General features: G+C 71.3%; 53 protein-coding genes and 1 riboswitch (1 of these 54 only partly in view). Of the genes, 30 read left to right on the top strand and 23 right to left on the bottom strand.

Annotated elements, in window-relative coordinates:
• Positions 1-303: the beginning of an FAD-linked oxidase C-terminal domain-containing protein gene (locus AB0J90_RS15900; protein ID WP_363596366.1), read on the bottom strand. Its footprint begins 1,098 nt before the window's first position; the window shows 303 of its 1,401 coding nt (coding positions 1-303); it begins with the start codon at positions 301-303; its stop codon lies beyond the left edge, outside the window.
• A 36-nt stretch (positions 304-339) separates the two neighbouring features.
• Here AB0J90_RS15900 and AB0J90_RS15895 point away from each other — a divergent pair, with 36 nt between their 5' ends.
• Entirely contained in the window at positions 340-609 is a 270-nt protein-coding gene (locus AB0J90_RS15895; RefSeq protein ID WP_363596364.1) for a DUF4031 domain-containing protein, read from the top strand.
• Between the two features lie 112 nt (positions 610-721).
• Here AB0J90_RS15895 and AB0J90_RS15890 read toward each other — a convergent pair whose 3' ends face one another.
• Positions 722-1,363 (bottom strand): metal-dependent phosphohydrolase, encoded by a 642-nt coding sequence (locus tag AB0J90_RS15890; protein ID WP_363596362.1) that lies wholly within the window; start codon positions 1,361-1,363, stop codon positions 722-724.
• 129 nt (positions 1,364-1,492) lie between these two features.
• Here AB0J90_RS15890 and AB0J90_RS15885 point away from each other — a divergent pair, with 129 nt between their 5' ends.
• Complete coding sequence (locus AB0J90_RS15885; protein WP_363596360.1) at positions 1,493-2,695, top strand: FUSC family protein; 1,203 nt, start codon at positions 1,493-1,495, stop codon at positions 2,693-2,695.
• Between the two features lie 246 nt (positions 2,696-2,941).
• Here AB0J90_RS15885 and AB0J90_RS15880 read toward each other — a convergent pair whose 3' ends face one another.
• Positions 2,942-4,252: an aminotransferase class V-fold PLP-dependent enzyme gene (locus tag AB0J90_RS15880; RefSeq protein ID WP_363596358.1), complete on the bottom strand. Its 1,311-nt coding sequence runs from the start codon at positions 4,250-4,252 to the stop codon at positions 2,942-2,944.
• Positions 4,253-4,296: 44 nt separating this feature from the next.
• Positions 4,297-4,419, bottom strand: a riboswitch (SAM riboswitch).
• Between the two features lie 127 nt (positions 4,420-4,546).
• Between AB0J90_RS15880 and AB0J90_RS15875 the strand changes: the two genes are divergently transcribed.
• Positions 4,547-6,094 (top strand): PrsW family intramembrane metalloprotease, encoded by a 1,548-nt coding sequence (locus tag AB0J90_RS15875; RefSeq protein ID WP_363596356.1) that lies wholly within the window; start codon positions 4,547-4,549, stop codon positions 6,092-6,094.
• Positions 6,095-6,228: 134 nt separating this feature from the next.
• Here AB0J90_RS15875 and AB0J90_RS15870 read toward each other — a convergent pair whose 3' ends face one another.
• Positions 6,229-6,567, bottom strand: a complete 339-nt coding sequence (locus tag AB0J90_RS15870) for a co-chaperone GroES (RefSeq protein WP_363596354.1) — start codon at positions 6,565-6,567, stop codon at positions 6,229-6,231.
• Positions 6,568-6,745: 178 nt separating this feature from the next.
• Here AB0J90_RS15870 and AB0J90_RS15865 point away from each other — a divergent pair, with 178 nt between their 5' ends.
• Positions 6,746-8,053 carry an AI-2E family transporter gene (locus AB0J90_RS15865; RefSeq protein ID WP_363596352.1) on the top strand — a complete coding sequence of 436 codons (1,308 nt, stop codon included), beginning with the start codon at positions 6,746-6,748 and terminating at the stop codon, positions 8,051-8,053.
• Between the two features lie 19 nt (positions 8,054-8,072).
• Here AB0J90_RS15865 and AB0J90_RS15860 read toward each other — a convergent pair whose 3' ends face one another.
• The gene (locus AB0J90_RS15860; RefSeq protein ID WP_363596350.1) at positions 8,073-10,247 is read right to left on the bottom strand and encodes an ATP-dependent DNA helicase; all 2,175 of its coding nucleotides are present in this window, start codon (positions 10,245-10,247) and stop codon (positions 8,073-8,075) included.
• A 101-nt stretch (positions 10,248-10,348) separates the two neighbouring features.
• On the opposite strand from AB0J90_RS15860, the gene AB0J90_RS15855 reads away from it, so the two are divergent.
• Positions 10,349-10,852: a DUF402 domain-containing protein gene (locus tag AB0J90_RS15855; RefSeq protein WP_363596348.1), complete on the top strand. Its 504-nt coding sequence runs from the start codon at positions 10,349-10,351 to the stop codon at positions 10,850-10,852.
• 37 nt (positions 10,853-10,889) lie between these two features.
• Here the strand turns inward: AB0J90_RS15855 and sigJ are convergent, their stop codons facing one another.
• On the bottom strand, positions 10,890-11,891 hold the full coding sequence (gene sigJ / locus AB0J90_RS15850; protein WP_363596346.1) for an RNA polymerase sigma factor SigJ: 1,002 nt from the start codon (positions 11,889-11,891) through the stop codon (positions 10,890-10,892).
• Positions 11,892-12,081: 190 nt separating this feature from the next.
• On the opposite strand from sigJ, the gene AB0J90_RS15845 reads away from it, so the two are divergent.
• The 3 genes from AB0J90_RS15845 to AB0J90_RS15835 all read left to right on the top strand — a co-directional run bounded on the left by AB0J90_RS15845 (position 12,082) and on the right by AB0J90_RS15835 (position 14,853).
• The gene (locus tag AB0J90_RS15845) at positions 12,082-12,984 is read left to right on the top strand and encodes a PPK2 family polyphosphate kinase (RefSeq protein ID WP_363596344.1); all 903 of its coding nucleotides are present in this window, start codon (positions 12,082-12,084) and stop codon (positions 12,982-12,984) included.
• A gap of 153 nt (positions 12,985-13,137) precedes the next feature.
• Complete coding sequence (locus tag AB0J90_RS15840) at positions 13,138-13,764, top strand: DUF47 family protein (RefSeq protein ID WP_326562319.1); 627 nt, start codon at positions 13,138-13,140, stop codon at positions 13,762-13,764.
• 75 nt (positions 13,765-13,839) lie between these two features.
• The gene (locus tag AB0J90_RS15835) at positions 13,840-14,853 is read left to right on the top strand and encodes an inorganic phosphate transporter (RefSeq protein WP_363596342.1); all 1,014 of its coding nucleotides are present in this window, start codon (positions 13,840-13,842) and stop codon (positions 14,851-14,853) included.
• A gap of 116 nt (positions 14,854-14,969) precedes the next feature.
• On the opposite strand, the gene AB0J90_RS15830 is transcribed toward AB0J90_RS15835, so the two are convergent.
• Entirely contained in the window at positions 14,970-15,965 is a 996-nt protein-coding gene (locus AB0J90_RS15830) for a Gfo/Idh/MocA family oxidoreductase (RefSeq protein ID WP_363596340.1), read from the bottom strand.
• Positions 15,966-16,364: 399 nt separating this feature from the next.
• The gene (locus tag AB0J90_RS15825; protein WP_363596338.1) at positions 16,365-16,874 is read right to left on the bottom strand and encodes a hypothetical protein; all 510 of its coding nucleotides are present in this window, start codon (positions 16,872-16,874) and stop codon (positions 16,365-16,367) included.
• A gap of 299 nt (positions 16,875-17,173) precedes the next feature.
• Here AB0J90_RS15825 and AB0J90_RS15820 point away from each other — a divergent pair, with 299 nt between their 5' ends.
• Positions 17,174-18,061 carry an NUDIX hydrolase gene (locus tag AB0J90_RS15820; protein ID WP_363596336.1) on the top strand — a complete coding sequence of 296 codons (888 nt, stop codon included), beginning with the start codon at positions 17,174-17,176 and terminating at the stop codon, positions 18,059-18,061.
• Positions 18,062-18,177: 116 nt separating this feature from the next.
• Here the strand turns inward: AB0J90_RS15820 and pstB are convergent, their stop codons facing one another.
• From pstB to AB0J90_RS15785, 7 genes are all read right to left on the bottom strand, one after another.
• Complete coding sequence (gene pstB, locus AB0J90_RS15815; protein ID WP_326562324.1) at positions 18,178-18,954, bottom strand: phosphate ABC transporter ATP-binding protein PstB; 777 nt, start codon at positions 18,952-18,954, stop codon at positions 18,178-18,180.
• Positions 18,955-18,974: 20 nt separating this feature from the next.
• Positions 18,975-20,057, bottom strand: coding sequence for a phosphate ABC transporter permease PstA (gene pstA, locus AB0J90_RS15810; RefSeq protein ID WP_363596334.1), 1,083 nt, complete (start codon positions 20,055-20,057; stop codon positions 18,975-18,977).
• Entirely contained in the window at positions 20,054-21,151 is a 1,098-nt protein-coding gene (gene pstC, locus AB0J90_RS15805) for a phosphate ABC transporter permease subunit PstC (RefSeq protein WP_363596332.1), read from the bottom strand. Before pstC ends, pstA begins: the two co-directional genes overlap by 4 nt.
• A gap of 44 nt (positions 21,152-21,195) precedes the next feature.
• Positions 21,196-22,299 (bottom strand): phosphate ABC transporter substrate-binding protein PstS, encoded by a 1,104-nt coding sequence (gene pstS, locus AB0J90_RS15800; protein ID WP_363596330.1) that lies wholly within the window; start codon positions 22,297-22,299, stop codon positions 21,196-21,198.
• Positions 22,300-22,511: 212 nt separating this feature from the next.
• Positions 22,512-23,453 carry a mycothiol synthase gene (gene mshD, locus AB0J90_RS15795; protein WP_363596819.1) on the bottom strand — a complete coding sequence of 314 codons (942 nt, stop codon included), beginning with the start codon at positions 23,451-23,453 and terminating at the stop codon, positions 22,512-22,514.
• Positions 23,454-23,521: 68 nt separating this feature from the next.
• A complete protein-coding gene (locus AB0J90_RS15790) occupies positions 23,522-24,592 on the bottom strand; it encodes a polysaccharide deacetylase family protein (protein ID WP_363596328.1) in 1,071 nt (356 codons plus the stop codon).
• Positions 24,593-24,760: 168 nt separating this feature from the next.
• A complete protein-coding gene (locus tag AB0J90_RS15785) occupies positions 24,761-25,489 on the bottom strand; it encodes a response regulator transcription factor (protein ID WP_326562328.1) in 729 nt (242 codons plus the stop codon).
• A gap of 261 nt (positions 25,490-25,750) precedes the next feature.
• On the opposite strand from AB0J90_RS15785, the gene AB0J90_RS15780 reads away from it, so the two are divergent.
• From AB0J90_RS15780 to AB0J90_RS15760, 5 genes are all read left to right on the top strand, one after another.
• Entirely contained in the window at positions 25,751-26,857 is a 1,107-nt protein-coding gene (locus AB0J90_RS15780; RefSeq protein WP_363596326.1) for a hypothetical protein, read from the top strand.
• A 244-nt stretch (positions 26,858-27,101) separates the two neighbouring features.
• Positions 27,102-27,815, top strand: a complete 714-nt coding sequence (locus AB0J90_RS15775; RefSeq protein WP_363596817.1) for a DUF2993 domain-containing protein — start codon at positions 27,102-27,104, stop codon at positions 27,813-27,815.
• Positions 27,816-27,896: 81 nt separating this feature from the next.
• Positions 27,897-27,974, top strand: a complete 78-nt coding sequence (locus AB0J90_RS15770; protein ID WP_311202345.1) for an Ms5788A family Cys-rich leader peptide — start codon at positions 27,897-27,899, stop codon at positions 27,972-27,974.
• Between the two features lie 163 nt (positions 27,975-28,137).
• Entirely contained in the window at positions 28,138-28,986 is an 849-nt protein-coding gene (locus AB0J90_RS15765) for a sulfurtransferase (RefSeq protein WP_363596324.1), read from the top strand.
• A 3-nt stretch (positions 28,987-28,989) separates the two neighbouring features.
• Positions 28,990-29,310 carry a DUF1416 domain-containing protein gene (locus tag AB0J90_RS15760; protein WP_326562332.1) on the top strand — a complete coding sequence of 107 codons (321 nt, stop codon included), beginning with the start codon at positions 28,990-28,992 and terminating at the stop codon, positions 29,308-29,310.
• A gap of 159 nt (positions 29,311-29,469) precedes the next feature.
• On the opposite strand, the gene AB0J90_RS15755 is transcribed toward AB0J90_RS15760, so the two are convergent.
• The gene (locus AB0J90_RS15755) at positions 29,470-33,861 is read right to left on the bottom strand and encodes a S8 family serine peptidase (protein ID WP_363596322.1); all 4,392 of its coding nucleotides are present in this window, start codon (positions 33,859-33,861) and stop codon (positions 29,470-29,472) included.
• Positions 33,862-34,167: 306 nt separating this feature from the next.
• Here AB0J90_RS15755 and AB0J90_RS15750 point away from each other — a divergent pair, with 306 nt between their 5' ends.
• Entirely contained in the window at positions 34,168-34,647 is a 480-nt protein-coding gene (locus AB0J90_RS15750; RefSeq protein WP_363596320.1) for a winged helix-turn-helix domain-containing protein, read from the top strand.
• Positions 34,648-34,726: 79 nt separating this feature from the next.
• Here the strand turns inward: AB0J90_RS15750 and AB0J90_RS15745 are convergent, their stop codons facing one another.
• Complete coding sequence (locus AB0J90_RS15745; RefSeq protein WP_363596318.1) at positions 34,727-38,842, bottom strand: S8 family serine peptidase; 4,116 nt, start codon at positions 38,840-38,842, stop codon at positions 34,727-34,729.
• Between the two features lie 325 nt (positions 38,843-39,167).
• On the opposite strand from AB0J90_RS15745, the gene AB0J90_RS15740 reads away from it, so the two are divergent.
• Complete coding sequence (locus tag AB0J90_RS15740; protein ID WP_363596316.1) at positions 39,168-39,653, top strand: winged helix-turn-helix domain-containing protein; 486 nt, start codon at positions 39,168-39,170, stop codon at positions 39,651-39,653.
• A gap of 50 nt (positions 39,654-39,703) precedes the next feature.
• The gene (locus tag AB0J90_RS15735) at positions 39,704-40,576 is read left to right on the top strand and encodes a hypothetical protein (RefSeq protein WP_363596314.1); all 873 of its coding nucleotides are present in this window, start codon (positions 39,704-39,706) and stop codon (positions 40,574-40,576) included.
• Positions 40,577-40,705: 129 nt separating this feature from the next.
• Here AB0J90_RS15735 and AB0J90_RS15730 read toward each other — a convergent pair whose 3' ends face one another.
• Positions 40,706-42,205, bottom strand: coding sequence for a glycerophosphodiester phosphodiesterase family protein (locus AB0J90_RS15730; protein WP_363596312.1), 1,500 nt, complete (start codon positions 42,203-42,205; stop codon positions 40,706-40,708).
• Positions 42,206-42,438: 233 nt separating this feature from the next.
• On the opposite strand from AB0J90_RS15730, the gene AB0J90_RS15725 reads away from it, so the two are divergent.
• Both AB0J90_RS15725 and AB0J90_RS15720 read left to right on the top strand, forming a co-directional pair.
• Positions 42,439-43,236 (top strand): inositol monophosphatase family protein, encoded by a 798-nt coding sequence (locus tag AB0J90_RS15725; RefSeq protein WP_363596310.1) that lies wholly within the window; start codon positions 42,439-42,441, stop codon positions 43,234-43,236.
• A gap of 26 nt (positions 43,237-43,262) precedes the next feature.
• On the top strand, positions 43,263-43,826 hold the full coding sequence (locus tag AB0J90_RS15720) for a GNAT family N-acetyltransferase (RefSeq protein ID WP_363596308.1): 564 nt from the start codon (positions 43,263-43,265) through the stop codon (positions 43,824-43,826).
• Here the strand turns inward: AB0J90_RS15720 and AB0J90_RS15715 are convergent.
• Positions 43,820-44,194 (bottom strand): DsrE family protein, encoded by a 375-nt coding sequence (locus tag AB0J90_RS15715; RefSeq protein ID WP_363596306.1) that lies wholly within the window; start codon positions 44,192-44,194, stop codon positions 43,820-43,822. The two genes, AB0J90_RS15720 and AB0J90_RS15715, sit on opposite strands and share 7 nt — an antisense overlap.
• Positions 44,195-44,208: 14 nt before the next feature.
• On the opposite strand from AB0J90_RS15715, the gene mtfM reads away from it, so the two are divergent.
• Together mtfM and AB0J90_RS15705 are read left to right on the top strand one after the other, a co-directional pair.
• Entirely contained in the window at positions 44,209-44,313 is a 105-nt protein-coding gene (gene mtfM, locus AB0J90_RS15710; protein ID WP_308714086.1) for a small membrane protein MtfM, read from the top strand.
• Between the two features lie 29 nt (positions 44,314-44,342).
• A complete protein-coding gene (locus AB0J90_RS15705) occupies positions 44,343-44,918 on the top strand; it encodes an FABP family protein (RefSeq protein ID WP_363596815.1) in 576 nt (191 codons plus the stop codon).
• A gap of 121 nt (positions 44,919-45,039) precedes the next feature.
• Here the strand turns inward: AB0J90_RS15705 and AB0J90_RS15700 are convergent, their stop codons facing one another.
• A complete protein-coding gene (locus tag AB0J90_RS15700) occupies positions 45,040-45,897 on the bottom strand; it encodes an aminotransferase class IV (protein ID WP_363596304.1) in 858 nt (285 codons plus the stop codon).
• Positions 45,898-46,045: 148 nt separating this feature from the next.
• Between AB0J90_RS15700 and AB0J90_RS15695 the strand changes: the two genes are divergently transcribed.
• The 4 genes from AB0J90_RS15695 to AB0J90_RS15680 all read left to right on the top strand — a co-directional run bounded on the left by AB0J90_RS15695 (position 46,046) and on the right by AB0J90_RS15680 (position 49,526).
• Positions 46,046-46,471, top strand: coding sequence for a Fur family transcriptional regulator (locus AB0J90_RS15695; protein WP_363596302.1), 426 nt, complete (start codon positions 46,046-46,048; stop codon positions 46,469-46,471).
• A gap of 19 nt (positions 46,472-46,490) precedes the next feature.
• Positions 46,491-47,603, top strand: a complete 1,113-nt coding sequence (locus AB0J90_RS15690; protein WP_363596300.1) for a folate-binding protein — start codon at positions 46,491-46,493, stop codon at positions 47,601-47,603.
• Between the two features lie 75 nt (positions 47,604-47,678).
• The gene (locus tag AB0J90_RS15685) at positions 47,679-48,518 is read left to right on the top strand and encodes a 3-keto-5-aminohexanoate cleavage protein (RefSeq protein WP_363596298.1); all 840 of its coding nucleotides are present in this window, start codon (positions 47,679-47,681) and stop codon (positions 48,516-48,518) included.
• 45 nt (positions 48,519-48,563) lie between these two features.
• The gene (locus AB0J90_RS15680) at positions 48,564-49,526 is read left to right on the top strand and encodes an asparaginase (RefSeq protein ID WP_363596296.1); all 963 of its coding nucleotides are present in this window, start codon (positions 48,564-48,566) and stop codon (positions 49,524-49,526) included.
• A 58-nt stretch (positions 49,527-49,584) separates the two neighbouring features.
• Here the strand turns inward: AB0J90_RS15680 and AB0J90_RS15675 are convergent, their stop codons facing one another.
• A complete protein-coding gene (locus tag AB0J90_RS15675) occupies positions 49,585-50,382 on the bottom strand; it encodes an alpha/beta hydrolase (protein ID WP_363596294.1) in 798 nt (265 codons plus the stop codon).
• A gap of 170 nt (positions 50,383-50,552) precedes the next feature.
• Here AB0J90_RS15675 and AB0J90_RS15670 point away from each other — a divergent pair, with 170 nt between their 5' ends.
• The 4 genes from AB0J90_RS15670 to AB0J90_RS15655 all read left to right on the top strand — a co-directional run bounded on the left by AB0J90_RS15670 (position 50,553) and on the right by AB0J90_RS15655 (position 53,247).
• Positions 50,553-51,158, top strand: a complete 606-nt coding sequence (locus AB0J90_RS15670; RefSeq protein ID WP_363596292.1) for a helix-turn-helix transcriptional regulator — start codon at positions 50,553-50,555, stop codon at positions 51,156-51,158.
• A 2-nt stretch (positions 51,159-51,160) separates the two neighbouring features.
• Positions 51,161-51,973 (top strand): hypothetical protein, encoded by an 813-nt coding sequence (locus AB0J90_RS15665; protein ID WP_363596290.1) that lies wholly within the window; start codon positions 51,161-51,163, stop codon positions 51,971-51,973.
• A gap of 69 nt (positions 51,974-52,042) precedes the next feature.
• Positions 52,043-52,360 carry a DUF2516 family protein gene (locus tag AB0J90_RS15660; RefSeq protein WP_363596288.1) on the top strand — a complete coding sequence of 106 codons (318 nt, stop codon included), beginning with the start codon at positions 52,043-52,045 and terminating at the stop codon, positions 52,358-52,360.
• Complete coding sequence (locus tag AB0J90_RS15655) at positions 52,357-53,247, top strand: alpha/beta hydrolase (RefSeq protein WP_363596286.1); 891 nt, start codon at positions 52,357-52,359, stop codon at positions 53,245-53,247. Before AB0J90_RS15660 ends, AB0J90_RS15655 begins: the two co-directional genes overlap by 4 nt.
• 37 nt (positions 53,248-53,284) lie before the next feature.
• On the opposite strand, the gene AB0J90_RS15650 is transcribed toward AB0J90_RS15655, so the two are convergent.
• Positions 53,285-53,983: a nucleotidyltransferase domain-containing protein gene (locus tag AB0J90_RS15650; RefSeq protein WP_363596284.1), complete on the bottom strand. Its 699-nt coding sequence runs from the start codon at positions 53,981-53,983 to the stop codon at positions 53,285-53,287.
• A gap of 181 nt (positions 53,984-54,164) precedes the next feature.
• Here AB0J90_RS15650 and AB0J90_RS15645 point away from each other — a divergent pair, with 181 nt between their 5' ends.
• On the top strand, positions 54,165-55,088 hold the full coding sequence (locus AB0J90_RS15645; RefSeq protein ID WP_363596813.1) for an SDR family oxidoreductase: 924 nt from the start codon (positions 54,165-54,167) through the stop codon (positions 55,086-55,088).
• A 94-nt stretch (positions 55,089-55,182) separates the two neighbouring features.
• Here AB0J90_RS15645 and AB0J90_RS15640 read toward each other — a convergent pair whose 3' ends face one another.
• Positions 55,183-56,169 carry a YafY family protein gene (locus tag AB0J90_RS15640; RefSeq protein ID WP_363596282.1) on the bottom strand — a complete coding sequence of 329 codons (987 nt, stop codon included), beginning with the start codon at positions 56,167-56,169 and terminating at the stop codon, positions 55,183-55,185.
• Positions 56,170-56,229 lie beyond the last annotated feature (60 nt).

Here is a 56,229-nt window from a genome sequence, read left to right as displayed (position 1 = left end):
GATCTCCAGGATGCGGTCCATCGCGGTGGTGCTGAGCACCACCGCCCCGTCGATCGCGTTCGCCCCGCCGGCCAGCCCGGTCCGCGCTCCCTGCGGGATCACCGGTACGCCGTGCGCCGCCGCCACCCGTACCGCGGCGGCCACGTCGGCGGTGCCGGTCGGGCGTACCACCACCGCGGGCAGGCCCGACGCGCACAGGTCGGCCTCGTCGTGCCGGTAGCCGGCGAGCAGGTCCGGGTCGGTCAGTACGGCCGCCGTACCGAGGGCGGCACGGAGGTCGTCGAGCAGGGGGGATCCGGCCATGGGTGGCAGGCTAGCCGCCGGACTACCGTGACGGCCATGGTGTACGTCGACCCACCCGCCTGGCCCGCCCGCGGCCGACTCTGGTCACATCTGGTCAGTGACGTGTCCTACGACGAGCTGCACGTCTTCGCGGAGATGGTCGGCGCACCCCGCCGGGCGTTCGACCGGGACCACTACGACCTGCCGGACAACCGGTTCGCGATGGCGGTCTGGCTCGGTGCCCGGGTGGTCCCCGGCCGCGAGATCGCCCGCCTCCTACGCGCCGCCAACCTGCGCCGCCCCAAACACCTCTCCACCCCCCGCTGACCGCCACCCCCACCCCCCACCCCTCCAGCGGCCCTCTTGTAGAGAAAGAGGCGCTATCCGGGGCGAGATAGGCCCTCTTTCTCTACAAGAGGGCGCGTCTCGGGGGTGGGTGTTAGGGGGTGAGGTGGGTTAGTTCGCGGGTGAGGTTTTCTCGGGCGGGTTGTTCCCAGCGGGCGGCGAGGTGGGGCAGCCGGTAGCGGGTGGGCAGGTCGAGCAGGTCCCGCAGGACGGCGGCGCGGCCGGCACGGAAGTGGTCGTCCGGCACGTGGTGGTACTCCCGGCGGATCGCGGCGGCGTACTCGTCGTACGTCGCGGCGGGGGCGGCGAGGATGGCGAGGTCGGCGTCGCAGAGCAGCGCACCAGCCCGGTCGGTCGGCTCGACCCGGTGTCCGGCGGTGAGCAGCACCAGGCGTTCGACCTCGGTCACCGCCGCGGCCGGCAGGCCGAGCCCGGTCAGTAGTTCGGTGGCGAGGGCGGCACTGGCCCGCTCGTTGGTGTCGCCCGGTGACTGCGGGTCGTAGACGGCGTCGTGACACCACGCCGCGAGCCGTACCGGGTCGGTGTCGCCGGTCCACCCCGCCTCGGCGTCGACCACGTCCAGTACGGCTACCAGGTGCTCGACCGTGTGGTAGTGCCGGTGCGGCTCCCGCCACCGCCGGAGCAGGTCCTCCCCGGCCGCGCTCAGCTCAGGATCGGCGGCGGTGGCGCCCGCGCCCCGTACGGCGTCCCGCCACCGCTCGACCAGCCCGGTCACCGAACCGCCCCGATCGCCGAAATCGCCATGGTGACCGGGGAAGGGGTGCTCCACCCGGTCGCGACCGATGTTGACGCGAATGCGGTACGTGATGGGGATTGAGCGGGTTGATGTTGGGTAGTCCCGGCCATGGAGTCCGCCCGGAACAAGGTCCGCTCAGCCGCAGATCTTGACAGCGAGCGGGTCAACCACGTGGTGAGCGAGCTGGGCGAACGCTCCAAGACCACGGTGCAGGACCGGGTGCACGCCGTACGGGCCAACTTCGTACTCGCCCTCCAGGCGGGTGTGGCCGCCCTGCTGTCCTGGTACATCTCGCACGACGTCCTCGGCAACGTCGACCCGGTCTTCGCTCCCATCTCGGCGGTCGGCACGCTCGCCGCCTCGCTCGGCCAGCGGCTGCGCCGGACGGTCGAGCTGATCCTCGGGGTCGCGGTCGGCATCGGGATCGGCGACCTGCTGATCATCGTGGTCGGCAGCGGACCCTGGCAGCTCGGACTGATCGTCACCCTGTCCATCATCGTCACCATCTTCCTCGGCGGAAGTGTCGCCGTGGTGACGCAGGCGGCGGCCACCGCCGTACTGCTGGTGGCGCTGGCACCGAAGATGAGCAACGTCGAGTTCCCACGGGTCATCGACGCGCTGGTCGGGGGCGGGGTCGGGCTGTTCGTGGTGGCATTGCTGCTGCCACTCAACCCGCTGCGGATCGTGGACCGGGCGGCCAGACCGGCGCTGGAGACCCTGGCGGAGCAACTGACCGTGACCGCGCAGGCGCTGGCGGAACACGACCCTGCCCGGGCCTCGACCGCGCTGGACCGGCTCCGCCGGGTCGAGGAGTACATGGACGGCCTCCAGGAGGCGCTGGAGGGGGGCAGGGAGACTGCCACCCTGGCGCCCGCCCGGTGGAACCGCCGCCGGGCGTTGACCCGGTACGCGGAGAGCGCCGAGTACATCAACCACGCCGTACACAACAGCGGGGTGCTGGTCCGGCGGGCGGTGACCGCGCTGGAGGACGACGAGCCGATTCCGGCCGCGATGGCGTCCGCGGTACGGCAGTTGGCCGACGCCGTACGGCTGCTGCACCAGGAACTCGGCGCGGGGCTGGAGCCGGAGGCCGCCCGGGAGCGGGTGTTACGTTCGGTCACGGCGGCCGGTCGGGCGTACTCCGAGGGGGTCGGTTTCTCCGGCAGCGTGATCGTCGCCCAGATCCGGACCACCGCCAGCGATGTGCTCCGGGCGACCGGGATCGAGCGGACCGAGGCGAACCGGCTGGTCCGCCGGGCGGTGAGCACCCAGACCAGCCCGACCCGCTCCTCCCGCCCGTCGGCACACTGAGCCGACCATCCAACCCGCCGGGGCCCGTTCGTTGCCGCCGGGCATGGCGTTGCTCGTCGTTCGGCGGCGAGTTGATCGCATGGCGCCGGTCGGATGTCCGGCCTGGTTGCGCGGCCGTCGGCTTGATCGCGTGGCAGGTCGCAGTCCGGCCTGATCGCGTGGCTGGTCGGCAGTCCGGCCCGGTCGCGCAGCCGTCGGCCGCCGAGCTGACCGTGCGGCTTCGCGGTCAGCCCGGGGCGCGGCGGGTCAGCTCAGCTCGGCGAGGGCGTCGAGCAGCCGGTCGACGTGGGCGGCGGTGCTGCCCAGGCCGATGCTCGCCCGCAGCGCGGTCGGCGGCAGGTCGGCCCGGCCACTGCGCGCGGCGGCCTCGCCGAGCAGCCGGCGGGCCAGCGGGTGGGCGCAGAACAGGCCGTCGCGCAGGCCGATGCCGTGCCCGCGGGCCAGTTCGGCGGCGACCTCGGCGGAGTCCCGACCGGCGACCACGAAGGAGACGATGCCCACCCGTGGCGCGTCGGCGTCGAAGGTACGCAGCTCGACGATGCCCGGCAGGGCGTTCAGCCCGGACCGCAGCCGGGTCAGCAGCTCCTGCTCACGGGCGTGCAGTTCGGCCCGGTCCGCCTCGCCGAGGGCGGTACAGACCGCGGCAAGGGCAACCGCGCCGAGCAGGTTCGGGGTGCCGGCCTCGTGGCGTCCGGGCCCCTCCGCCCAGCGCACGTCGTGGGTGGCGGAGCCGACACCGAGAGTCGCACCGCCGCCGAACAGGTACGGCGGTGCCGCGTCCAGCCAGTCTGCCCGCCCGGCCAGCACCCCGGTGCCGAACGGTGCGTAGAGCTTGTGCCCGGAGATCGCCACGTAGTCGATCCCCGATCCGGCGATGTCAACCGGCGCGTGCGGTGCCAGTTGGGCGGCGTCGACCGCGATCCGGGCGCCGTACCGGTGGGCGACGGCGGCCAGTTCGGTCACCGGCCACCGTTCGCCGGTGACGTTGCTCGCGCCGGTGACGGTGACCAGGATCGGCTCGGCCGGGTCGGACTCGCGGCGCAGTTCGCGCAGTGCCTGGCTCAGCGCCGTCACGGCCGCGGCGGGCGAGGCGGGCACGGGCAGCCGTACCGTGTTCGGCCAGGGCAGCAGGTTGGCGTGGTGTTCGCCGCCGAAGGTGACGACCGTGGTGCCGGCCGGGAGCGCGCGGGCGAGCAGGTTGAGCGCGTCGGTGGTGTTCCGGGTGAAGATCACTTCGTCGTCGGCGCGGGTGCCGAGGAAGTCGCCGACCGTCTGCCGGGCCCGCTCGTAGGCGAGCGTGCTGCGCTGGGAGAGCGCCCCGGCGCCCCGGTGCACGCTGCCGTACCAGGGCAGCAGCTCGGCCACGGCGTCGGCCGCGGCGCGGGCGCAGGGTGCGGTGGCCGCGTAGTCGAGGTTGACCAGGTCGGGCACGCCGAGTACGTCGAGCGGTCCGGTGGGGGCGAGCGGCGCGACGCTGATTCCGGTCGGTGCCGTCGGGCGCGGCGCCGCGGTGCGCGGGCCGACCGGGGCGGAGACGGGTACGAGAGTGGAACGCATGGGTACGACCTCCGGCAATCCGGGACCCCGGTTGCTGAGGGTGGGATCCGCGCTTGCCCAGCACACGGATCGGGGCTGGGCCCGGTCATCACCCAGGGCACCCCACCGCGAACTCGACGAGGGTTGCCGGCCAGCAAGCTGGGGCTTCGCCCACCGTCCGGTCGAGCCCCCGGCGTCTCACCGGTGGTCGGTCGGGTCGGTGTGCGTTGGTCGCTGGCACTCGTGACCTGCCTGGCAGCATAACCGGACGGATTGCGGTCCGACCAGCGGGTCGAGGGTGACTACGCTGGCGGCATGGCCGACACCCCGCCCGGCGGCGACCCCTACGCCCCGCCGCCGACCCCGCCTGCCGCACCGCCCCCGGTGGTCGGCGCCATTCCACCGAGGGTGGCGAAGTTCTCCGGCCGGGGGCTGACCTGGCGGCGGGGTCTGGTGCTCGCCGGGGTGATCCTGTTGATCGCCGGCTGTGCGGTCTACATGGCGATAACCCTCGGCGACGACCTCGGCCTGCAGGCACTGACCATCGGGCTGGTGGCCGCGATCCTGCCGGTGCCGGTGCTGATCGCCTGCTTCCTCTGGCTCGACCGGTACGAGCCCGAGCCGATGGTCTACCTGATCTTCTGCTTCGCCTGGGGTGCCTTCGTCGCCACCGCCGCCTCGCTGAACGTGAACCGGGAGACCGCCGAGCTGTTCGCCGGCTGGGGACTGCCGGACTCGCTGGTGGCGGTGCTCGGTGCGCCGTTCATCGAGGAGTTGACCAAGGCGCTCGGTCCGCTCCTGCTGCTGTTGTTCCGCCGCCGGGAGTGGTCCGGCATCACCGACGGGATCGTCTACTGCGGACTTTCCGCGGTCGGCTTCGCCATGGTGGAGAACATCCTCTACCTCGGCGGGTACGGCTACGCCGCCGGAGCCGACCAGTACGGCCCGGCGACCGGGGTGCAGAACGTCTTCGCCATCTTCATCGTCCGGATCCTGCTCACCGGGTTCGCCCACCCGCTGTTCACCTCGATGACCGGGATCGGGCTCGGCATCGCGGCCCGCTCGGCGGACAAGCGGATCCGGATCTTCGCCCCACTGGCCGGGCTGCTGGCGGCGATGATGTTGCACGGCACCTGGAACCTGATGCCCTCGCTGGCGGCGGCGCTCGGGCAGAACCTGATCGTGCTCTACGGGTACATCGGCGTGATGGTGCCGATCTTCCTCGGCATGGTCGGGCTGGCCGTCTGGCTGCGCGGCTGGGAAGGTCGGCTCACCGAGCGGCGGCTGCCGGACTACGTACGCGCCGGCTGGCTCAGCCCGCCCGAGGTGGCCGCCCTGGGCAGCCTCGGCCGGCGGCACTCGGCCCGACGCTGGGCCCGGCGGGTCGCCGGGGAACCCGGCCTGCGGGCGATGCGCGGCTTCCAGTTCTCGGCCACCCGGCTGGCGCTGCTGCGCGACGGGATGCTGCGCGGGCTGGACACCAAACCGGCCGACCGGGCCCGCACCGCGTACGAGGAGCGGCAGTTACTCGACGCGATCACGGCGTACCGGTGGGCGTTCGTGGGGCGGGATCCGCAGGCGCCGGTCGGGGTCTGGGACGGGGCCCGTTACCACCTGAACTTCCCCGACGGGGTGTCGCGCACGGTGGAGGCGCCGGCCGAGCCGGTGGTGCCGATCCCGGTGGTGTTCACCCCACCGCCGGCCCCGAGCGCCCACGGCCAGTACGGCCCCCCGCCGCCCGGTTACGGCCAGCCTGGTTACGGACCGCCCCCTGGTTACGGACCGCCTCCTGGTTACGGACCGCCTCCCGGACACGGCCAGCAGGCCGAGGGCTACCGCCCACCGTCCGGCGGCTACCGGTAGGCCGCGGGCTACGGCTCAGCGTCCGGCGGCTATCGGTGGCAGCGGTCGGCGCAGGGGCGCCGTCCGGCGGCTAGCGGTGGCAGCGGTCGGCCCAGGGGCGACGACCGGCCCAAGAGCGGGGCGTGGCCGGGCGGTTACAGGTAGAGGCCGGTCGAGTCGGTGTTCACCCGCTCGGCGGCGACCGCGTGCACGTCACGCTCGCGGAGCAGGACGTACTCCCGGCCGTGCAGTTCCACCTCGGAGCGGTCGTCCGGGTCGAACAGGACCCGGTCGCCGGAGACGATCGAGCGGACGTTGGGGCCGACACCCACCGCGGTCGCCCAGGCGAGCCGGCGTCCGATCGAGGCGGTGGCCGGGATGACGATGCCGGCGGTCGAGCGCCGTTCACCCTCGCCGCCCTCCAGGCGTACCAGGACGCGGTCGTGCAGCAGGCGGATCGGTAGGCCGTTGTCGAGGTCTGGATCGGCGGTCACGACCGGAACGGTACCGCTGCGACCGTGGCGACGGCGGTGGAGGTCGAGGTCACGGCCGGCGGGTGGGTTGCGGAGCAGCCGGTAGGGGCAAACTGGGGGAGAAATCAGGGCTCGGTCGGGACGTTCCGTCGTGTTCCTGCCGGTTACCGTAGGTAAGCCGGTTCGCCAGCCAGGAGGTGTGCGCTTGAGCCGCTTCGAGCAACTGCGGGCAAGAGCCCGCCGCGCGTACGAGTCCGGCCGAGCCTCGGTCCGGGCCGCGGGTCCGGCCGCCGGTGAGCGGTCGACCGTGGCCGACGAACCGTTGGCGCCGGAGCCACACGTGCCGGCGGTGCCGCCGCCGCGGGCGCCGGTCGCCGGTGACGAGGTGGCGTCGGTGCACTCCTCCACCTCCAGCCGTGACGACGCGGACGTGCCGAGGGCGCTGCGGATCGCCGGCGCCTGGTCCTGGCGGCTGCTCGCGATCGGCCTGGTCACCTACGCACTGCTCAGGGTGATCGGCACGATCCGGATCGTCATCATCCCGCTGATCATCGCGCTGCTGCTCTCCGCCCTGCTCGCCCCGGCGGTGGGCTGGCTGCTGCGGGCCCGGTTCCCGCGGTCGCTGGCCACGGCACTGGTGCTGGTCGGTGGCCTGGCCGCGGTGGTGGGCACGCTCACCCGGGTGGTGACCGAGTTCATCGGCGGGGTGCCGGAGCTGAGCGAGAACGCGTCCGAGGGCATCCGGCAGATCCAGAACTGGCTCCGTACCGGGCCGCTGCACCTGTCGGACAACCAGCTCAACTCGTACATCGACGAGGCGCAGAAGTGGATTGACGAGAACACCCAGGCGCTGACCAGCGGTGCGCTCTCCACCGCCACCACCCTGTTCGAGCTGCTCACCGGTGCCCTGCTGGTGCTCTTCGCGACCTTCTTCTTCCTCCGCGACGGGGGCAGGATCTGGCGCTTCGTGGTCCGGCTGCTTCCGGTCAACGCCCGCTGGCGGATCGACGACGCCGGGCGGGCGTCGTGGGCCACCCTGGTCGCCTACGTACGCGCCACCGTGCTGGTCGCGTTCATCGACGCCGTCGGCATCGGCATCTTCCTGGTCATCTTCGACGTTCCGTTCGCGTTCCCGCTCGCCGCCCTGGTGTTCCTCGGCGCGTTCATCCCGATCGTCGGAGCGACCCTCTCCGGCGCGGTCGCGGTGCTGGTCGCGCTGGTCGACAGTGGTCCGGTCACCGCCGCGATCATCCTGGGTGTGGTGATCGGGGTGCAGCAGATCGAGGGCCACATCCTGCAACCGCTGATCATGGGGCGGGCGGTGGCGATCCACCCGCTCGCGGTGATCGTCGGGATCGCCGCCGGAGTGGTGCTCGCCGGGATCGTCGGCGCGCTGATCGCCGTACCGCTGATCGCCGTACTCAACACGGCCGTACGGCGGTTGGCCCATCGGCGCCCGCCCGAGGTGCCGCCGGACGCCGTCGTGGTCGCCTCGACCGCTCCCTGACCGGCAAAGGCAGCGTGGGTCACTCCTTGGCGAGGCGTTGCAGGGCGCCCCGGGCCACCTCGGGCCGGGTGGTGTACCAGAACGGTGGCAACGAGCGGCGCAGGAAGGCGCCGTAGCCGCGGGCGGTCTCCAACCGGGAGTCGAGCACCGCGACCACGCCCTTGTCGCCGGTCGACCGGATCAGTCGACCCACACCCTGGGCCAGCCGGACCGCGGCGATCGGCACGCTGACCGCCGCGAAGCCGGACCCGCCGGAGGCGTCGACCGCCGCCGCGCGGGCCGCCGCCAGCGGCTCGTCGGGCCGGGGGAACGGCAGCCGGTCGATCACCACGAGCTGGCAGGCATCGCCCGGCACGTCCACGCCCTGCCAGAGCGACATCACACCGAACAGGCAACTCGCCCGATCCTCCCGAAACCGGCGGACCAGCAGCGGCAGCGACTCCTCACCCTGGAGCAGCACCGGAAGGTCGGTCCGCGCCCGGAGCAGCTCCGCGGCCTGCTGCGCGGCCCGTCGGGAGGAGAACAGCCCGAGCGTACGGCCACCGAGCGCGGTCACCAGTTCGAGCAGTTCCGTACCGGCCGCGTCGGGCAGGCCGGAGGCGGCGGGGCGGGGCAGGTGCGCGGCGACGTACAGGATGCCCTGCCGGCCGTAGTCGAACGGTGAGCCGACGTCGAGCGACCGCCACCCCGAACCCGATTCGCTCTCGATCAGGGCGGCTTCGCCGGCAGCCTTCGGCGAAGGTCTGGCCTTCCGCGCCGGGGCGGTCGAGGCGGCGAGCGCCGCGGCGGCCGGCGACGGCGGGTCCACGGTCACCGGGCCGAGGCCCAGGGCGCGGGCCACGGTGTCGAACCGGCCGCCGAGGGCCAGCGTGGCGGAGGTCACCACGACGGTGCGCTCGTCGTACAGCTCGTTGGCGAGCATGCCGGCGACGGAGAGCGGCGCGACGACCAGGGCCCGGCGTCCCGCCCCCGGACCGTCCGACTTCTCCACCCAGGCCACGTCGTGGTCGCCCTCCTCCAGCAGCCGCTGCGAGGTCTTGGACAGGTCGTCGAGGACCGCCTTGGCCTGCTGCTTGCGTACCGGGTCGGGGTCGTCGGCCTTGATGTCGCCGACCTTGTCCAGGGCGGCGCGGGTGGCGGCGTCGAGCAGGGTGCACGCCTCCCGCAACGGACCCGGCAGCCCGGCGGTGATCCGGCCCGCCGGCACCTCGGCCAGCCCCACCGCGAGCGCGTCACCGGCGGCGATGAGCGATTCGGCGATCTCCGGGGTGAGCAGCGGCCGGGCCCGGCGGGCGGCCCGGTCGACCAGCTCCGGTACGAGTTCGGCCTGGGAGGCGGAGGAGACGCGGTCGGCCAGCTCGTGCGCCTCGTCGACCACCAGCAGTTTGTGCGGCGGCACGATGTGCCGGTCGGCGAGCAGGTCGACGGCGAGCAGGCTGTGGTTGGTCACCACGATGTCGGCCTCGCGGGCCCTGACCCGGGACGCCTCGGCGAAGCACTCCGGCCCGTACGGGCACCGCCCAGCACCGACGCACTCGCGGGCCGGCATCGACACCAGTCGCCACGCCTGGTCGTCGACGCCCGGATCGAGCTCGTCCCGGTCGCCGGTCTCGGTCTTGTCCGCCCAGGCGCGCAGCCGCTCGACCTGCTTGCCCAGCCGGCCCGCCTCACCGAGCCACTTCATGCCTCCGCCGCGCCCGGGCGTGTCGAAGAGGGTGTCCTCCGGCTCGTCCTCAGTGGAGTTGTCCAACCGGGCCAGACACAGGTAGTGGTGCCGGCCCTTCAGCACCGCGAACGTCGGCCGGCGGCCGAGCACCGGCTCGACCGCGTCGGCGAGCCGGGGCAGGTCGTGCTCGACGAGCTGGGACTGCAACGCCAGGGTGGCGGTGGAGACGACCACCGGCCCGTCGACGGTCAGTGCCGGCGCGAGGTAGGCCAGCGACTTGCCGGTGCCGGTGCCGGCCTGCACCAGCAGGTGCTCGCCGGTGGCGATGCTCTCCTCGATCGCCGAGGCCATGAGCTGCTGACCCGGCCGGGCCGAGCCGCCGGGCACCGCGCCGACCGCGGCGGCGAGCAGTTCGTCGGTGCTCGGCCGACCGGCACGCCGCCGCCGACGGGTGGCCGGTGCCGGGGCCTTCGCGGGATCGGCGCTCCCGGAGTCGGCGGTGTTGTTGGCGGTGGTCGGAGCGGTCACCGTAGGACCGTACCTGGCCGTCCCGACACCGACGGTGCAGCGCGGCTGGCGAAGGTTCTTCGCACGGGCGCGGAGTGGGCGGCATCGGTTAGGGTGCGGGCATGTCGAGCGATGTGGTCCGGGTCGTTTACACCAAGTACGACGGCACCGCGCACCGGGACTACCCTGCCCGCCGGCTGACCGAGGACGACCTGGGTGTCTGGCTCGGGGTGACCGCCGGCACCGAGTCGGTCTACCACGGTCGGCCGTCCGTGGAGCAGATCCCGTTCGTGCTGCTCGTGCCGCACTCGGCGTGGTGGACCGGCATGTTCAACCCGCCGCCGCGGACCAGCGAGGTCTACTGTGACATCGCCAGCCCGGCCCGCTGGGAGGGTGACACGGTCAACCTGATCGATCTCGATCTCGACGTGGTACGGCGCCGGGGGACCGGTGCGGTGGAGTTGCGCGACGAGGACGAGTTCGCCGACCACCGGGTCCGGTTCGGCTACCCGGAGGACGTGGTCGTCCAGGCCGAGGCGGCTGCCGAGTGGCTCTACGACGCGCTCGGCGACGGGACCGAGCCGTTCGCCACGGCGTACCGGAAGTGGCTCGCCCTGGTGCTCTGAGCGTCACCACCGGGCGGCCGTGCCGGAGCCGGCCGGGTCAGCGTTGCGCGGGCCACTGCGGCGCGTCCGGACCGAGCGCCGGCACCTGGCTCAGCTTCTCCGGGTTCAGCTGGTGGAAGATCCCGGTGATCTTCCCGTCGGCAACCGTGTACCAGGTCACCAGGCGCAGCCGTCCGTGGTTGCGGTATTCCCCCTCGACCTGTAGCCCGAGCGTGCCGTTGACCAGGACCGGCAGGGCTCGCGCGCCGGTGGTGTCGAGCACCGTACGGCGGACCAGGCCGAGCGCGAACCGGGCCACCCGCAGCACCCCGACGACCGGGTTACGAGCGCTCGGCGCGTGACCGCCGCCGTCGCCGACGAAGACCACGTCGGGGGCGAGTACCGCGACCAGCCGGTCGAGGTCGCCGGATTCGGTGGCGGCGAGGAAGGCGGCGACCACCCGCTGCTGCTCGGCCAGGTCGGCGGTGTGCCGGGGCCCGCCCTCGGCGACCGCCCGCCGGCCCCGCGAGGCGAGCTGCCGGGCGGCCGTCGGTGTGCTGTGCAGCACCTCGGCGATTTGGGTGAACGGCACCGCGAAGACGTCGTGCAGCACGAACGCGACCCGTTGTTCGGGGGTGAGTCGTTCCAGCACCACCAGCAGCGCGATGCCGACCTCCTCGGTCTGGGTGACCCGTTCGGCCGGATCGGGGGCGAAGCCGCCGGCGTCGGGGAGGTGCCCGGCGGCGCCGGGGGTGGCCAGGCCGGGCGTGTCGGGCAGCCGGCTGATCACGGGTTCGGGCAACCACTGACCGACGTACGCCTCGCGGCGCACCCGGGCCGAGCGGAGCAGGTCGAGACAGATGCGACCGGTGGTGGTGGTGAGCCAGCCACGCAGTTCGCGGATCTCGGCGCGGGCCGCCGGGTCGGCCAGTGCCCGCGCGTAGCGCAGCCAAGTTTCCTGGACCGCGTCCTCGGCGTCGGCGCGGCTGCCGAGCATGCGGTACGCCACCGCGGTCAGGTGGTCCCGCTCGGCCTCGAACTCGGTCGCCAGGTCGCGCACGGCCGCCCCCCTGCCTGGATCGTGCTCCCGGTCGATGCTCCGCCGCGAATTCTCCCCCCACGCCGATCGAACCGGCCAACGCGCTGGTCCGTCTGGCGCAGGCTGGCGGGTTGTGACTCGGGGCTCGCGTCGCGGCGGGGCCTCCGGTCGGCGATGATCGGGGTATGACCAGTTGTGGTGTGGTGCCGGCATGAGCGAGCCGAGGCGGTCCGTCCGCGACCTGCTGCGGGTGCCGGCCGGCGGGACCGGCTTCGACCTGGGTGCGATCCACCCGCGTACGACGCCGGGGTTGCCTCGGGCCGGGGTGGTCGGCACCGATCCGAAGGCCTGGGCGCGGGCCCGGGTGCAGGAGATCGGGGTGGAGCTGGGTCGGCAGCAGGAGATGCTGTTCGCCTCGGCGAAGGTCGACCCGGCGTCCGGGCGCCGGCTGCTGCTGGTGCTCCAGGCGATGGACGCGGGTGGCAAGGACGGGACCATCCGGCGGGTGGCGGGCACGATGAACCCGCTGGGCCTGCAGATCAGGTCGTTCGGGCGGCCGACCGAGAAGGAACTCAGCCACCACTTCCTCTGGCGGATCCGCCGCGCGCTGCCGACGCCGGGATACGTCGGGGTGTTCAATCGATCACACTACGAGGACGTCCTGGTGCCGCGGGTGGAGTCGTTGGTCCCCGAGCACACCTGGCGGGCCCGGTACGACGAGATCAACGAGTTCGAGCAGGAGTTGGCCGACGGCGGGGTGACCCTGCTGAAGGTCTTCCTGCACATCTCCTACGACGAACAGTTGGAGCGCCTGCGCAGCCGGCTCGACGACCCGGAGAAGCACTGGAAGTACGAGCCGGCGGACGTGGACACGCGCGCCCGCTGGGCCGACTACCAGGCCGCGTACGCGGAGGCGCTGGCGCGTTGCAGCACCTCCGGGTCGCCCTGGTTCGTGGTGCCGGCGAACCGGAAGTGGTACCGCGACTGGGCGGTGGCGAGCCTGCTTCGGGAGACCTTCGCGGGCATGCACCTGACCTATCCGGCGCCGAGGTTCGACGTCGATCGGGAGCGGCGGCGGCTGCTCGACATGCGCCCGGAGCCGGCTGAGGTCTAACCGCCGTTAGATGAACAGCAGGTAAACCGACGGTGAATCACACCTGGCCAGAGGTGGGCCGGTGGTTGCGCGATTTTGTCGTTTCCTAGCATTCCCCAAGGCAGGTCCGTTGACGCCCGCCACCCCCACCGCCGACGCGACGAGGTCCGTGCCGTGAAGTTTTCCTTCCGCCCCACCGAGGGCGCCTTCTACGAGCTCTTCACCAGGGCCGCGCAGAACCTGGTGCGGGGTACCGAGCTGCTGAACGAGCTGGCCCTGCCCGGTGTCGACGTGCAGTCGGTGAGCGAGCGGCTCACCGAGGTCGAGCACGACAGCGACCAGATCACCCACGACCTGTACAAGAAGATCAACTCGACCTTCATCACGCCCTTCGACCGGGAGGACATCTACCGGCTCGGGTCCCTGCTCGACGACGTGATGGACCACCTCGAGGCGGTCGGCAACCTGCTCTACCTCTACGGGCTGACCAAGCTGCCGTCGCTGCCCCGGGAGATGCACGAGCTGGTGAACGTCCTCGACCAGCAGGCGAAGCTCACCGCCGAGGCGATGCCCCGGCTGCGCTCGATGCGTGACCTCGAGGACTACTGGATCGAGTGCAACCGGCTCGAGAACGACGGCGACCAGGCGTACCGGATGCTGCTGGTCCGGCTCTTCTCCGGCGAGTACGACGCGTTGACCGTGCTGAAGATGAAGGAGGTCGCCGACGAGCTGGAAGCGGCCTGCGACGCCTTCGAGCACGTGGCCAACACCGTCGAGACCATCGCGGTCAAGGAGTCCTGATCCCGTGACCGAGCGAACCATCGCGCCGCCGCAGGCGCCCCCTCCGATGGTCCGTACGCCCGACGGAGCCAGCGCGTGAGCCCTGAACTGATCGCCGTACTCGCGGTGATCGCCGTTGCCATGCTCTTCGACTACACCAACGGCTTCCACGACGCCGCGAACGCGATCGCCACCAGCATCTCCACCCGGGCACTCACGCCCCGGGTCGCGCTGGCGATGGCGGCGCTCGGCAACTTCATCGGCGCCCACCTCGGCGGCAACGTCGCCAAGACCGTCGGTGACGGCCTGGTCGAGCTGCCCGCCGGGATGGCCAGCCTCGGCGTGGTCTTCGCCGGGGTACTGGGAGCCATCTGCTGGAACCTGCTCACCTGGTACTTCGGCATCCCCTCGTCGTCCTCGCACGCGCTCTTCGGCGGGTTGGTCGGTGCCACCCTCTGCTCCGGCATCTTCAACGTCGGTGGATCGGTGCTCTGGGACGGCATCCTGATCAAGGTGGTCCTCCCGATGGTGGCCTCGCCGCTGGTCGGGTTCGGGCTCGGCGCGCTGATGATGCTCGCGGTGATGTGGGTCTTCCGCAGGGGCAACCCGGCCAAGCTGAACCGGGGGTTCCGCTGGGCCCAGACCGTCTCGGCGATGGCGATGTCGATCGGCCACGGCATGCAGGACGCGGCCAAGACCATGGGCATCGTGGTGCTGGCCCTGTTCGCCGGTGGTTACCAGGACAGCAAGACGCACATCCCGGAGTGGGTGTTCTGGACCTCGGCGACCGTGCTCGCGCTCGGCACGTACGCGGGTGGCTGGCGGATCATCCGTACCCTCGGTCGGAAGATCATCGACCTCGGCCCGCCGGAGGGCTTCGCCGCCGAGACGGTGGCCAGCATCGTGCTCTTCACCACCTCCCGGCTCGGCCTGCCGATCTCCACCACGCACACCATCACCTCGGCGATCATGGGTGTCGGCGCGACCAAGAAGCTCTCCGCGGTCCGCTGGGGCGTGGCCGGCAACATCGTCACCGCCTGGATCCTCACCTTCCCCGCAGCCGCCGGCATCGCCGCCATCTGCTACTTCGCCGTCCGCCCTCTCTTCTGAGCGGACGCCCAAGCACGCACTTGTAGAGATTGAGGGGCTATCCGCACGCGGATGGCCCCTCAATCTCTGAATCTGTGCCCCCGAAGGGGTATCTGTGCCCTGAAGGGGCGGGCGGGTCAGGGGTAGGTGACGTTGATCTGGCTGCGGATGGTGTCGAGGAGGTCCATCACGTCGAGGGTGACGGCGTGGGGGACCAGGGGACTTTCGCGGAGGCCGGCGGTGAGGCAGCGCTGCACCTCGGCGGCCTCGTACTGGTAGCCGTTGCCGACCAGCTCGGCCGGCAGCAGCTCCGGCTCGGCGCCGGCTCGGTGCAGGGTCGCCCCGCTCGGGCGGAAGAACGGCTCGCCCAGCTCGATCCGGCCGGTGGTGCCGGTGATCGTCGCGGTCAGCGGGCTCGCGCCGACGATGCCGCAGCTCAGCGACGCGACCGCGCCGGAGTCGTACCCGAAGACGACGCCGGTGTTCTCGTCCACCCCCTCCGGGCCGAGCGCCGCCCAGGACCGGATGTGGTCCGGCCGCCCGAGCACCAGGTGGGCCAGGCTGATCGGGTAGACCCCCAGGTCCAGCAGGGCCCCGCCGCCCAGCGCCTTGGCCCGCATCCGGTGCTCCGGCGGGAACGGCCCGGCCACCCCGAACGACGCCTGCACGGCGGTCACCGAACCGATCGCGCCGTCCGCGATCAGGTCCAGCACCCGCAGTACGGTCGGATTGCACCGCATCCACATGGCTTCCATCAGGAAGACGTCCCGCTCACGGGCGGTCTCGATCAGAGTGGTGCTCGTCGGCAGGTCGAGGGTGAACGGCTTCTCGCAGAGCACCGCCCGGCCTGCCTCCAGCAGCGTCATGGTGGCGTCGTAGTGGGCAGCGTGCGGGGTGGCCACGTACACCACGTCCACCTCGTCGTCGGCGGCGAGTTCCGCCCAGGAGCCGTACGCCCGGGGGATGTCGTGGTGGTCGGCGAAGAGTCGGGCCGCGTCGAGCGATCGGGAGCCGACCGCCACCACCTCGGCGTCCGGTACGAGTCGCAGGTCCTCGACGAACGTGGCCGCGATGTGGCCGGTGGCCAGGATGCCCCAACGTGTAACGCGCTTGGGGTCAGCTTGCTGATCCATGTCACCCCTTCAACTACGGGCCGCCGGCTACCTCCGGCAAATGTCGCACCCGTGAGAACAGCCCGAAGCATCCCCCGTGACCCGGCACAACGCCAACCGCGCCCGCGCCGAGCAGATGGGCGCCGGCTTGGGCCGGGTCGTGGGAGGACATCGGCCGATTCGTCTCCTGCGGGGTGCGGTCGGGTACCTGGACCCGTGCGGCGCTGCGTGAACAAAGCCGACTTGGCGATCATGGCGCGCGAGTCGGCCGGGTTCAAGGCCGTGGCGTAGCTGGTCGAACATCCCTCGTAGCGCCGTACGTCGATCTCCGTCTCCAGTTACAGCGCTCCGGTCATGTTCTCGATGTAGACCCACTCGCGGTCGTGGACGTACGGGGCGTCCATCACGGCGAATGCGCCGTCATTCGGCCTCGAAGCCACCGCGTTCCCGGGCAACGGCGAGCCACTCCAGCCAACTGACCCACTTCAAATCGACTTGCAGGGAAGCGCGTTGTTCCGCCGGAACCTGCGCGTAAGCCGCCAATGCCTCGTCGATCTCGCGTGTGGTCACCAGCCAGCGATCGTTTGACTGGAGCTTGAAGGCGGGGATGCCAGTCATACCCGGGGCGGTCTGGGACCGCCAGCGAAGGTCTGCCGCGGCTCGGTCCTGTCGCGCCTGTTCGTCGCCGGGAATGTCGGCCTGGATCGTCTCGGTTATAGGCTTCGCCTCGTAGCCCATCCCAGTAAGCCGCATCTTCTCGTTGATGTCGTGAAACCGGCGGTACGGGAACTCCGAGGGCCCACGGCTGCGGAGACGGTGGAGGTTTTCCTCGCAGTCGGGGTCGTGAGCACAGGGTCGGCCCGAATCTTGGCAAGAGTCGAGCTGGTATCGAGCTGCCGCTACGTCGGCCAGTTCCAGATCGATGCCCACGCCCCGAGGGTCTTGCATCATCCGCTCAGGGGCAAATCGATTTCCGAGACGGCCGACAACCGGCTCCGGTAATGAACGAGTCAGCCGGCCGAGCGGCTAAGCGTGACGCGCCGCGCCCGACGGTGTTGCGTGGGAACGCCGTAGTGACTGGGCGGTGCCGCAGTCGGGCGGAATGCTGCGCCCGGCGCTAGGGCGGGCACGGGCGACGCCTGAGGGCGTGGTGCGAGCACCCTGGTCGGCCCCGACCCCTCCCCGACCGGCACGTCCACCAGTCAAGATCGCCGGTTAGGCTCGGCGGCATGACTATCGACAGCGGTGGGTCGCCGATTCGACCGGCGGTCACCCCGGCGACGTACGTCGCACCGGAGTCGCTGGTCGAGCACGCCCGCCGGTTCTACGCCGAGGGCGGGCCGCCGGCCACACCGAGGATGGCCGCGACCGTACTGCTGGTCCGCCCGGCCCCGGCCGCCGACGGCGAGGCCGGGGACGACTTCGAGGTGTACGTCATCCGCCGGCTCGCCGCGATGACGTTCGGCGGCATGTACGCCTTCCCCGGCGGCGGCGTCGACCCGTCCGACTCGCGGGCCGCGCTCGACTGGTCCGGTCCTCCGGCGGCGAGCTGGGGTGACCGGCTGGGGCTGGCTCCCGACGCAGCCCAGGCAGTGCTCTGTGCCGCCGCGCGGGAGGTCTTCGAGGAGGCCGGGGTGCTGCTCGCCGGACCCGGCGCGGGCACCATCGTCGGCGACGTGAGCGGTGCCGAGTGGGAGTCGGCCCGGCAGGCGCTGGTCGACCGGCGGGCGAGCTTCGCGGACCTGCTGAGCGAGCAGCGGCTGACCCTCCGGGCGGGCCTGCTGCTGCCCTGGTCGAGGTGGGTCACGCCCGAGTTCGAGCCGCGCCGCTTCGACACGTACTTTTTCGTGGCCCTGCTGCCGGCGGGACAGCGGACCCGCGACGTGTCCGGCGAGGCCGACCACACGATGTGGATCCGGCCGAGCGAGGCGCTGGCGCGGGCCGACGCGGGCGAGATCTCGATGCTCCCGCCGACCAGGGTGACGCTGGCCGAGATCGCCGCGAGCGGTGGGTTGGCCGGGCTGCCGGCCGCCTCGGCGGAGCGGGACGCCGCCACCCCGGTGCTGCCCCGGTTCGAGTTGGCCCCGGACGGCACCGGCCGGTTCCTGCTCGGCTGAGGCCCGGCCGGACGGCTCGCCTCCCGGTGGGGGGCTACGGCGGACCTGCGGATACGGAAACGGGCTCCCGATGACCCGAGCGGGTCACCGGAAGCCCGGTACGCGTGCGCTGCCGGTCAGCCGAAGCGGCCGGTGATGTAGTCCTCGGTCTTCTTCACGCTCGGGTTGCTGAAGATCTTCTGCGTGTAGTCGTACTCGATCAGGCGGCCGGGGTCGCCGGTGCGCTCGATCGAGAAGAACGCGGTACGGTCCGAGACCCGCGCCGCCTGCTGCATGTTGTGCGTCACGATGATGATCGTGTACTGGTCCTTCAGCTTGAACATGAGGTCCTCGATCGCCAGCGTGGAGATCGGGTCCAGCGCCGAGCAGGGCTCGTCCATCAGCACGACCTGCGGCTCGACCGCGATCGTGCGGGCGATGCAGAGCCGCTGCTGCTGGCCGCCGGACAGGCCCGCGCCCGGCTTGCCCAGCCGGTCCTTGACCTCGTCCCACAGGTTCGCCGAGCGGAGCGCCTTCTCGGCCGCGTCCTCCAGCACCGACTTGCGGCGTACGCCGTTGAGCTTCAGCCCGGCCACCACGTTGTCGAAGATCGACATGGTGGGGAACGGGTTGGGGCGCTGGAAGACCATGCCGATCAGCCGCCGTACAGCGGTCACGTCGACGTCGTTGTCGTAGATGTTCTGACCGTCGATGGTCAGCTTGCCGTCGACCCGGGCCCCCGGCAGCACCTCGTGCATACGGTTGATCGAGCGCAGGAAGGTCGACTTGCCGCAGCCGGACGGCCCGATCAGGGCGGTCACGGTCTTCGGCTCGACGGTCAGGTTGATGTTCTCGATCGCCTTGAACGACCCGTAGTACGCGGTGACGCTCTCCGCCTCGACACGCTTTGCCATGGTGATTGCCCCTCCGGGGTTCATCGGGAGATCTGGCTGCGGCGAGCGAGCAGCTTCGCCGCGATGGTGAGGACGAGTACGAGGGCCACCAGGGTCAGCGCGGCGGTCCAGGCCCGGTCGGGCGAGTACCGTCCCGCCTCGGTCGCCTGCCCGTAGACGAACAGGGACAGCGACGACTGGTTGTTCTCGAACGGGTTGAAGTTGATCGCCGCGGTGCCACCCGCGACCAGCAGCACCGGTGCGGTCTCACCGGCGGCACGGGCGACGGCGAGCATGATGCCGGTCACGATGCCCGGCAGCGCGGTCGGCAGCACGATCTTGAGGATCGTCTTCCACTTCGGGATACCGAGGGCGTACGAGCCCTCCCGCAGCGGTGCCGGCACGAGCCGGAGCATCTCCTCGGTCGACCGGACGATCGTCGGCAGCATCAGCACGCTCAGCGCCAGTGCGGCGGCGAAACCGGAGTAACCCGGCCGGCCGTCCGCGCTGAAGTGCGGGGAGACGATGAGCACCCAGAACGCGAGGATGAACAGACCGGCGACGATGGACGGGATACCGGTCATCACGTCCACGAAGAAGCGGATCGTGTTGGCGAACCGGCCCCGGCCGTACTCGACGATGTAGATCGCGCCGGCCACACCGAGTGGAACGGTGATCAGCGTGGCGATGCCGACCTGCTCCAGCGTGCCGATGATCGCGTGGTACGCGCCACCGTTCGCGTCCCGGGCGCCGATGTTGTTCATCGAGGTGCCGAAGAAGTCGCCGTCGAGCCGCGCGACTCCCTTGGAGACCAGCGTCCAGACCACCGAGCTGAGCGGGAGTACGGCGAGCACGAACGCGGAGTGGATCAGGGCACTCCAGGTCCGGTTGTTCGCCGCCCGCTGCCCCTCGACGTTGCGGGCCACCAGGTAGAGCGCGGCCAGGTAGAACACGGCGCCGAGGACGACCACCAGCACCCAGCCACCGATGCCGGTGCCGTAGACCACGACGGCCGCGAGGACCAGCGCGAGTACGGCGATGCCGAGCGGTGCCCACTTGGACAGCCGCCGGCCGCGCAGTTCAACCCCGGTCCCGCTGGGGCTGACCAGTGTCGAGGCGCTCATGCTGCCCCCTCGGTGAACTCGCGGCGGCGGTTGAGGATCACCCGGGCGGTCATGTTGACCACCAGCGTGATGGTGAACAGGACCAGGCCGGAGGCGATGAGCGCGCCCCGGCCGATGTCGTTGGACTCACTGAATCCGTTGGCGATGTTGGCCGCGATCGAGTTGCCGCCGGACTGGATGAGGTTGAACGAGATGGCGAAGGTGGCGCCGAGGGTCATCGCCAGGGCGATCGTCTCGCCGAGCGCGCGACCCAGCCCGAGCATGACCGCGGCGACCACACCCGGACGCCCGTACGGCAGCACCGAGGTGCGGATCATCTCCCACTTGGTGGCGCCCAGGGCGAGGGCGGCCTCCTCGTTGGCCGTGGGGGTCTGCATGAAGACCTCGCGGGAGAGCGAGGTGACGATCGGCAGCACCATGATCGCCAGGACCAGCGCGCCGAGCAGGATCGCCCGGCCGAACGGCCCTTCCCCGCCGAACAGCGGGATCCAGCTGAAGTATTTGTTGAGCCAGACCGAGAGGTCGGTGACCGGTCCGCTGAACACGTCGCGACCCCAGAGTCCGAACACGACACTGGGTACAGCAGCGAGCAGGTCGATGAGGAAGCCCAGCGTGTTGGCGATCCGCCGGTGGGCGTAGTGCGAGAGGTACAGCGCGATACCGAGGGCCACCGGCACCGCGAGCAGCAGCGCGATGACCGCGCTCAGCACGGTGCCGAAGGCCAGTGCGGCGATGCCGAACCGGGGCTCGCCCTCGTTCGGCGCCCAGTTCTTGAAGGTGAAGAAGTTCTCGTGGTTGGCCTGTAGTGCCGGTACGGCCTTGCTGACCAGGAAGATCGCGATCGCCACGATGATGACCAGCACCATCGTTCCCGCGGCCAGGGTCAGCACGCGGAATAGCTGCTCGGCGCCGAATGCGCGGCGCCGGGGCAGGGCACCGCCGCCGCCCAGTCCGCCCCCGTCGGGAGCACGGTGGGACGGTGTCGCTGAATACTCGGCCGATTGCGCCGAAGCACCGGCGGGTCGGTCGTGACTCGTCGTCACGCCCGATCCGCCGGTGCCGGCGTCGGCCGAGCGGGGAGGGGTTTCACCCATCTGCTCGCTCGCTCCGTGTGGTGTCCGGGGGCTGGGTTACCGGGTCAGGCGAGGGTCTTGACCGCGGCCTCGACCTTGGTGCGGACCGACTCCGGCAGCGGGGCGTAGCCGAGGTCGGCCAGATCGGCCTGACCCTCGCTGCTGGCCGCGTGCCCGAGGAAGCCCTTGACCAGCGCCAGCTTGTCGGCGGCGAGGCCCTTGTTGCAGACGATCTCGTAGGTCACCAGGACGATCGGGTACGCCCCGGCCTCCTTGGTGCTGTAGTCGATCGACAGCTTCAGGTCGTCGCCCTGGCCGGTGACCTCGGCGCTGGCGATGGTCTTGCCGGCCGACTCGGCGTTCAGCGCGACGAACTCGCCGGAACCGTTGGCGACCTTGGCGGTGCTGAGGGAGGAGTTCTCGGCGAACGAGAGCTCGACGTAGCCGATGGTGCCGGCGGTCTGCTTGACCAGCGCGGCCACGCCGTCGGAGCCCTTGGCGCCGGTGCCGCCCGGTGCCTTCCACGCCTTGGCCTTGCCGAAGGTCCAGTCGGTCTCGGCGGCCTTGCTCAGGAAGGCGGTGAAGTTGTCGGTCGTACCCGACTCGTCCGAGCGGTGCACGGCCTGGATGGCGGTCGACGGCAGGGTCGCGCTGGGGTTGTCGGCCTTGATCAGGGCGTCGTCCCACTTGGTGATCTTGCCGGCGAAGATCTTCGCCAGGGTGGCCGGCTTGAGCTGCAGGCCGTCCACGCCGGTCAGGTTGTAGGCGATCGCGACCGGACCGATGACCATCGGCAGGTGGATGGCCTTGCCGGACGGGCACTTGGCGTCGGCCTGCGGCTGCTCGGTGTCCTTGAGTGCCGAGTCCGAGCCGGCGAAGTCAGCGGTGCCGGCGATGAAGGACTGGATGCCCGCGCCGGAACCCGAGGGGTCGTAGTTAATGGTCACGCCGGTGCACTGCTGCTGGTAGGTCTTGACCCACTCGGCAACGGCGTTCTTCTGCGCGGAGGAACCCGCGGCGTTGATGGTGCCGGTGGCGCAGTCGGCTGCGGCGGCGGACCCGGAGGCCGAGGGCCCGGCGGGCTCGTTGTTGTCCGAGCCGCACGCACTGAGTGCAAGTGCCGCAGTCAGAGCGAGGCAGGCAAGAATGCCGTGCCGCTGGAGCTTCACCTGAGGGGTTTCCCTTCACATGGACGGAGCGCCGGGAACTGTGCCCCGGGAGCCGGCTATCCGCTGGCTACTACGCAAGTTAGAAGTGCCAGGTAGCCGGTTCGCCGGGCGCGAGTGAACGAGGGGTGAACAGGTGCGGCCGGCTAGATGGACCACAGCTGAGGGCGAGTTGTCCGTTCCGTGAACTGAGGGGCGGGAGTTCGCTACGTCCGTTATGCGGCGCGTTGGTACTGCACGTGCGTCGTCCAACGGGAAAAGCCGAGTCGCCGATAGAGCGCCACCGCTGCGGCGTTCGATTCGTCCACGTAGAGCATCACCCGGGTCAACCCACGGTCACCGAGATGACGCAGTCCGGCCGAGGTCAGCGCCTTGCCGAGGCCGAGACCGTGTGCGTCGGGTTCGACACCGACGACGTACACCTCGCCGACCGGTTCGCGCCGGACCCCGTCCGGTTCGACCGCATCCGGCTGGCCGTGCACCTTGGTCCAGTGGAAGCCGAGCAGGCGGCCGGTCGACTCCTGCACCGCGAGCAGGAAGCCGGCCGGGTCGAACCACGGCTCCGCCATCCGTACGGCAAGGTCGGCCGGCGTCCAGCGGCCCTGTTCGGGGTGGTCGGCGAAGGCCCGCCGATTCACGTCCAGCCACGCCTGGTCGTCCGTACCGGGGCGGAACGCCCGCAGGACGACACCGTCGGGCAGCGTGGGCTCGGCGATGTCCCGACCCAGCGGCCGGCGCATCTGCCACAGCTCGCGGGCGCGGGTGAACTCCAGGTCGAGGGCGAGCGCGGCCGCGGACGGGTGGTCGCCGTGCGCCCAGAGCCGCAGTTCGGTGCCGGCGCTCGCGGTGGTCAGCGCGGTGACCAGGGCGCGGCCCAGTCCGGACCGCCGGTGCTCCGGATGTACGACCAGTTCCGCCTCGGCCCCGGTCGGGTCACCGGTCCGGTCGAGTTGGGCGTAGCCGACCGCCGTGCCGGCCGGGTCGCGTACGAACAGGTGGTCGACCGGGGCGGGGTCGTCCGGCCGGAGCCGGAGCGTCACGTGTTCGGAGAGCGGGAGCGCGCCGTCCGCCCGGTCCGCCGCCCGCGCCAGGGCCAGGATGTCGCGGATCTCGGCAGGGCCGAGTCGATCGGTCCGGACTACCTCTGGCACGGCCATGGTCACTTGGCCACCGTAGCCCGCCGACGCCAGGCGTACCGGTCGGGATCACCGCAGCGAGGGTGATGTCACGGTGGTGGCAGGTGCGGCGCGCCAGTCGTGCCGGCGGCGGCCGAAGGGGTGGGCGTACCGCCGGCCGCCTCCGGCCCGGCCGCCCGCGTGTCCGCCCGGTCGGTGTCGGACGAGGTGTCCCGGGGCAGTCCGGTCGGCAGCGACTCCAACTCGAACCGGCGGAGCAGGTTGGGCAGGATGGTCTGGAGCGCGGTGATGGTCTGCTGCCGGTTGCCGCCCGCGTCGTGCATCAGCACGATGGCCCCGGCGCCGACCCCGCCCGTGACGGTCGAGGCGATGCTGCCGGCGCCGGGCCGGGTCCAGTCGCGCGGATCCACCGTCCAGTGCAGCGAGGTCATGCCGAGTTCCCAGGCGGATGCCACCACCGAATTGGTCCAGTTGCCGCCGGGCTGGCGGAAGTAGACGATCCGAGCACCCGGCACCGCCGCCCGGATGGCCGCGTTGGTACGGGTCAGATCCGTCCGGATCGCGGTCCGGGACCGCGCACCGAGCGCGATGTCGTGTGACCAGGAGTGGTTGCACAGGGTGTGGCCGGCGTCGGCGATCGCCCGTACCAGGTCGGGGTGCGCGGCGGCCTGCTGGCCGACCAGGCAGAAGGTGGCCTTGACCCGGTACTTCGCGAGCAGGCCCAGCACCTGCGGGGTGTAGCTCGGGTCCGGTCCGTCGTCGAAGGTGAGCGCTACCTCGCGTACGCCGGTGCTGATCCGGCTGCCGTACGGGCCGCCCTTTTCCAGGGCGAGCCGGGGGCGGTCGTCGGTCGGGATGGTCTCGCCGTCCGGGTTGGTGGGCGCGACCGAGGACGGGCTGGCCGACGGGGTCGCCGGTGCCGTCGTGCCGGTGGGCGAGGGCGAACCGGTGTCGACTCCGGACGGGCCCGGTGAGGCCACGACGCCGTTGCGGTCGGCCGCCGGGTCGGTGGTGCTGAGCGTACGGCCGAGCACGTACACGCTGCCGAGCACCGCGCCGCCGGCCAGGGTGAGCACCATGATCAGCCGCAGGCTGGCCGAGCCCGGTCGGCGGCGTCCGTACTGGTAGTAGGCCGACGTCCGGCCACGTATCGATGCCACTGCCGCCCCTCCTGACGCCGCACCTGAACACTTAGGGTACGTACGTTTTTGTCGGGTAAAGGGCGTTTCCAGGCATTAGACCGTTTTGTCGAGCCTGACACGCCGAACGCCACCCGGTTGTTTCACCGGATGGCGTTCGGGAGAGCTGCGGTACGGGGTGGCGCCGGATCAGACGGACATGGCCGCCGCGACGGCCGCCTCCGACTCCGACAGGGAGCGGGACGACGACGGCGGTACGACGAACTTGTAACCGACCTGGCGGACGGTGCCGATCATCGACTCGTACTCCGAGCCGAGCTTGGCGCGCAGCCGCCGGACGTGGACGTCGACGGTACGGGTGCCACCGAAGTAGTCGTAGCCCCAGACCTCGCGCAGCAGCTGGTCCCGGGTGAAGACCCGGCCCGGGTGCTGGGCGAGGAACTTGAGCAGCTCGAACTCCTTGTAGGTGAGGTCGAGCGGGCGACCCTTCAGCTTGGCCGCGTAGGTGTCCGGGTCGATCGAGAGCTCACCGGCCCGGATCTGCCCGCCGGCACCGGCGATGGCGTTGGTGAGCCGGCCCACGGCGAGCCGCAGCCGGGCCTCGACCTCGGCCGGCCCGGCGCTGGCCAGGATCACGTCGTCCACGCCCCAGTCGGCGTTCAGGGCGATCAGCCCGGCCTCGGTGACGACCGCGATCAGCGGTACGCCGAGCCCGGTGGCGTGCAGCATCCGGCAGGTGGCCCGAGCTTCGCTCAGCTCGGAGCGGGCGTCCACGAGTACGGCGTCCGGGCTGGGCCCGGCAACGAGGGTCCGGACGTCGCGGGGTGCGGTACGAATCGAGTGGGGGAGCAGGTCCAGAGCGGGCAGTACGGCCGACGGCTCGCCTGCACGCGCGGTGACCAGCAGCAGGATCTCCACACATCACCTCCGTCCCGGCGGCGCATCGCCGCGCGGTGGGCCAGTGTGTCTCCGGCTCATGGCCGGCTGGCGTCACTGGTCAATGGTGTCGGTCCCGGCGTCGCTGACGGGGCGGGGTAAGGCCCGAGCTTATCGGATCCGTTGCGGGTCGATCCCGGGTGATCGCCCCTTCAGCTGTGTTCTCTGCCTCAACGGGGGAGGTTTTTACCTCCCCGTAACCAGAATCCGTGCGTCTGCGGCCCGATCTGGCACGATCAGTGCGTGTTCCCCTCGACGTCACCCGAGACCGGTCGCGATTCCTGGGCCGACGGGCCCCGTACCGGGCCGGCCGGACCAGCGCCAGGTCCTGCCCCCCGCGGCGGTTACCCGCCCGCGCCGGGCCCGTCCGGCATGCCCTACGACGAGCCGCCGGTCGCGGTGGAGGAGGAGCCGGAACTCGAGACCGGCCGGCGGCGGCTGCGCGGCAAGCGCGGCTCCGACGACCCCGTACCCGGCAGTGGCCTCGACCCGGACACCGACGACGAGGACGAGGAGGAGATCGAGCCGGTCCCGATCCGCCGTCCGCTCGCGTTGGCGGTCGCCGGCTTCGCCGGCCTGCTCGGCCTCGGGCTGGTCTTCGGCGCGCAGACCTCCGGCCCCGGTGCCCGGGTCCCGTTCGCGCTGGTGGTGTTCGGGGTGCAGTTGCTCTACATCCTGGCCTGGACGATGGCGATGCGACCGCCCGCGCTGCCGCTGGTGGCCGGGGTTTCGGTGGCGGTCGCGGCCGGCGCGGACGTGGCGGCGATCGTGCCGGACGTGGCGGCCCTCGGGCCGGTCGGCTTCGTGGCGGTGGCCGGCTTCGTGGCCGGCGTACTCGGCCAGCTGGTCCGGCGGAGCGACCGGGCACGGGTCACCGAGTCGCTCGGTGCCACCCTGTTGATCGTGATCGGGGTGGTCGCGTTCGCGAGCCTGATCGTGCTCAGCCGGCTGCCGATCGGCACCCAGGCAATCTTCGTCTGCCTCGGCGGGAGCGGGGTGGCGCTGGTCGTGGCCCGGCTCACCGACGCGGTGCTGCCCTGGCCCCGGCTGGCGCCACAGGTGCCCCGAGGTGCGGCCGGGGTGGTGCTCGGTGCGATGCTCGGCACCCTGGCCAGCGGCCTGATCGGCGGCTACGTGGTCGGCTTCACGCCCACCAGTGGCGCGATCGTCGGCCTGGTCGCCGCGACCGCGGCGGTCCTCGCCGACCTCGGCGTCGGCTACTCCGAGGCGGGACGTCTGATGGCCGGCGAGCCGCCGACCATGTGGGTGGCGCGGCACATGCAGGGCCCGCTCGGCGGCTTCGCCCTGGCCGCCCCCGCGGCGTACGCGATGAGCGTCTTCTTCCTCTGACACACCGACATGGCAAGCACGGCCCGGCCATAGGGGATCATGGGCTTTCCCGGGTTGAGCCTGACGCGGGCCGGGTACATAAGCGGTTCCCGATCGGTTGCTCCGCCGATCCGGGCAGGCGGAGGCGGGTGGCGTGGCAGAGAGTTATCCAGCACAGGGTGAGAGTTATCCGCGGCGGTTGCCCCGGTCGCACCGGACCGAGGACCGCCCGCGTCGGCGGGGTCGCAAGGTGCTGATCGTCCTGATGATCCTGCTGCTGGTGCTCATCGCCGCGCTGGTGGTCGCCGACCGGTACGCGGTCGGCTTCGCCGAGCGCGAGATCGCCACCCGGATCAGCCAGGAGACCGCCCGGCAGGGCATCAAGACCGGCCCGCCGGACGTGACGGTGAACGGGACGCCGTTCCTCACCCAGGTGGTCGCCGGCAACTACCAGTCGATCGTGATCGTGCTGCGGGACGTGGAGGCACCGGTCCCCGACATGCAGGCCACGGTGGCCCTGCCCGAACTGCACGTCGACGCCCGGGACATCGCCGCGTCGATCAACACCCTGCGTACGGGCCAGGGGCAGGTGACCGCCGGGACCGTCAACGGCACCGCGACCATCTCGTACGACAGCGTGGTGAAGCTGATCGACCAGCCCGGCATCCGGTTGCGCGAGGAGGGCGGCAAGCTCCTGGTCGACGCCCCGCTCCAACTGCTGGGGCAGCAGTTCACCGTGCACGGCGCGGCCAACGTCAAGATCGAGGGCGCCGAGGTGGCGCTCAGCTTCAGCAACGTGACCGTGGACGGACTGCCGGAGATCCCGCTGGCCCGCCTGGCGGTCCAGGAGGCGGCCCGCCAGATCGGGTTCCGGGTGCCGCTGCCGGAACTGCCGTTCAACCTCCAGGTGCAGGAGGTCACTCCGCTGCCCGAGGGGCTGGCGGTACGGGCCACCGCGAAGGACGTACCGATCAGCTAGACGGAGTTCACCCGATCGTCGCTGTCCCGGATCGTGGTTGCCTGGTGACGCGAATATTTCCGGCTGGTAAGCTCCCTGCCCATGGGGACGCTCCTCACCAAACGGCGCGCGGTCGACCTGTGCCGCGTGGCCACCTGCCTGTGTCGCCCCGTCATCTGACGGCGGGGCTGCTCTCGCGTACCCTCTGATTTCCTCACGCCCGGCAGCGGCGCCGTCGCACGAACCCGTGATCCTCTCGCTATGGGTCCCGCGCGTGGTGCGACGAAAAACATCGATACCCGCGCTGGCTCACCAATCCGTCATCCTTATTAGGAGTGATCTGATGAGTCGCGACACCGCACTCGTCTCGGCCGACTGGGCCGAGAAGAACCTCGACACCCCGGGCGTGGTCTTCGTCGAAGTTGACGAGGACACCACGGCCTACGACGGCGGCCACCTCGCCGGCGCGATCAAGCTCGACTGGCGCAAGGACCTCCAGGACCCGGTACGCCGGGACGCGGTCAACAAGGAGCAGTTCGAGGCCCTGCTCTCCGAGCGCGGCATCGGCAACGACGACGTGGTGGTCCTCTACGGCGGCAACAACAACTGGTTCGCCGCGTACGCGTACTGGTACTTCAAGCTCTACGGCCACCGCGACGTGAAGCTGCTCGACGGCGGTCGCAAGAAGTGGGAGCTGGACGCCCGTCCGCTGGTCAAGGACCAGGTCTCCCGCCCGGCCACCCAGTACGTCGCACAGGAGCCGGACCTGAGCATCCGTGCCTTCCGCGACGAGGCCGTCGCCGCGATCGGGGTCAAGAACCTGGTCGACGTCCGGTCCCCCGACGAGTACGCCGGTCGCCTGCTCGCCCCCGCGCACCTGCCGCAGGAGCAGTCGCAGCGGGCCGGTCACATCCCGACCGCGGTCAACGTGCCGTGGTCGAAGGCGGCCAACGAGGACGGCACCTTCAAGTCCGACGACGACCTGCGCAAGATCTACGGTGAGGCCGGGCTGGACGACGGCCTCGACACCATCGCGTACTGCCGGATCGGCGAGCGCTCCTCGCACACCTGGTTCGTACTCAAGGAACTGCTCGGCCACCAGAACGTGAAGAACTACGACGGATCCTGGACCGAGTACGGCTCGCTCATCGGCGTGCCGATCGTGCTCGGTGACGAACCGGGGAGGGCCTGAGCCATGACAGCTCCCACCGCCGCCGGTTGCGCGGCTCCGGACCAGTCGGCTCCGCTGCCGGCCGGCCTGGACCTGAACCGGGAAACCGTCATCACCGGCGTGGTACGGGCCGACTCGGGCGACGCCGTTCCCGGCGCGTACGTCCGGCTGCTCGACTCCACCGGCGAGTTCACCGCCGAGGTCGTCACGTCGCCGGAGGGCCAGTTCCGGTTCTTCGCCGCACCCGGCACCTGGACCCTGCGGGCCCTGTCCCGCCACGGCAACGGTGACGTCCTGGTCACCGCCGGGCGGGGCATCAACGAGGTCGGCGTCACGGTCGTCTGACCGACTGACAAGCAGCAGCGGATCGCCGCCCGAGCCAACCGGCCCGGGCGGCGATCCGCTTTTTTGCGTACCCCGTGCTTCCCCTAACACGGCGGTGGCCGCCGGACTCCGGGGAGTCCGACGGCCACCGTGGATCAGCAGCGGGTCAATCGGTCGGGATCAGATCCCGCCCACCCGGGTGTCGCAGGGCGTCACCGGATCCAGGTTGAAGTTGATCGTCGAGACGAAGCCGGCCGAGATGGTGATGCGCTGCACCTCGGGAATCCAGCCGTCCTTGGCGACGATCAGGTCGTACTTCCCCTTCGGCAGCCAGAGGCCGTAGGCCCCGGCGGCGTCGGAGGAAAGGGTGTAGCCGGTGTCGGGGTTGCCGTTCAGGTTCGCCCGTACCGTCGCCTTGACCGGTACGTCCGCGCCGGAGCAGCTCTCGCCGAGCACCGTGCCCTGGACCTTGCCCCAGCCGTTCGGCGGAGACACGTTCATCTCCACCGGCACCGACGAGACCGGGTACGGGGTGTCCGAGCCGAAGCCCAACTCGGCGGTGTACGTACCCGGCTGCAGGACACCGGCCTCAGCGGTGGCGGTCAGCGTGACCGTCACCTGCTTCGAGGCGCCCGGAGCCAGGGTGAAGGTGGACGGTGCCGTGGACAGCCACGACACGTCGCCACCGGCCTCGTCGCAGAGCTCGAGACCACCGAGGTACTCGGTCTCCACCGAGCCGACGAACGAACTCGGCGAACCACCGATCTTGTACGCACCACACGCACCGGCACCCCGGTAGCGGGTGAACGCGGCGTTCGGCAGGTTCTGCCAGGCACCGGTCGCCGGGTCGTACGCCACCGTCCGGTTGGTGATGGTGGCGGAGTTCGCGGTGACCCCACCGGCGATGACCAGCAGGCCACCGGCGGCGGCGTACTGCGAGCCCCACAGGTCGATCGGCAGGTCCGGCAGAGCAGACCAGGCGTTGGCGGCCGGGTCGTACTCGAACGCGTCGGTGGTGGTCGCCGTACCGGCCGTGCCACCGCCGCAGTAGACCTTGCCGCCGATGCCGCCGCAGGACATCCAGCCGATGACGAACGGGTAGTCGGCACCGGCGCTGAAGGTGCTGCTGGCCGGGTCGAAGATCACCGTGTTCTTCGTGCTGGTGCAGCTACCGTCGGCACAGCCACCGACCAGGTAGATCTTGCCGTCGAGCACCGCCGTACCGGCGGCCGAACGCGCCGCCGGGTTGGTGACGCCGGCCAGGGTGCTCCAGGAGCCCGCGGCCGGGTCGAACACGTCGACCGAGGTCACCGGGGCGCCGCTGGCGCTCCAGCCACCGAGCACGTAGAGCTTGCCACCGACGGCCGCCGCGGACGCCTTGGAGCGGGCGGTCGGCATGTCGGCGAGCGTGCTCCACGCGTTGGTCTCCGGGTCCAACACCCAGGTCTTGCGCTCGTTGCCGCTGCCGGTACCGCCACCGACGGAGTAGATCTTCCCGTCGATCACGGCTGCGGCGTTGTCGAAGACCGCGGCCGGGGTGTTGGCAACCCGGGTCCAGGCGGGGTCGATCGCGGGAGCGGCCGCCGAGTTACCGGCCGGGCCGTACGCGACGCCGTTCTGGGCCGGGCTGAGCCCCTTGACGCTGTACTCGTTGAGGGCCGCACCCGGACGGGACAGCAGTTCGAACGTCCCGTCCCGTTCCAGCACCTCCACCTCGGCCGGCGCGTTGCCGGTGTTGGTGACGGTCACCTTGGCGGTGCGGGTGCTGCCGTACGGCTGGTGCGACTCGATCTGCGGCGGGCTGACCGAGAGCCGACCGGCCTTGAGGGCGAAGTCGGTCCGCTTGACGTTGTCCGCCACCACGGCGACGTTCTTGGTCAGCGGCCGGTACGGCGACTTGCTCGCGGTGAACGGGTGGGTCCCGGTCACGCTGGAGAAGAACGAGTAGAAGCCGTCACCGATGTTCGGGTCGTCCGCCGTTGCCGCCGAGACACCCTTGTCCGCCGGCACGTCGTCGCTGGTCACGGTGACGCCGTTGAGCGCGGCACCGGTGTTCTGGTCGGTGGTGAAGCCGGCCACCAGGCCACCGGGCAGCGGGGTGCAGACCCGGTTGACGATGGAGACGTTGTCGACCTCCCACCACCAGGCGAAGGTGCCGTTGAAGCGGAACCGCACCTGGGCGGTGGCCGCCCCGGCGAGCCCGGTCAGCGGGACCTCCTCGACGCGCGGGCCGCGCCGGCTGGCCGTCTGGTGCCAGATGTTGGTCCAGGTCGTGCCGTTGGTGGAGACGTCGATGTCGGCCGTGTCGGAGATACCGACCGCCCGCCAGTCGCTGTTGAACTTCAGCACCGGCGCCGCCGCCCCGGACAGGTCCAGCGTCGGGGTGACCAGGTCGGCGTCCTGGGTGTTGCCCGTACCCAGGATGTCGCTGTCGATGATGGCGAAGTTGCCCGAGCCGCCGGTCAGGTTGCCCCGGTTACCCGGGTCGTCGAACTCCCAGCCGCCGTCCTCGGTGCGGTTGACCACGGACCAGCCGGCCGGGGTCGTCTCGGCGTCGAAGCTCTCCGAGAGCAGCGGAGCGCCCAGGGTGGCCGAGTAGCCGGCCGCCAGGCAGTCCGCGGCCACCGGCACCGCGACGTCCAGGGTCTTCGCCGCGCCTTCGAGGACGAGATCCTTGGTCACGGCCGCGTAGCCGGCGGCCTTCGCCGTCGTGGTGACGGCGTACGTGGCGTTGCCCGGCACGGTGAACGAGTAGCGGCCGGTGAACGGGTCGGTGAAGATCGGCCCACCGGGTCGACCGGCCACCTCCAGCTTGGCGTAGAGCGGCCAACCGTGGCCGGAGCCGTCGGTGACCTTGCCGGAGACCGTTACCAACTGCGCCCCGACCAGGGCGAAGTCCTTCGTCACCGCGGTTCCGTCGGGGACGGAGACGGTAGCGGTCTGGGTGTGGAAGCCGAACGCCGCCACGGTGAGCGTGGCGTCGCCGGTCGGCAGCCGCAGCGTGTACTTGCCGTCGGTGCCGGTGGTGGCGGTACGGGAACCGGCGCTGACGGTCGCGCCGGCGATCGGCTCGCCGCCGTCGGCCTCGGTCACCGTGCCGTTCACCTCACCGGCGCCGCCACGCGGGGCCTCGAAGACCGCCTCGTACGCGTTGAGCCGGCCCTCGCCGAAGGTGTTGTTGTCGTCGGCGGTGCCGCCACAGTTCAACGCCTCCACGTCGGTGGCGGTGTCGTCCAGCAGCGCCTCGGTGGCGGCGATGTCACCGCGGATCGCCGGTGCCGCCGACCAGATCAGTGCGACCGTGCCGGAGACGTGTGGTGCCGCCATCGACGTGCCGTTGAACGCCGAGTAGCCGCCGCCCGGAACGCTGGACCGGACGTTGCTGCCCGGTGCCGAGATGTTCGGCTTGGTCGAGCCGTCGATCGAGGAGGTGCCCCGCCCGGAGAAGGACGAGATGTTGTTGTTGATGTCGTAGGAGCCCACCCCGTACGCGTTGGGGTAGTCACCGGGGTTCTCGGTGGTGTTGCAGCCGAGGTCGCCGTCGTTGCCGGCGGAGAAGCTGGGGAAGATCCCAGCCGCACGCCAGGCGGCGATGGTCTGCTCGTACCACTCGTCGCCGCGGCCGCCGCCCCAGGAGTTGTTCACGATGTCGGGGCGCAGGTCGGGCCGGGGGTTCTGGCCGGTGATGTCGGTCGGGGCGACGATCCACTGGCCGGACGCGAGCAGCGACGCCTCGGAGCAGCCGTTGGTCTCGCAGCCCTTGGCCGCGATCCACTTCGCACCGGGGGCGACACCGATCTGGTTGGCGGCACCGTCGTCGCCGACCATGGTGCCCATCGTGTGCGTGCCGTGGGAGTTGTTGTCACAGGGCACGTCGCCCGGGCAGATGTTGGCCGGGTCGAAGAAGTTGTAGTTGTGGTCGAAGTTGCCACCGCCCAGGTTGCCCCGGTACTTGCCGACGACCGCCGGGTGGGTGTAGTCGACGCCACTGTCGATGCTGGCGACCACGACGGTCTCACCGCGTACGCCGAGTTCGTTCCAGACCCGCGGGGCCTGGATGTTCTCGAGGTTCCACTCGATGGCGTTGGTTCCGGCGCCCGCGGGGTCGGCCGGGGTCGGCTTGATCAGCTCGTAGCTACGGGTCGGCGCGATCCGCTCGACCTCGGGACGGGCGGCGATCGCGTTGACCAGCGCCAGGTCGCCGGAGCTGACCTGGAGGGCGTTGGCCACCCAGAACGCCTTGTAGCTTGCCTTGCGGTCCTCGAGTGCGGCCCGCAGGTCGCGCTGGGTCCGGTCGGCGGTGCTGGTGAGCTGCTCGTAGACCTTGGTGGCCCGGGCGTCCGCGTCCCCGATCGAGGCCGCGGCGCTGAGGTTGGCCTTCTCGCGCAGGTACACCGTGAAGTTGGTGTTGCCCTTGGCACTCAGCTCGCTGAGCACCTGGGGGTCGACCGCCGCGGTAGCTGCGGGTGCCGCGAAGGCCAGTGCCGGTTGGGCTGTGATACCGAGGACGACAGCCGAGACGATGGCGAATGATCGCCAAAGTCTGGATCGGCTCCCTGGTCGGTGTGACATCTCTTTCCTCCCCACTGGTCGGCGCCCCGATCGGTTCGGGACGCCTGCCGCGGCGTCGGGTTGTCCGGCACCGCGTAGCACGCGTGGGGGCCTCGTTGGACACGCAGAGCATCCCCCACATCGGCTAGGAGTCATGCTCTGGCGCATAGCGGTAGTGATCAATGGATGTTGTCGGCCAGTATTCGGGCAGTAACTGGTCGAGATGAGGGCGGGCGGGAGGAGATCATGGCATCGGTCGGTGTCGTTGTTGACTCCATCGATCAAAGGGGATTGGCTGTCCCCACGCGGCAGACGGGGAGGGTGCGGGTGTCCAACAATGAGGTTCCGCTCGTCGTGTGCGTGTCGTCGGACGTGGCGGTACGGGAGCGGGTGGTCCGCCGGCTCGACGACTTCGGCACGGTGGTGATCTGCGCGGACCTGTCGGAGCTGCGGGCGATGCTCTTTCCCGGCACGGCCACCGAGCCGGGAGTCGGGCTGGCTCCGGTCAACCTGGGAGAACTCACCGTCGACCCCGGTGGCCACCTGGTCACCTGGCGCGGTGAACCACTGTCCCTGACCCGGCTGGAGCGGGAGCTGCTGGCCCGGCTGGCCACCCCGCCGGTCGGGGTCTGGACCTACGAGCGGCTGTTCGGCTCGGTCTGGGGAGGGGCGTACCTCGGCGACACGGCGATCCTGCACTCCGCGGTGAAGCGGTTGCGGCGAAAGCTGCGCGCGGTCGAGGGCGGTCCGCAGGTGCAGACCGTACGGGGTGTGGGTTACCGACTCGCCTTCGGTCGGGTCGCCTGAGCGGAAGGTCGGGAACGACGGTGGCCGCCGTACTCCAGTGGAGTGCGGCGGCCACCATCGTGCGTGGGTCCAGGGTGGATCAGAAGCCCTGGTTGCCCTTCGGCTGCACGGTCAACGTGACGCCGAGCGTCGGCACGGCGTACGGGGTGTCCGCCCGCAGCGCCAGCTGAGCCAGGTAACCACCGGGCTGCGCAATGCCGTGCGCGCCGTTGGCGACGATCTTCAGAGTGATCGCCTTCGACGCGCCGGGTGCCAGGGTGAACCGGTTCGGCGAGGCGGTCAGCCACGCCACGTCCGTGCTCTCGTCGCAGAGCCCGAGTCCGGTCATCCGCTCCGACTCCGGACCAGCGAGCGGTGCGAACGCCGCTCCACCGATCTTGAAGCCGCCACACGCCCCGGCACCGCGTACCCGGGGGACCAGCGTGTTCGGCAGGTCCTGCCAGGCGTTTGTCGCCGGGTCGTAGCCGATGGTGCGGTTGGTGAGCGTCTGACCCTCGTCGATCACACCACCGGCCAGCACCAGCCGGCCGCCGGCCACCGAGTACTGCGAGCCCCAGAGGTCGACCGGCATGTCGGCGATCGGGGACCAGCGGTCGGTGTCCGGCGCGTACGCGTACCCGTCGGTGTAACCCGACTCGTGGCTGAAGCCGCCGGAGCAGTAGACCCGTACGCCGATCGCGCCGCAGGACTGCCAGGCGACCTCGTGCGGGTAGGCGGCCTTCACCCGGAACGTGTTGGCCGCCGGGTCGAACGCCACCACGTCCGTGCTGGCGTTGCAGAGGAAGTCCAGGCAGCCGGCGACCAGGTAGACCTGGCCCTCGACGACGGACGCGGTGCCCGCCGCCCGCGCCGCCGGGTTGCTGACACCGGGCAGGGTCTGCCAGGCGCCGGTGGCCGGGTCGAAGACGTCGACGGCTGCCTCGGTCCCGCCGTCCGGGGTCCAGCCGCCGAAGACGTACAGCTTGCCGTTCACCGCCGCCGCGGCCGGCTTGTACCGGCTGTGCGGCATGTCGGGCAGGTTCTGCCAGGCATCGGTGGCCGGGTCGTAGACGTACGCTTCCCGCTTCTCCTCCCGGTCCGTCGTGCCGCCGCCGACCGAGTAGACCTTGCCGTCGAGCAGGGCCGCCGCGTTGTCGTAGACCGGTGCCGGCAGGTCCGCGATCCGGCTCCACGAGTCGTCCAGCGGCGTCACCGCACCGGTACGGGCGGCCGGCTTCCCGGAGTCGGCGAGCATGCCGGCGCTGACCTTCGGCACCCGGTACTCGGTGCGCGGGGCACCCTTACCGGCGGCGAGCGCGGTGTAACCGCCGTCGCGTTCCAGCACCTCGACCGTGGTCGGGGCGCTGCCGGTGTTGGTGACCGTGACCTCGGTGTTGCGGCTGCTGCCGTACGGCTGGGTTGGTTTGATCTCGGTGCTGCCGAGCGCCAGCCGGCCGACCTTCAGGTCGAAGTCGACCCGGCGCGCGCCACCGTCCGAGATCGTGCTGCTCCTGCTCCGGTTCTGGTACGGCGCCAGGCCCGCGACGAACGGGTGCTTGCCGTCGACCAGGGTGGAGAAGAACGAGTAGAAGCCGTCCCCGACGTTGCGGTCCTCGGGGGTGGCCACCGAGACGCTCCGCTCGGCCGGCCGGTCCGGGCTGCTGACCGCGACCCCGTTCAGCCCGGCGCCGGTGTTCGCGTCGGTGGTGAAACCGGCGACCATGCCACCCGGAACCGGGGTGCAGGTACGGTCGACGACCTGGACGTCGTCGACCTGCCACCACCACGAGTACCCGCCCCGGTAGCGGAACCGGATCTGCGCGTTCGCCTGGTTGGCGAGGGTCGGCAGGGGCACCTCCTCGGCCGCCGGGCCGCGCCGGGAGACCTGCTGCATCGCGACGCCGACCCAGTCGACACCGCCGTTGGTGGAGACGTCGATGCTGGCCGCGTCGCCGTTGCCGCCGATGTACAGGTCGCTTGCGAAGCGGAGCACCGGTGCGTCGACCGTGCTGAGGTCGATGACCGGGCTGACCAGGTCGGTGTCCTGCGCCTGGCCCAGACCGTAGTGGTCGCTGTCGGCGATGGCGAAGCCGCCGCTGCCGCCGGTCAGGTTCTCCCGGTTGCCCGGGTTGTCGAACGCCCAGCCGCTGTCGGCCCGGTTGACCACCGACCAGCCGGCCGGGCTGCCGGGACCGGCGAAGCTCTCCGAGAGCAGGGTCCGGCCGGTGCCGGCGGTGTAACCGTCGAGCTGGCAGGCGACCGCCGCCGGCACGGCGATGTTCGCCGTCTTGGCCCGGTTGGCCACGGTGATCTCGGTGCTGACGCTGCGGTAACCGGCGCTCACCGCGGTCGTGGTCAGCCGGTAGGTGCCGCCGGCCGGCAGGGTGAACGAGTAGCGGCCGCTGGTCGGGTCGGTGAAGACCGGCCCACCGGGGCGGCCGGCGACCTCGATCCGGGAGTAGAGCGGCCAGCCCTGGCCGGAGCCGTCACTGACCTTTCCGGAGAGGGTCACCAGCGGGAGCGCGGCCAGCGCGAAGTCCAGGGTGACCGGGGTGCCGGTGGCGATCACCGTCGCGGTCTGGCCGGTGAAGCCGTACGCCTCCACACTGGCCGCGTACGTGCCGTCGACCACCGGCAGGGTGTAGTGGCCGAACTGGTCGGTGCGGGCGGTACGGCCATTCACGGCGACCGTGGCGTTGGCGATCGGTTCGCGGCTGCCGAGTGCGGCCACCGTGCCGCTGATCTTGGTGACCGGTCCACGTGGGGCGGCACTCACCGCCCGGTAGACGTCGAGCCGACCCTCGCCGAAGTTGTTGTTGTCGTCGACCGTGCCACCGCAGCCGAGCGACTCGACGTCGATAGCGGTGTCGTCGAGCAGCTTCTCCGTGGCGGCGATGTCACCGCGCAGCAGCGGTGCCGCCGACCAGACCAGCGCGACCGCGCCGGAGAGGTGCGGGGCGGCCATCGAGGTGCCGCTGCTGATGCCGTACTGGTTGCCGGGGATGCTGGAGATGATGTCGACGCCGGGCGCCGAGACGTTCGGCTTCGGCTGGCCGTCTACCAGGGACGATCCCCGGCTGGAGAACGCGGCGATGTTGTTGTCGACGTCGTACGCGCCGACCGCGTACGCCTCCGGGTTGTCACCGGGGGAGTTGGCGGTGCCGCAGCCGTACTCGCCGCTGTTGCCGGCGGAGAAGGTGGGGAAGATGCCGGCGGCCCGCCACGCGGCGATGGTCTGCTGGTACCAGAGGTCGTTCTGGCCACCGCCCCACGAGTTGTTCACGATGTCGGGGCGCAGGTCCGGCCGGGGGTTCTCGCCGTTGAGGTCGGTCGGTGCGAGGATCCACTGGCCGGCGGCCATCAGCGACTCGCTGGAGCAGCTCGCGGTCTCGCAGCCCTTGGCCGCCATCCACTTCGCACCGGGTGCGACACCGATCTGGTTGCCGGCGCCGTCGTCGCCGACCATGGTTCCCATGGTGTGGCTGCCGTGCCCGGCGTTGTCGCAGGGTGCCTGGGTCGGGCAGACGCCCGCCGGGTCGAACCAGTTGTAGTCGTGGTCGAAGGTGCCGTCGCCGAGGTTGCCCCGGTACGAGCCGACCAGGGCCGGGTGGTCGAACTGCACGCCGCTGTCGATGTTGGCGATGACCAGGCCCTCACCCCGGTCGGCGTACTCGGACCAGACCCGGGGTGCGCCGATGTTGGTCACGCCCCAGCCGATACCGGTGACGTCCTGCGGGGCGGCCGCGCTCGACTTCGGTTCGACCAGCTTGTACGTGCGCGCCGGTTCGATCCGCTCCACCTCGGGGCGGGCGGCGATCGCGTCGACCAGGGCCTTGTTGCCCTGCACCTGCACTGCGTTCGCGATCCAGAACGACTCGTGCTTGGCCTTGCGCTTGGTCAGCTCGTCGAGCAGCCCGCGCTGCGTACGCGATGCCGTCCCGGTGAGCTGCTGGTAGACCTGGCCGGCGCGGGCGTCCGCGTCCCTCACCTTCGCCGCGTTGCCGAGCTGCGCGCGTTCACGCAGGTAGACGACAAAACTCGTGTTGCCCTTCGTGCTGAGTTCGGTCAGCACCTGCGGGCTCACCGGGGCGGCCGGACCGGCTGCCGTGGCCATCGCCGGTTGGGCCGTGATGCCGAGTACGACGGCCGAGACCATGGCGAGCGACCGCCAGAGTCTGGACCGGCTCGCCCCTCGGCGTCCCAGTCGGTGTGTCATCTCTCCTCCACCTCCGCGACGCCCCGATTGCTTCCGGGGCACCGTCCACGCCGCTCCGGGATGTCCGGCGCGGCTGGGGCGGGTGCGGGGCCTGACTGCGACGTTGGAGAGGGGTCCGCGCACCGGCCCAGGAGACATGGTCGGGGTCGTTTTGACCATGATCAAGACCAGAGGTAGGCAGTATTCGGGCAGTATTCAGCCCGAATTCAGTCATCTTGACGTCCCTGGGAGGGTGCCCATCCAATTGGGAGGGTGCCCACAGGCCGTTGACTCCGCCGACCGGAGCGCGTTGGCTGATGCGAGCCGATGCACGGGGAGGATCCGGTTGACTGAGACCGAGGTACCGCTCGTCGTATGCGTGTCCACCGACGCGGCCGTACGTGCCAGGGTACTGCGCCGACTCGACGACTTCGGCCGGGTACTCATCGTCGCCGATCTGGCGGAACTGCGGGCGACACTCTTCCCGCCGGAGGGCTCCGCGACGGACCCGCCGGCCCTGCCGTCCGCCCTGCCGGTGAGCATCGGCGAACTCTTCGTCGACCCGGCCGGCCACCTGGTCACCTGGCGCGGGGAGCCGTTGGCGCTCACCCGGCTAGAGCGCGAACTGCTCGCCCGGCTGATCGGACCGCCGCTGATGGTCTGGACCTACGAGCGGCTCTTCGACTCGGTCTGGGGCGGTGCCTACCTCGGCGACACGGCGATCCTGCACTCCGCGATCAAGCGGCTGCGCCGGAAACTGCGGGCCATCGAGGGCGGTCCGCAGGTGCAGACCGTACGCGGAGTCGGCTACCGGCTGCTGCCCGTACTCTGACCGCTGGCCGGCCGTACTTTGACCTGCGCTGACATGTCACGATGGCGGGCGTGAGTACAGACGCGGCGGTGTACCCGCCGCCGACCAGCCCACCGGAGCCGGGGCCGGCGTCCCCCCGATCACGGCGGCGCTGGCTGCTCGTCGGGGTGGCCGCCTGGGCGGTTCTGCTGCTCCTGGTCGCCTATGTCTCGATCCGCGGCGACGCCCCCACCGTCCGGGAACAGCGCGACGTTGCCGCCGCCATGCCGGTGCTCCGCCGGGCCATGGGCCAACTCCTGGCCGGTGCGGGGTCCGATCCGGTGGTAGAGATCAGCGGTCCGGCCATGGAACGGGGCTGCCGGATCACGCCGCTGCGCGACGGCGGCGAGCTGATCGGCACCATCACCCTGCGGACCGCCGAAGCCGAAGCCCCGGCCCTGCTGGATCGGGTGGCCGAGCACCTGCCCACCGAATACCGGGCGCGGGTACGGCACAACCCGACGGTCGGCACCCACACGCTGCGAGCCGACGCGGGCGAGTTCGTCGCCATCTACGGCGACGTCACCGACCCCGGCGTTGTCGAACTCTCCACGGAGAGCGGCTGCCGACCCGTACCCGCCAATTTCGACTTCGTCGAAAACCTGATGGGTCTGCCCATCGACGCCGAGCCCGGCCGGCTGCTGGCCGCCCTCGGCCTGGCCGCCTCCGGTCCACCGCAGCGCCTCGGCAATGCCCCCTGCCCCACCGGCGAGATCGTCTACACCGCCAGCGCCTCCGCCCCCGACGCCCCGCCCCCCGCCGCCCTACGAGCACTGACCGCGCAGGGCGCCACCGTCGTCACCGACGACCCCGCCCTATACGCCTACCGCACCCCCACCCGAAGCGTGGTCATCACCCTCACCCCCACCCAAACCAAGATCCAAACCACCACCCCCTGCCCCTAACCTCGACCCCGGTACATCGGCGTTGATCATGAAGTTAGCGCGGGATGTGCGCGCTCCCAGGCGCGCTAACTTCATGATCAACGGCCGTCGGCGGGTGGGGGTCAGGGGGTGGGGGTCAGGGGGTGGGGGTCAGGGGGTGGGGGTTAGTTGGAAGTAGTCGATGTTGAAGTTCTGGTAGGCGGTGGGGTCCATGGTGATGACGAACTCGTGGGTGCCGCGGGTGAGGTAGCGGGTGCCGGGGATCTGCTGGAGGGTGAAGGCGTCGTGTGAGGTGGTGGTCACCACGTCCACCGGGGCGGTGGTGTCCTTGCCGTCGAAGGTCAGGGTGAACCGGCCGGCCGGGCTGTACGGGGTGGAGACCCGCGCGCCGACCTGGTAGCGCCCCGATCGGGGCACCTCGACCGTGTACCTGACCCACTCGCCGCCCCGGATCCAGCACATGACGGCGGCGCCGGCCTGGTCGCAGATGTCCACGCCCTCGTACTTGCGGGCCAGGCCACCCTTGTTGTCGTCCTCCAGGTCGTGGTACCCGACGTCCTTGCCCTCGGTCGAGTAGTCCTCCGCCTGCACCCGGACCGCGCCCTCCGGCAGGGTCGGCCACTGACCGGGCTTGCCGTGCCGGTCCCGGGTGGACAACCAGTCGACGAGTTGCTCCTGGTTGTCGGTCTGGATCATGTCGGCGCCGTGCCGGTCGACCACCGCGGCCCAACCCCGATCGGCGTCGACGAGGGACGCTTCGTCGGTGTAGCCGGCGGCGAGGCCGTACCACATGGTGTTGACCCAGATCCGCGCGTTCTTGCGGGCCTTCGCGACGGCCGCCGGCTGGATCTGCGGGTCGGTGAGCCGATCGAAGATCAACTCGTACGACGCGGGCGGGCGACCGGTGAAGGTGCCGATGCTGGCGGCGTTACCGTCGTCGACCACGTGGCTGTAGAGGATGCGCGGATCCTTGGCCAGGAACTGCTCCACCTCGGCCACCGGGGCGGAGCCCTTGAAGATGGCGTGGTCGAGCGTGCCGGTGCTGACCAGCAGGTCGTACTCCTGGTCCCGGAACGCCCAGCCCTTGTCGAGGTTGACCATCGCGCGGCCCTTCACCGCGTTCAGCGCCTCGGCCAGCGTGGGCACCTGCTCCTCGGTCAACGGCGCCTGCGCCCCGCCGAGCCCGGCCCGCAGCTTCAGCGCCCGGACCTGCGCCAACGTCAGGTTCGCGACCTCGCCGGTACCGTTCGTCGTACGGTTCACGCTGGTGTCGTGCATGAGGACCAACTGTCCGTCGGCGGTCCGCTGCACGTCGATCTCGACAACTTGGGCGCCCTTGTCGACCGCGAGCCTGATGGCGTCGATCGAGTTCTCCGGCGCGCCCCGCCAGTAACCACGGTGTGCGACCACCATCACCGGGGCATTCGGGGAGTGGTCGAGATACTGCCGTCGTACCTGCTCGATCGTCTGACGCGGTTTGTCGTGCCCGGCTGTCGTGGTCGCCGTGGCTGTCTCCGCCGATCCGGTTGCCGCTGACGAGTCCGTTGCCGCTGACGATTCCGTTGCCGTCGCCACCAGTTGGGGCACGACGCCGAGGGTGGCGCTGGTCGCCACCATGGCGACCGCCCAGGTCATCCACTTCGTACGCATGGCTCAGGGTCGCGGTACGGCCTGGCCGCTCCGTGACACGACGACAAACGATCATGGAACACTGCCCGACCGCTCTCCGGTGACCGGCCGTCCCCGCCCGGCGCCCGATCGCCCGGCGCCCGATCGCCCGGCGCCCGATCGCCCGGCAGGCCGGTCTCGGCGAGGTCACCGGCGGGGCGGGGTGGGCGTGGTTTGATCATCCGGGGACTACTGCCCGCGGAGAGGTGTCCGGGATGACCGACTACGGGGATCTGTTGCCGGTGGCGCACGAGGCCGTCGACCTGGCCCGCGACATGATGCGTACGCTGCGGCCGGGGGTGCTGACCGGCAAGGGTGACCGGGACATGGCATCCGAGGTCGACTTCGCCATCGAGCGGAAACTCCGTACCTTCCTGGCCGAACGTACGCCGCAGATCGGCTTCCTCGGCGAGGAGGAGGGGACCAGCGGGGCGGGCGACGAGCTGACCTGGTCGCTCGATCCGGTCGACGGCACGGTCAACTTCGTACACGGGTCACCGCTGTGCGCGGTTTCGCTCGGTCTCATCGAGCGGCGGCGCTCCGTACTCGGGGTGATCGACCTGCCGTTCCTCGGCAACCGATACTTCGCGGCCCTGGGGCACGGCGCCTTCGCCGACGGGGAGCGGATCCACGCCAGCCGGACGGGTGAGCTGACCGAGGCGCTGGTGGCGGTCGGGGACTTCGCGGTGGGCCAGGGTGCGGCCAGGCTGAACGAGCACCGGCTCGCGATCACCGCCGCCTTCGCCGAGCAGGCCCAACGCGTACGGATGTTCGGCTCCGCGGCCCTCGACCTGGCCTGGCTCGCGCACGGGCGGCTCGACGCCTTTGTCATGTTGAGCAACAAGCCGTGGGACACCAGCGCCGGTGTGATCATCGCGGCGGAGGCGGGCGCCCGGCTGGCCGATGTGGACGGCAGCCCGCACACCGCCGACTCCGGCGCGACCATCGGTGCCAACGAGGCACTGCTGCCGTCGGTGCTGGCACTTGTCCAACAGTCCGCGCCGGTCCGCTGAGCCGCCCGGGGCGGCACAATGAAACCATGCACATCCGTACGGCCCGGATCGACGAACTGCCCCTCCTGCAGGAGATAGAGCGAGCCGCCGGGGAGTGTTTCCGGGACGTCGGAATGGCGGAGATCGCCGAGGACGACCCGCCTAGCCTGGCCGAACTCACCGCCTACCAGCAGGGTGGCCGGGCCTGGGTCGCGGTGGATCCGGACGACCACCCGATCGCGTACGTGATCGTCGACGAGGTGGACGGGAACCTGCACGTCGAGCAGATCTCGGTGCACCCGGACAGTGCCCGGCGCGGGGTGGGGCGACGGCTACTGGAACACCTCGCCGCCGAGGCGACCGCCGACGGGATGACGGCGCTGACCCTCACCACCTTCGTCGACGTGCCGTGGAACGCGCCGTACTACAAGCGGTGCGGATTCCGGTTCCTCGACCGCGCCGAGCTGACCCCCGGACTGCGGGCGATCCGGGACCGCGAGGCCGCGCACGGACTGGACCGCTGGCCGCGTACGGCGATGCGGTGGGACCTGTCCGGGCGGGACGACCGGCCCACCGACCTGTCCGGGCGGGACGACCGGTCGGGTCAGTAGACCAGCGCCTGGGCGCCGTCGGCCATCGCCTCCTCGACGAAGGCCGCCGCCCCGGCGATCCGTACGCCCGGCAGCACGTCCGCCTCACCGATGTCGCGCCGGGCCGCGCACTGGGTGCAGACGGTGACCCGACCACTGGTCAGGATCACGTGCAGCAGCTCGGCCAGCGGGGCCGAGTGCGGCAGCTCGAACTCGGCTGCCCGGCCGGGCAGCGCGAACCAGCTCGACTCACCGGTGAGCCACAGCGACACGTCCACTCCTGCGGCGACGGCCGTGGCGGCGACGGTGAACGCCTGGGCGCACCGCTCCGGCGAGTCGGAGCCAGCCGTGGCCTTGACGACGAGAGTGCGTGCCATACCGACCAGCATAGGATGACCTTGTCATGGTTACCGAGATTGGGTTCGTCAGCCTGCTGGTGGCGGGCTTAGGCCTGCTGGCCGGTGGCCTGGTCTATCTCGCCGTACGAATCTCGAGAGGACGCTGGTGAGCGCGGAGAGCACCTCCCCGGACAATCCGATGGCACCGCCGCCGTGGCTGAACGCGCCACCGGTGGACCCGTACCCCTTCGAGGAGACGTACGACCTGCGGGTGGGTCCGGACCTGCACCCGGCGTTGCTGGGGCTGCTGCCGTACGTCGGTCTGTGGCGGGGGCGCGGGCGCGGCGGCTACCCGACGATCGAGGACTTCGACTACGCCCAGGAAATCAAGATCAGCCACGACGGGCGGCCGTTCCTGCACTACGAGTCGCGCGCCTGGCTGCTGGACGCGGACAGCCAGCCGATCCGTCCGGCCGGTCGGGAGGTCGGCTGGTGGCGGCCGGTGATGGTCGACGGGCGGGCGACCGACGAGGTCGAGGCGCTGATGAGCACCCCGACCGGGATCATGGAACTGCACGTCGGCAAGCTCAGCGGTCTCAAGCTCGAACTGGTCACCGACGCGGTGGTGCGCACGGCCACGGCCAAGGAGGTCAGCGCGGGTCACCGCCTCTTCGGCATCGTCGAGGGCGCCCTGCTCTACGCCCAGGAACTCGCCGCCGTGGGCCAGCCCCTCTCCCCCCACCTCTCCGCCCGCCTCATCCGCGTCGGCGGCTAACCCCCCCCGCCACCGCACCCTCGCCACCGCGGGGCAAGAGCGCCCATACAGAGAAGAGTGGCTATTCCGAGCCGGATAGCCACTCTTCTCTGTATTAGCGCGGGAGGGGGTGGGGTGGGGGTCAGGCGGTGGGGAAGCCCAGGAGGTCGCGGAGCGCGGGGGTATGTGCGGACGGGGGCAGCGGCATCCCGTCCAGGGTGCGGATCTCGGCCAGGCCGCGTACGGACGAGGTGAACCAGGCGCCGAGGCAGACACCCTCGCGCAGCTCCGCCGGAGTGATCATGCGTTCCTCGGCGGCGAGGCCGAGCGAGTCGGCGTGGGCGAGCAGCCAGGCGGCGGTCACGCCGGGCAGGATGCCGGTGCTGGCGGCCGGGACCGTACAGAGCGTGTCACCGGCCAGCCAGACCAGGTTGGCGCTCGGCCCCTCCAGGGCGTAGCCGTCGGTCGAGGTCCAGAGCACGTCGTCGACCCCGTTCGCCGCCGCCCAGCGGTGCGCCGCCTGGCTCGTCCCGTACGACGTCGACTTGACCCCGGCGAGCAGCCAGGGCAACCCGGCGCGGGCCCCGGCCGCCACCCCGAGCGGCAGCGTGGCGACGTCGACCCCGGCGGTCCGGGCCAGCCGCAGCGCGGGGGCGACCGGTGACAGGGTGGCGAACACGGTCGGCGGCCCGCCGCTCACCGGGCCACGGGTGCAGACCAGGCGCAGCGCGCCCTCGGTCTGTGCCGGCCAGGCCGCGCAGGCGGCCTCCAGCAGCTCGGCCAGTTCGGTGGCGTCCGGCAGCAGCAGGTCGACCGAGGCGGCGGCGCGGGCCAGCCGGGTCAGGTGCTCGTTGCGCAGCCACGCGCGACCGTCGCGTACGTGCATCGTCTCGAACAGGCCGTCGCCGTGCAGCACGCCCCGGTCGTCGGCGCGCACGATCGGCTCGTCGGCCGGCAGCACGCCCCGGCCCAGCACGGCGACTATCTGCTGCCCGGACACGACTCCAGAGCGTAGCGGTGGCCTCGGTGCCGGACCGGGCAACCGGGCCCAGCGCGCCGGATCGGGTGCGTCGCCTTCGAGGTCCGGACCGACAAGCACCTCGATGCCGGAATCGGGGGACACCAGCCGGGGGAACTACACTCGTACGGTGTCGGAATCATCGCTGGCCGAGATGTTGCGCTCCCGTGGGCTGCGCCTGACGGCGCAGCGGCAACTGATTCTCGAAGCCGTCCTCGAACTGGGCCACGCCACTCCGGAGCAGGTGCACACGGCGGTCCGGGGTATCGCCGCCGGAGTGAACATCACCACTATTTACCGCACGTTGGAATTGTTGGAGCGGCTCGGCCTGGTTACCCATACGCACCTGTCGCACGGTTCTCCGACGTACCACGCGGCCGGTGAGGACCAGCACGTCCATCTGGTGTGCCGGTCCTGCGGGGAGGTCGAGGAGATCGAGCCGGAGCTGCTTCGGCCGCTCGCCGACCAGTTGGCCGGTGAACGAGGGTTCCAGGTCGACGTAGGGCACGTGGCACTCTTCGGCGTCTGCCGGAAGTGCGGGGAGCAGCAGGACTAGTCGACGGCGGGGTGCACCAATGATCGACATCGCGGGCGCGGTGGCCATCGAGGTACTGGACGAACAGACGCCGGACCAACCGGGGCCGGAACACGTCGCGGCCGGCGTACGCGGAGTTGCCGCCCACTACGGCGACCCGATGCGCGAGCAGCGCCACCTCGCCACCGACGTGGGCCTGGTCGACCGCTCCCACCGGGGCGTGATCGCGGTGCCCGGGGTGGAACGGGCGAGCTGGCTGCACACCCTGACCAGCCAGCACCTGGCCGACCTGAGCGCCGGGCAGGGCAGCGAACTGCTGGTGCTTTCGCCACACGGGCACATCGAGCAGCACGCCATGGTCGCCGAGGACGGCGAGACCACCTGGTTGGACACCGAGCCCCGGGACACCGCCGGCCTGCTCACCTACCTGGAGAAGATGCGCTTCTTCACCCGGGTCGACCCGCGCGACGCGACCGCCGAGTGGGCGGTGCTGTCGCTGGTCGGCCCGCGCGCCACCGAGGCCGTCGGCACGCTCGGCGTCACCGGCCTGGAGGCGCCGGACGCACTGCCGGTGCCGGGTCCGAAGTTCGCCGGCGGGGCCGTGCCACCCCGACCGAGCACGAGGTACGACGTACGCCCGTTGCCGGGTGGCGGTTGGGCCCGCCGGGTGGAACTCGGGGTGGACCTGCTGGTGCCCCGGGCCGAGCTGGACCGGGTGGTCGCCGAGCTGACCGGGGCCGGGGTGCCGCTGGCCGGGCTCTGGGCGTACGAGGCGATCCGGGTCGCCGCCCGGCTGCCCCGGGTGGGCTTCGAGACCGACCACCGCACCATCCCGGCCGAGGTGGACCTGATCGGTCCCGCTGTGCACCTGGACAAGGGCTGCTACCGGGGTCAGGAGACGGTGGCCCGGGTGCACAACATGGGCCGCCCGCCGCGCCGCCTGGTGCTGCTGCACCTGGACGGGATCAGCTCCGACCAGCTTCCCGCGGTGGGCACGCCGGTGGCCGACGGCGACCGTACGGTGGGCTTCGTCGGCACCGCCGTACGTCACTTCGAGCTGGGGCCGGTAGCGCTCGCCGTACTCAAGCGGAACGTGCCCGAGGACGCGCAACTGCTGGTCGACGGGACGGCGGCGGCGATCGACCCGTCCTGAGTCGTCGGCGGCGCCGTCGCGGGCCGTACCGCGGGTGTGGCGGGGGTCGGACGGGCCGTGGTTAGGATCGCCGGCATGACAACAGGGACGTTGATCACGGTTGCCCCGACCGGGGCGGAGTCGACCAAGGCCGAGGTGCCGGCGCTGCCGGTGACCCTGGACGAGCTGGTGTTGACCGCGAAGGAGTGCGAGGCGCTCGGCGCGGCCGTGATCCACGTACACATCCGGGACAACCAGGCCCGGCCGACGCTCGACCCGGCGCGGCTGCGGGACACCGTCGCCGCGCTGCGGGAGAACACGGACCTGATCGTGCAGCTCTCCACCGGCGGCGCGGTGACCGATCCGGAGGTCGAGCGGCTGGCCGTGCTCGACGCCGGCCCGGAGATGGCGTCCTGCACCATGGGTACGGTCAACTTCGGCGACGACGTGTTCCTGAACCGGTGGGAGTTCATCGTCGAGCTGCACACCCGGATGCAGGAGCGCGGCATCGTCCCCGAGTACGAGATCTTCGACCTGGGCCAGCTCACCACCCTGCGCCGGCTGCTCGACAAGTACGGCCTGCCGGCCGGTGGACACGTGCACGTCGACTTCGTGATGGGCGTACCCGGTGGCATGCCGGGCACCACCGAGGCACTGGTGGCCTGCCGGCAGGCGCTGCGGGACCTGCCGGAGGGGAGCACGTTCTCCGCCACCGGCATCGGGCGCAGCACGATCTCCGTACTGCTCGCGTCGCTCTCCGCCGGTGGTCACCTGCGGGTGGGCATGGAGGACACCGTCACGTACGCGAAGGGCCGGCCGGTCGAGTCGAACATGCAGTTGGTGGCACGTGCCGTCGGCTTCGCGCAGCTTGCCCAGCGGCCCCCGTTGACCAGTGCGCACGCCCGTGAGCTGCTGGGACTTCCGTCCCGAAACTGAGGGCTCCTTAAGGTGGCGGTCGGGCCACTCGCTACCGTCTGCGCCATGGCACAGAGCTACACGGGCGGCGAACCGCTCGCCGAGGTGGTCCGGTCCGGTTTTGTCGAGGGTTCGCACCGGGGTTCGGTGGTGGTTCTCGACGCGGGCGGTGAGGTCGTCTTCTCGGCCGGCGACGTGCTGGCGCCGATCTTCCCGAGGTCGTCCAGCAAGCCGTTGCAGGCGATCGGGATGCTCCGTTCGGGGCTGCGGCTGGTCGACTCGGCCGACCTGGCCCTGGTCTGCGGCAGCCACTACGGCGAGGACTTCCACCTGGCCCGGGTCGGTGCTCTGCTGCGCAGCGCCGGCCTGACCGAGTCGGCCCTGCGGTGTCCGCCGGACATGCCGATCGGCGAGGCGGCGCGGGCCGCCGTGTACCGGGCCGGTGGTGGCCCGGCCAGGATCCAGATGAACTGCTCCGGCAAGCACGCCGGCATGCTGCTGACCTGCCTGGCGGCGGGCTGGTCGGTGGAGGAGTACTGGCAGCCGGGGCACCCGTTGCAGCAGCGGTTGCGGGCCGCGGTCGAGGAGTTCACCGGCGAGTCGGTGGCGGCGGTCGGGGTCGACGGTTGTGGCGCCCCGGTGCTCGCGGTCTCGCTGACCGGGATGGCCGGCGCGTTCCTGCGGCTGGTGTCGGGTGCGCCGGGCTCGGTGGAGCGGACCGTCGCGGACGCCATGCGTACGCACCCGGAGCTGGTCGCCGGCACCGGCGCCGAGGACACCCGGCTGATGAACGGTGTGCCGGGCCTGCTCTCCAAGGTGGGCGCGGAGGGCGTCGTGGTGAGCGCGGTACCCGGCGTCGGTGCGGTCGCCATCAAGATCGACGACGGTGCCGCCCGCGCCCGCCAGCCGGTGCTGGTCGCCGCCCTGCGCCGACTCGGCGTGACCGCCCCGGTCCTGGACGAGATGGCCGAACTCCCCCTGTTCGGCGGCGGCACCCCCGTCGGCACGGTCCGCGCCCTCCAACCGTAGGGAGAGGCCCCTTCCTGTCGCTCTTGTCCGGGAAGGGGCCGCTCCCGACCGGGGCGGACTAGTCGAGGAAGGCGAGGAGTGCTTCGTTGACCGGGGCGGGGCGCTCCAGCGGCAGCAGGTGCGCGGCGTCGGGTACGTCGGGCAGCCTGGTCGCCAGCGGCGCCTGCGCGGCGATCAACTCGGCCAGTACGCAGATGTCCGGTACGTCCTCGGCACCCGCGCCGACCAGCACCGGCACCGCGATCTCGGCGAGCCGTCCGATGGCGGGCGGGTCGAGTTCGCGTACGGCCACGCTGCCGAGTGCCGCCTCGGCGGCCAACGCGCGCCGATCCATCTCCCGGGCGAAGTCGAGGAACGTCGGGTCCAGATCGGCTGGTTTGCGTCCCGGCCCGACGACCCAGAACCGCACCTCGGCCTCGGCGGTGGCGTCGAGGTCCTCGTCGTCGACCTCGCCGACGAGGCTGTCCCAGAGGTCGTTGGTCTCGTCGGACCATTCGTAGCCGGACACGGCCGAGCCGAAGAGGGCGAGCGCGGCGACCCGGTCGGGATGGGCGAGTGCGGTGTCGATCGCCACCGCGCCGCCGAACGAGCAGCCGACCAGGGTGGCCCGCTCGATGCCGAGTGCCCCGAGGAACCCGACCACGTCGTCGTGGTGTGCGAAGGGGCGCTCTGGCAGGTCGGATTCGCCGTACCCGCGCAGGTCCAGGTTCAGCACCCGGTGCCGGCGGGCGAGCGCGTCCACCTGGTTGCCCCACATCCGGCGGTCGGCGATGCCGGCGTGCAGCAGGACAACCGGGGTGCCGTCACCCAGGTCGTCGTAGGCCAGCGTGGCCCCGTCCAGTTCGATCTTCGGCATCAGGCGACGTTACGCAGTTTCATGGGCTGTTTGCAACGTGATTGTCCGACCTGTGGCGGCTGTCGTACTCCGGGGTACGGACAGGGATCGAGGGTTCGGCATGAGACTTCGCTAACTGTGGCTAGCGTTTTGCTTGCAGGAGCTAGCACTCGCGAACTAACGTCGAACCCATGGCGAACCCCAAGGACCTGCCCCGCGACATCGGTGGGTTCATCCGTGACCTGCGACGCAACGCGAAAATCTCGCTGCGCCAGCTCGCCGACCAGGCCGGGGTGAGCAACCCCTACCTGAGCCAGGTCGAGCGCGGACTGCGCAAGCCGAGCGCCGAAGTGTTGCAACAACTCGCCAGCGCGCTGCGCGTGTCCACCCCGGTGATGTACCTGCGCGCCGGCCTGCTCGACGACAAGGAGGGGCACGGCGTACTCGCCTCGATCGCCGCCGACCCCGACCTGACGATGCCGCAGAAGCAGTCCCTGAGCCAGATCTACGAAACCTTCCGGCGGGAGAACGCCCGCCAGGCCGAAACCGCCCCGCCGACCGAGGCTCCCGCGCCGACAGCCGCGCCGACGGAGGCAGCCGCGCCGACGGCAGGGCCGACACCGACACCGACACCGCCGGCAGCGGGCGTGGACGGCGGCGCTGCCGTGGACGACGTACTCGAATCGGTGGCGCGGACCGAGGCGGGCACCGCACCGGCCCCGAACGTTTCCCAACCAGCCAAGCGAACCGCCCGCAAGGCGGCCCGGAAGACCGCTCCCGCGGTCGAGGAGGAGTAGTCATGACCGACCCCCGGACCAGCAACCGCATCCCCGCCCCGCTCTACGCCGTCGCCGGTGTCGGCGACCTCGCGCTGCAGCAGCTCCGCAAGCTGCCCGCGGTGGTCACCGAGCTGAGCGAGAAGGCCGCCGTCAGCACCGCCGGACTGCGCGAGCGGGCCGTCACCGGAACCGGTGAACTGCGCGAGCGCGCCGTCACCGGCACCACCGAACTGCGCGAGCGGGCGGCTGGCATGACCACCGCCGAGCTGCGCGAGACCGCCGCCACCCGCGCCGCCGAGCTGCGCGAGCGGGCGGTCACCGGCACGGCCGAGCTGCGCGAGCGGGCGACCGAGGCGCTGCGTACCGCGAACACCACCGCGGCCGGGCTGCGTGGCCGCGCGGTCGCGCCCGAGCTGGACGTCCGCCGGCTGCGTACCGCGGCGATCCGCAACGCCGCCGTGGTCGTCTCCGGCGCCTACACCGCCTCCGAGCGGGCCGCCGCCGCGTACGAGGCACTGGTGGCCCGGGGCGAACGGGTGGTCGGCACCGCCGGCACCCCGGCCACCGCCCCGCACACCGCGCCGAAGGCCGGGGACATGGACGCGCCCGAGGTGCCCGCCGAACTGACCGCCACCCCGGAGGTCCTGGCGACCAAGGAGACGGCGGCCAAGGCCGCCGCGACCAAGGCCACCCGGACCCCAGCGGCCAAGGCCCCCAAGGCGCCGGCCACCAAGGCCACCGCGGCAAAGGCGCCGGCCACCAAGAAGGCACCGGCCGCGAAGACCACCGCGACCAAGGCGACCAAGAGCACCGCGACCAGCGACGAGAAGTAGGACCGGTCGGACAGGCCCCGGGTACGGCATGTAGCCCGTACCCGGGGTTGCCGACATAAGCTTCAGGGCATGGTTACTGCCGCGCCGATCTTCTACGCCGACGTACGGACCGTCATCGAGTTGGTGCTCCTCGTCTTCGCTCTCATCATCGAGGGAGTGGCGCTGGTGCACGCCATCACCCAGCGATCGGACGCCTTCCCGGCGATCGGCACCCTGCCCAAGGGCGGCTGGATCGCCATCCTGGCGGTCTGCATGGTGCTCACGCTGCTACTCGGCTCCGGCGTACTGAGCATCTTCGGCCTGATCGGCATCGCCGCCGGCCTGATCTACCTGCTGGACGTCCGGCCCGGACTGCGTGACCTGACCGACGGCAAGGGCTTCTGGTGAGAGATTTCCGTTGGCCTCCGCCGCCGGACGGCGGGCCTCGGACGTACGGACCCGGTCCCAGCGCACCCCGGACCGGGCGACCCGCGCTGCCCGAACCGGAGACGGAACTGGTCACCACCCCGCACGGCGTACGGCTGGAGCGGCTGGTCACCGGCGCGGGTGACCCGGTGACGGTGTTCGCGCACGGCCTGGGCGGCGGCATCGCCGTCACCCGACCGCTGGGCAGTGCGGTCAACGGCCGCCGGGTCTTCTTCCAGTTCCGGGGACACGGCCGGTCGGAGGCGCCGGACGGCCCCTGGACCTACCTGGACCTGGCCCGCGACCTGCGGGCCGTCGCCGACCTGAGCCGGGCCACCCGGGCGGTCGGTGTCAGCCTCGGCGCCGGTGCGCTCACCCGACTGCTGCTGGAAAGCCCGGAACGGTTCGACCGGGCGGTCTTCTTCCTGCCCGCGGTCCTGGACGAACCCCGGCCAGCGGCCGCCCGCGAGCGGTTGACCATGCTGCTCGAAGCGGTACGCAGCGGCGACCCCGCGACGGTGGCGGAGGCGGCGTCGGCGGAACTGCCGGCGGCGGTACGCAACACCCCGGCCGGTTGGGCGTACCTGCGTCAGCGGATCGACCAGTTGATGCGGGACGGGTTGGCGGAGGGCTTGGCGAGCCTGCCGGACCAGGTGCCCGTACGCGACGCCTCGGCCCTCGCCGCCGTCACCGGCCGCGCCCTGGTGATCGGCTGTGCCGGTGACGAACTGCACCCGGTGGCGGTCGCGGAACAACTCGCCGCCGCGCTGCCGAACGCCACCCTGCACGTGTACGACCGCCCCGGTGTGCTCTGGACGCACCGCGCCGACCTGCGTGGACGTGTCTCCGAGTTCCTGAACAGGTCGTAATACCGGCGGCGGGCGCGCACCCGCGACGTCAAGACGGTCAGCCGGTGGAGCGGCTGTAGTTGGCCGCCCGTACGTCGAGCAGCCAGCGTTCCACCGTCTCCTCGTCCGGCCGCTCCGGCAGCGGCGTACGGATGGTGTCGAAGTCCCGTTCGGCCTCGGCCAGCAGGGCCCGCGCCCGGTCGATCCGGCCGGCGGCGACCTGCTCGCCGAAGTCCACGAAGGATCGCGGGTCGTCGAGGCGGATCGGCAGGTGGCCGGTCGCGTAGAGCAGCCGCCCCTGGTGCAGGAGCCGGGCCAGGTGTCGGGCGTGTTTGGCGGTGCGTCGCCGGGTGTCGGCCGAGAACGAGCCGTCGCCGCGCGCTTCGAGTTTGCGGAACTGCTGTCCGGCGTAGCCGAGGTAGGCGGACCGGACCCGTTCGGCGGCCAGGAACGCCGAGCGGATCCCGATCAGCCGGTCACCGAGGTCGGTCCGGGTTTCGTAGAGGTCGTCGGGCAGCCAGACGAGTTCGGTCGCGGTGGGGTTGCCGCCGAGCGCGAGCCGGCACCACTTGCCGGCCTCGTGCAGCGTGCGGTCCGGTGCCGTGGTCACGATCGACTCCCTGGGTGGGTGCAGCCCGTGGAAGGCGACCGTGGGTGCGGCGAACAGGCCGAGCCGGTCCACGTCGGACCCGGCGCCGGCCAGGCCGTACGCGGTCGAGCCGACGATGCCGGCGAGCAGCAGGCGCATGCCGGACATGATCGCGTACGGGACCGGGCGGGTGTACGGAGTTGTTTGCAAATCCGGCCATCGGCTGTCAGGTATTGCTGGTTACCTCGTCGCTATGACCGAATCGAACCAACTCGGCACGGCCGAATCGAACCAACTCGGTATGGCCGAATCGAACCAACTCGGCACGGCCGAATCGAACCAACTCGGTATGGCCGAATCGAACAAACCACTCAGCGGGAAGATCGCGCTGGTCGCCGGTGCCACCAGGGGCGCGGGTCGGCAGATCGCGGTGCAACTCGGCGCGGCCGGTGCCACCGTCTACGCGACCGGTCGCAGCACCCGCGGCCGACGGTCGGAAATAGACCGGCCCGAGACCATCGAGGAGACCGCCGAACTCGTCACCCGGGCGGGTGGCGTCGGTATCGGGGTGCCGGTCGACCATCTGGAGCCGGAGCGGGTGCAGGCCCTGGTGGAACGGATCGACCGGGAGCAGGGCCGGCTGGACGTGCTGGTCAACGACATCTGGGGGGCCGATTCGATGATCGGCTGGGACCAGTCGGTCTGGCAGCACTCGCTGACCGACGGGTTGCGTACGCTCCGGCTGGCGATCGACACCCACCTGATCACCAGCCACTACGCGCTGCCGCTGCTGATCAGGTCGCCGGGCGGGCTGGTGGTGGAGATGGGCGACGGCACCCGCGAGTACAACGACAGCACGTACCGCCTCAACGCGTTCTACGACCTGGCCAAGGTCGCGGTCACCCGACTGGCCTTCAGCCAGGCCCACGAACTGCGGGAGTACGGCGGCACCGCGGTCGCGCTCACGCCGGGCTGGCTGCGCTCGGAGACGATGCTCGACCTGTTCGGCGTCACCGAGGAGAACTGGCGGGACGCGACCGACAAGCAGCCGCACTTTGTCATCTCGGAGTCACCGGCGTACGTCGGCCGGGCCGTCGCGGCGCTGGCCGCCGACCCGGACCGGGCCCGCTGGTCCGGCCAGTCGGTGTCCAGCGGCCAACTCGCCCGGGTGTACGGCTTCACCGACCTGGACGGCAGCCAGCCCGACGCCTGGCGTTACATAGTCGAGGTGCAGGACCTCGACCGGCCCGCCGACGCCACCGGCTACCGCTGACCGGTGGCAGTGGCAGTGGCCGGACCGGCCGTCCTGCCGCCGCTCGCTGCCGGACCGCCCGTCCTGCCGCCGCTCGCTGCCGGACCGGCCCCGGCTACCGCTCTGGTCGTTGTGGCGGCGACCGGTAGAGCGTGCTGAGTCGGGCCGCGGCCTCGGCGAGCCGGGTGCGCAGTGCCGGCGGGTCGAGCACCTCCACCTCCGGACCGAACCGGAGCAGCATCGGATAGGCGATGTCGAGCGACTCGACGGGCAGGCGGGTCACCACCCAGCCCTGCTCGTCGGGTTCGCCCGCGGCGGCGAGCGCCTCCTGCGCGGCCGGGGGCTCGACCACGTACCGCAGGGAGCGCAGTCCGGCGGGGCTCAGCCGTACGCTGATCCGGTCCGGGAACATGGCCCGGACGAAATCGCTCACCCCGGCCGACCAGAACCCGGCCAGGTCGAAGCTTTCGTCCCGGTCGAAGCCGGCGGTGGTGACCTCGACCCCGGTGACCCGGTCCACCCGGTACGTGCGGTGGTCGTCGCCGACCCGCCCGACCAGGTACCAGACCCCGCCCTTGAGCACCAGGCCGTACGGCTGCACGGTGCGGGTCACCTCGCGGTCGCGGCGGTAACGCAGCTCGATCACCCGGTCCTGCCACACCGCTTCGGCGAGGTCGCTGAGCAGCGGCGGCGGGTCGGCGGTCCCGAACCAGCCGGGTACGTCCAGATGAAAGCGCTGCCCCGTACGCCGCGCGGCGTCCCGCAGTGGCGGGGGGAGCGCGGCCAGCACCTTCAGCCGGGCGGCGGCCACCGGCTCGGCCAACCCCATCTCGTCGACCGGTCCGGGCAGCCCGGATAGGAACAGCGCCTCGGCCTCGGCGCGACTCAGCCCGGTGAGCCGGGTCCGGTAGCCGCCGACGAGCCGGTAACCGCCGGCCCGCCCCCGGTCCGCGTACACCGGCACCCCCGCCGCCCCCAACGCCAGCACGTCCCGGTAAACCGTCCGCTCCGAAACCTCCAACTCCTCGGCCAGCTCGGCCGCCGTCATCGCCCCCCGCCCCTGAAGCAACAACACCAACGAGATCAACCGAGCCGCCCGCATCCCCCCATCCTCCCGCCCACCCCCACCCCACCCACCCACCCCACCCACCCACCCCACCCA

This window comes from Micromonospora sp. NPDC049523, from assembly GCF_040676775.1.
GTDB lineage: Bacteria > Actinomycetota > Actinomycetes > Mycobacteriales > Micromonosporaceae > Micromonospora_G.
Note: the sequence above shows the minus strand (reverse complement) of the source record. Positions and strands in the feature narration are given on the sequence as shown.

Excerpts from the sequence above, each read along its gene's own strand:
- AB0J90_RS15895 (WP_363596364.1), top strand. The coding sequence starts at position 340 with ATGGTGTACGTCGACCCACCCGCCTGGCCCGCCCGCGGCCGACTCTGG.
- AB0J90_RS15885 (WP_363596360.1), top strand. The coding sequence starts at position 1,493 with ATGGAGTCCGCCCGGAACAAGGTCCGCTCAGCCGCAGATCTTGACAGC.
- AB0J90_RS15880 (WP_363596358.1), bottom strand. The coding sequence starts at position 4,252 with ATGCGTTCCACTCTCGTACCCGTCTCCGCCCCGGTCGGCCCGCGCACC.
- AB0J90_RS15875 (WP_363596356.1), top strand. The coding sequence starts at position 4,547 with ATGGCCGACACCCCGCCCGGCGGCGACCCCTACGCCCCGCCGCCGACC.
- AB0J90_RS15855 (WP_363596348.1), top strand. The coding sequence starts at position 10,349 with ATGTCGAGCGATGTGGTCCGGGTCGTTTACACCAAGTACGACGGCACC.
- AB0J90_RS15845 (WP_363596344.1), top strand. The coding sequence starts at position 12,082 with ATGAGCGAGCCGAGGCGGTCCGTCCGCGACCTGCTGCGGGTGCCGGCC.
- AB0J90_RS15830 (WP_363596340.1), bottom strand. The coding sequence starts at position 15,965 with ATGGATCAGCAAGCTGACCCCAAGCGCGTTACACGTTGGGGCATCCTG.
- AB0J90_RS15820 (WP_363596336.1), top strand. The coding sequence starts at position 17,174 with ATGACTATCGACAGCGGTGGGTCGCCGATTCGACCGGCGGTCACCCCG.
- pstB (WP_326562324.1), bottom strand. The coding sequence starts at position 18,954 with ATGGCAAAGCGTGTCGAGGCGGAGAGCGTCACCGCGTACTACGGGTCG.
- pstA (WP_363596334.1), bottom strand. The coding sequence starts at position 20,057 with ATGAGCGCCTCGACACTGGTCAGCCCCAGCGGGACCGGGGTTGAACTG.
- pstC (WP_363596332.1), bottom strand. The coding sequence starts at position 21,151 with ATGGGTGAAACCCCTCCCCGCTCGGCCGACGCCGGCACCGGCGGATCG.
- mshD (WP_363596819.1), bottom strand. The coding sequence starts at position 23,453 with ATGGCCGTGCCAGAGGTAGTCCGGACCGATCGACTCGGCCCTGCCGAG.
- AB0J90_RS15775 (WP_363596817.1), top strand. The coding sequence starts at position 27,102 with ATGATCCTGCTGCTGGTGCTCATCGCCGCGCTGGTGGTCGCCGACCGG.
- AB0J90_RS15770 (WP_311202345.1), top strand. The coding sequence starts at position 27,897 with ATGGGGACGCTCCTCACCAAACGGCGCGCGGTCGACCTGTGCCGCGTG.
- AB0J90_RS15765 (WP_363596324.1), top strand. The coding sequence starts at position 28,138 with ATGAGTCGCGACACCGCACTCGTCTCGGCCGACTGGGCCGAGAAGAAC.
- AB0J90_RS15760 (WP_326562332.1), top strand. The coding sequence starts at position 28,990 with ATGACAGCTCCCACCGCCGCCGGTTGCGCGGCTCCGGACCAGTCGGCT.
- AB0J90_RS15755 (WP_363596322.1), bottom strand. The coding sequence starts at position 33,861 with ATGTCACACCGACCAGGGAGCCGATCCAGACTTTGGCGATCATTCGCC.
- AB0J90_RS15745 (WP_363596318.1), bottom strand. The coding sequence starts at position 38,842 with ATGACACACCGACTGGGACGCCGAGGGGCGAGCCGGTCCAGACTCTGG.
- AB0J90_RS15730 (WP_363596312.1), bottom strand. The coding sequence starts at position 42,205 with ATGCGTACGAAGTGGATGACCTGGGCGGTCGCCATGGTGGCGACCAGC.
- AB0J90_RS15725 (WP_363596310.1), top strand. The coding sequence starts at position 42,439 with ATGACCGACTACGGGGATCTGTTGCCGGTGGCGCACGAGGCCGTCGAC.
- AB0J90_RS15720 (WP_363596308.1), top strand. The coding sequence starts at position 43,263 with ATGCACATCCGTACGGCCCGGATCGACGAACTGCCCCTCCTGCAGGAG.
- AB0J90_RS15715 (WP_363596306.1), bottom strand. The coding sequence starts at position 44,194 with ATGCTGGTCGGTATGGCACGCACTCTCGTCGTCAAGGCCACGGCTGGC.
- mtfM (WP_308714086.1), top strand. The coding sequence starts at position 44,209 with ATGGTTACCGAGATTGGGTTCGTCAGCCTGCTGGTGGCGGGCTTAGGC.
- AB0J90_RS15705 (WP_363596815.1), top strand. The coding sequence starts at position 44,343 with ATGGCACCGCCGCCGTGGCTGAACGCGCCACCGGTGGACCCGTACCCC.
- AB0J90_RS15690 (WP_363596300.1), top strand. The coding sequence starts at position 46,491 with ATGATCGACATCGCGGGCGCGGTGGCCATCGAGGTACTGGACGAACAG.
- AB0J90_RS15685 (WP_363596298.1), top strand. The coding sequence starts at position 47,679 with ATGACAACAGGGACGTTGATCACGGTTGCCCCGACCGGGGCGGAGTCG.
- AB0J90_RS15680 (WP_363596296.1), top strand. The coding sequence starts at position 48,564 with ATGGCACAGAGCTACACGGGCGGCGAACCGCTCGCCGAGGTGGTCCGG.
- AB0J90_RS15675 (WP_363596294.1), bottom strand. The coding sequence starts at position 50,382 with ATGCCGAAGATCGAACTGGACGGGGCCACGCTGGCCTACGACGACCTG.
- AB0J90_RS15670 (WP_363596292.1), top strand. The coding sequence starts at position 50,553 with ATGGCGAACCCCAAGGACCTGCCCCGCGACATCGGTGGGTTCATCCGT.
- AB0J90_RS15665 (WP_363596290.1), top strand. The coding sequence starts at position 51,161 with ATGACCGACCCCCGGACCAGCAACCGCATCCCCGCCCCGCTCTACGCC.
- AB0J90_RS15660 (WP_363596288.1), top strand. The coding sequence starts at position 52,043 with ATGGTTACTGCCGCGCCGATCTTCTACGCCGACGTACGGACCGTCATC.
- AB0J90_RS15650 (WP_363596284.1), bottom strand. The coding sequence starts at position 53,983 with ATGTCCGGCATGCGCCTGCTGCTCGCCGGCATCGTCGGCTCGACCGCG.
- AB0J90_RS15645 (WP_363596813.1), top strand. The coding sequence starts at position 54,165 with ATGGCCGAATCGAACAAACCACTCAGCGGGAAGATCGCGCTGGTCGCC.
- AB0J90_RS15640 (WP_363596282.1), bottom strand. The coding sequence starts at position 56,169 with ATGCGGGCGGCTCGGTTGATCTCGTTGGTGTTGTTGCTTCAGGGGCGG.